We start from the raw sequence: 57,671 nt of genomic DNA, 5'->3' as shown, positions 1-57,671 counted from the left end.
TGGGCCGTCCACCTCCCGCAACGATCCGGCCACCCTCAGCGCGGCCCGCGGCGATGAAGCCCTCCACGCGCTCACGCTGCTGCTGGGTCACCAGGGGACCGACGCGCGTCGCTGGGTCGAGCGGGTCGCCCGCCCGGAACGATCGGGCAAGATCTGCGACGGCATCGACGACCTCGTCGTACCTGGTCCGCGGGGCGAGGATACGACTGTTGAGGTAGCAGGTCTGCCCGTTGTTGAGCAGGCTGACCCATGCGAGTCCACGGACCGTCTCGACCAGATCCGCATCGTCGAGCACGATCGCGGCACTCTTTCCGCCGAGTTCGAGGGTGACCGGACGGAGCAGCCGGCCGCAGACCTCGCCGATCGCCCGTCCGGCAGCCGTAGATCCGGTGAAGGCGACCTTGTTCACCAGGGGATGGGCGACGAGGTAGGCGCCGACGTCGCGGCCGCCGGTGATCACGTTGATCACGCCAGGCGGGAAGCCGCATGCCTCGGCGGCCGCCGCGAGCGCGAAAGCATCGAGGGCCGTCTCCGGGGCGGGCTTGATCACCACGGTGCACCCGGCGGCCAGCGCCGGCGCGAGCTTGAACATGGTGAGCGACTGCGGAAAGTTCCACGGCACCACAAGGGCGACGACTCCGACAGGATCGCGGCGGACCACGGTGGTGCGGCCCGGCAGGTTGGCCGAGCGCCGCTCCTCGGTGGGAGTGCCTTCTGCGAGATCCGCGTAGTAGCGCAGGGTCGCTGCCGGTCCTTTGCCCTCGGCCACGCGGGCCAGGCTGATCGGCATGCCGTTCTCGTTGGTGACCACGCGAGCGGTCTCGTCCCCGCGGGCTTCGAGCTCATCGGCCAGCGCTCGCATCCACTGTGCGCGCTGCTCCGCCGTCGAGTCGGCCCAGGGCGTCGTACGCAGGGCGTGCCGGGCAGCGTCGACAGCACGGTCGACGTCGACAGAGGTCCCCGTCGGAGCTGCGCCGAACGGTTCCTCGGTGGCTGGGCAGATGACCTGGGTGAGCGCCCGATCGCTCGACGGCTGCCAGGCGCCTCCGATGAAGAGGTCCGTGTGCTCCTGGGTGAGAGTGCTCATGTCGTTGCTCCTGGAATGAGGACGGCTTTGATGGTGTCGCCGCTGGCCATGTCGGCCTCGGCCTGGTTGATGTCGCTCATCGGGTACGTCCGGATGAGGCGGTCGAAGGGGAGCCGACCTTGTCGCCATAGATCGATGAGCTCTGGAATGAGTTCGTGCGGCACGGCGTCGCCCTCGAGGATTCCGGTGACGGTCTTGCCGGTGGCGAGCGCGTCGCCCGGCAGCTCGATGGTGCCGGCGAGGGCGGAGACGAGGCCGACTGTGCCCTGGGGCCGCAACGCCGCTACCGCGGCCGCGACCACGGAAGGTGCCCCCGTCGTGTCCAGGGCGGTGTCGGTTCCGTTCTTGGAGATCGCCTTGACCACGTTGGCGATCTCCGCCACCGAGAGACCAGTGGAGTCGACGACGTGCGTTGCGCCGAGCTCGAGGGCGAGGTCGAGGCGGGAGCGGTGACGGTCGACAGCGATGACGTACTCGGCTCCTGTCGACGCGGCCGCCATCACGGCCGAAAGGCCGACCGTCCCCGCGCCGTAGATCGCCGTGCTTGCGGCACCGGTCACGCGGAGGACGCGAAACACCGAGCCTGCACCGGTGAGGACACCGCAGGCCAAGGGGCCGAGAATCTCAAGCGGAACGTCATCAGGCACGGGCACGACAGTGCGCGCCTCGGCCAGGGCGTGGGTGGCGAACGAGGACTGCCCGAACCATCGGGCGCCGATCGACCTCCCCGTGATGTCGTGTGCGCGATCCTCGGCTATGTGGGAGCGGCCGACCATGTTCCGCCTCCAGAAGCTGCGGCAGTAGGCGGGGTGTCCGTCGATGCATGCCGGACACGCGCCGCAGTGGTCGAACGAGAGCACGACCTTGCTACCAACGGCCAGGCCGGTGACCCCGGTCCCGATCGAGGCCACGACGCCAGCGCCCTCGTGACCGAGGATCAGTGGGGGCTCCGCCATGAACCCATCCGTACGGGGGAGCAGGTCGGTGTGGCAGAACCCAGTGCCCGCAATTTCGACGAGTACCTCGCCAGGGCCGGGCTCGGCCAGCTCGACGTTCTCGATCTTGAAGGCGGCGCCGCGTTCGCGCAGTACTGCAGCCTGGATTCGCATTCATCACCTCTGGTTGACCGTGCGTACGGTCAACCATATCGTGACGCGGCTGTCAGCACCAGGACTACGTCGTCCGTCCTTCGGTCAGATCGCCGCTGTGTCCTCGTTCTCTGCGACGGCTTCGATGGCGTCGCGGACGACAGAGGCGGACCGACCCGTCGGGTCGCTGAGCTCCGCTACCCGGTCGCGGTCCGTGAGCAGGCTGCCGAGGACGAGATCCACCAGGCTGCTCCCGATGGCGCCGATGGGGCGGTCGCCATCCGGGTGGAACCAGGTCCACGCCCACTGTGCCGACCCGAACATCAGCAGTGCGTCGACAGTGGGGTCGACCTCGCGGAAGACCCCACTGTCGATGCCCGCCTGGATGACGTCGCGTACGCGGGTGAAGTACTGCTGCCGCAGGTCGGCCCCTTTGGCCATCGACTCCTGGTCGGCCAGCCGGACAACCTCGCGCTGGAACGCAACTGTCGCCGCGCGATCCTCGACGTGGTACAGCATGAAGGCGTGAAGAGCGGCCGCGAGCTGCTCTGCCGGGTCCTCGAGGTGGGCAAGCATGTAGTCGATCTCGGCCAAACGGCGCGTCATGTAGGACTCATGCAGGGCCGCGAGGATCCTGTCCTTCGTGCCGAAGTGGTGCACGATCGTGCCCTTGGAAACGCCGAGCTCGTTCGCGACCAGCCCGAAGTTGACGCCGTCGTAGCCGATCTCGGCGATGTGTCGCGTGAACGTGTCGAGGATTTCGTTGTACCGTCCAGCACCGGCAGCCATCAGGCTCCTTCTTTCCGCGTAGTGTGGTCGAGCTCGTTGGTGTCGAGTTTAACCAAGCTGACCGCACATGCGGTCATTCCAGTTTCGCCCTGAGATTGCGCTTGAGGATCTTCCCCGTGGGGTTGCGGGGAAGGGCGTCGACGAAGGTGACGCCGGTCGGAGCCTTGTAGTGGGCCAGTCGCTCGCGTGCGTACGCGATCAGCTCGGCATCATCCGTCTTCGAGCCGTCCTTGGGGGTGACGACCGCGTGCACGGTCTCGCCCCACTTCTGGTCGGGCAGGCCGATGACCGCAACTTCGGCAACGGCAGGGTGCTGGATGAGCACGCGTTCCACCTCAGCCGGATAAACGTTCTCCCCGCCGGTGATGACCATGTCTTTGACTCGGTCCTCGACGTAGAGGTATCCGTCCTCGTCCACTCGACCGGCGTCGCCCGTACGCAGCCAGCCGTCGACGATGGTTTCGGCCGTGGCTTCAGGCTTGTTCCAGTAGCCGAGCATCATCTGGGGCGACTTGACCCAGAACTCGCCGACCTCGCCTGGCTTGGAATCCTCGCCGCTGCTCGGATTGACGACCCGGACTGTGCTGCCGGGCAGTGGGCGTCCTGCAGATGCGCGCAGTTGGGGACGCGTCGGGTTCCGGTGGTCGTCGGGGCCGAGAACGCAGAAGACGCCGGACATCTCGGTCATGCCGTAGACGGAGTACAGCGGTGTGCTGAGTGTCTCGAGGGTCTTGTCCATCAGCGGTGCCGGCATCGGGGAGCCTCCGTAGCCGATCACTTGGAGGCTCTTCGTGGCGTCGACGATGTTGTCCTGGGCGAGCAGCATCTGGATGAGGGCAGGAACGAAGAACGCGTGCGTCACCTGCTCCTTCTCGATCACGCTCAGGAGGTCTGCAGGGACGGCGTCGCGCGCGATGATCGTCTTCCCGCCGGCGTACATGCCGCCGATCGCCCAGCTCGTGCCCCCGACGTGGAAGAGCGGCATCGCAACCAGATTCACGGTCGACTCGTCCATCCGGTACGCCGGCAGCAACGCCTCGCTGTGGGCGGCAAGTCCGCCCTGCGAAAGCATGGCGCCCTTCGGCCAGCCTGTCGTTCCCGACGTGTACAGCTGGAGGAAGCAGTCAGATGCGTCGGCGTGATGGCGGTCGGTGAGCGGCGCGCCGGTCGCGACAAGACCTTGGTACTCATCGTTCTCCCCGCCGAGGACCACGATGCGCCGGAGCTTCGGCAGCTCAGAACGGATTGCCTCCACGGCCTCGACGAAGTCCGCGCCCACGATCAGGACCTCGGCGGCGGAGTCAGCAAGAACGTAGGCCAGCTCCTCCTGTGACAGGCGGAAGTTGATCACCGCGTGCGCTGCGCCGAGCAAGGAGGCAGCGAAGGTCGTCTCCAGGCACGCGGGGTGGTTCTTGTCGAGAAAGGCGATCCGATCGTCCTTGGTGATTCCTTCGGCTCGGAGGGCACCTGCAAGGCGGAGGATGCGATCGCGGAGCTCGGTCCAAGTCCACGTCTGGGCCTCGAAGACGAGTGCGCCGTCGTCGGGTTTCTGACTGACTCTGCTCTCGATGATCTCGAAGATCCCGTTCGGGGTGACACTCATGATCCGTGCTCCTGACTGTACGTGCGGTCAACTCGTGGTGACAGCATAACGCCAGTGTGACCGAGGGCACAAGATTGACTGACCGTCCGTACGGTCATTAGCATGTAGTCATGCCAGTAAGAACCTGTGTCGGCCTGGAGGATCACTGCTGTGACCACTGAACTGCGCGACATTCTCACTCCGTCGATGTACGCCGACGGCATCCCGCACGAGTACCTTCGCGACTTGCGACGCGAGCACGCCGTCGTTCGCATCGACGAACCGGCGACGGGGGGATTCGCAGGCGGCCGGGGGTACTGGCTCGTGCTTCGACACGCCGAGGTGAGTCACGTGTCCCGTCATCCCGAGGACTTCTCCTCCTGGCGTGGCACCAGCTTCCTGCGTGACCAGCGGCCGACCGACGTCGCGGTCCTGCGCCGGATGATGCTGAACATGGATCCACCCGAGCACAGCTCACTGCGCAAGATCGTGAACCGGGCGTTCACGCCGATGGCGATCCGGCAGCAGCTCTTCGACGCGATCCAGAGGCATGCTCGCGAGGTCGTCGACGCCATCAGCGAGACCGGGGAGACGGACTTCCTCGCGAACGTCGCCGCAGAGATGCCGTTGCTCGTACTCGCTGACGTCCTCGGTGTGCCGCCGGAGGACCGTAAGCTGCTGTACAGCTGGACGAATCGCCTGGTCGGTATCGACGACCCCGAGTACGGCGGCGACCCGCAGGAGTACCTGTCGGCTTTCACAGAGATGTTCGCCTACTGCCGCGCCGCGACCGCGGAACGCCGCAAGAGACCGACAGCAGACCTGTGGAGCACGGTCGTCAACGCCGAGGTCGACGGTGAGCACCTCTCCGACGACGATCTCGACCGGTTCTTCCAGCTGCTGGTCATTGCCGGCAACGACACCACCCGCAATCTGCTCGCCAACACGATGCTGACGCTGTCGCAGCACCCGGACCAGTTCGACAGGCTGCGTGGCGATCTCTCGCTCCTGCCGGGTGCAGTCGAAGAGGTGCTGCGCTTCAGTCCGTCGGTGATCCAGTTCCGACGCACCGCAACGCGGGACCTCGAGCTGGCCGGCCACCTGATCGCCGAGGACGAGCGCGTGATCATCAACTACGCGTCCGCGAATCGTGACGAGAGTGTCTTCGAGAACCCGGACCAGTTCGACATCACCCGCGATCCCAACCCGCACATCTCCTTCGGCGACGGGACGCACTATTGTCTCGGCGCCAACCTCGCCCGCATGCAGGTGCAGACTCTGCTCACAGAGCTCTTTACCCGGATTCCCGACATCGAGGTCAGTGGCGAGGCCAGCCACATGCAGTCCGGTTTCATGAACGGCATCAAGCATCTGCCGGTCAGCTTCACTCCAGCCTCGAGGCGCGGGCCGCTGGCTGTTGCCGGCATCGACCTGCAGAGCGGATCCGCTGAAGCCGACACGCTGGCCGCGGCCGCCGAGACGCCGGTTCACGGTACGCCGATGCTGGTCCTTTTCGGCTCCAACTTCGGTACGGCGGAGGAAGTGGCCGACGACCTTGCCGATGCCGGACGCATCCGCGGCTTCAACGTGCGTGTGGCTCCCCTCGACGAGGCGGTTGAGAACCTGCCCACCGAGGGGGTCGTGCTCATCGCTACGGCCACCTACAACGGCACGCCGCCCGACAATGCCGCGAAGTTCGCGGAGTGGATCACAACTGGCTCGCCTGACCTCGCAGGAGTGAGGTTCGGTGTCTTCGGATGCGGCAACCATGAGTGGGCGCCGACCTTTCAGGACTTCCCGCGCCTTGTCGACAGCCGCCTCGATCAACTTGGTGCCACTCGGCTGCATCCCCGTGGTGAGGGTGACGTCGCCGCGGACTTCGACGGCGACCTCCGGGCCTGGGACACCACTCTGTGGCCCGGTCTCGCCGAGACGCTGGGCCTCGATCTGGGGCCCGTTGAAAGCTCGAGCACGCCCCGCCTACGCCTCGAGTTCCTGCCCGAGGACCGGCCCAGCCCGTTCGTCCAGTCCCTCGACGCTCAGCCGATGCGGATCATCGAGACCCGAGATCTGACGAGGACCGATGGTCCCGTCGAGGTACGTCCGGTCCGCCACATCGAACTCGAACTGCCCCACGGTGTCACGTATCAGGCGGGTGACCACCTCGGTGTGATCCCGCACAACAGCGATGCCCTTGTCGCGCGCGTGGTCCAGCGGTTCGCCCTCGATCCGGGCGCCTGGGTGCGGCTGTCGGCGGATGATGGTGCGAGCTCGTTCCTGCCGGTGGGGGAGCGGTTGGCGGTGCGGCATCTGATCAGCGACTACGTGGAGCTGCAGGGAGTCGCTGGACGCCGCGACATCGAACGCCTCGTGGAGCACACGGAGTATCCCTGGAGCCGCGTTCGCCTCGAGAGGCTGTTGGACTCGGACACGTACCGCGACGAGGTCCTTGCCCGACGGCTTTCCGTGTTGGATCTCCTGGAGATGCACCCGACCTGCCGCCTGCCGTTCGAGGTCTTCTTGGAGCTGCTGGGCCCGCTTTCGCCGCGCTACTACTCGATCTCGTCGTCACCCCGGGTGCAGCCTGACAGGTGCTCGATCACGGTCGGCGCACTGACCGGTGAGGCTCGATCCGGGAACGGCCTCTTCTTCGGAACGTGCTCGAACTACCTGTTCGACCAGCAGGCGGGCCGGGTGGTTCATGCCTTCGTGCGGGACACGTCCAGCTCCTTCCGGCCACCCACGGACCCCGGCGTCCCCGTCATCATGCTGGCTGCGGGCACGGGGTTGGCGCCGTTCCGTGGCTTCCTCCAGGATCGTGCCGAAGCCAGGCGCGCCGGGACCGAGTTCGCTCCTTGCCTGCTGCTGTTCGGGTGCCGCCATCCACAGTCGGACGAGCTCTACCGAGGCGAGCTCGACCGGCTTGCCGAGGCAGCCGGCGTCCAGGTCGTCTATGCGTACTCGCGTGTGCCGGACCTGCCCCGCGTCTACGTCCAGGATCGGTTGCGCGACATGGGTGCGTACGTGATGGACCTGCTCGGACGCGGCGGTGCCATCTACGTCTGCGGTGCTGCCGCAGTGGCTGACGGGGTGCGCACCACTCTCGTCGACCTGCGCTCGGAGGTGTCTGGGGAGTCTCCTGAGGAGGCCGAGACGTGGATGAGGGAGCTGGCCGCGGACAGGCGGTGGCTCGTCGACGTCTGGGCCAGCGGTTGAGCCGACCGGATCCTCAGTGACGTCCCGCCGAGTCTTGATTTCCAGACTGAATGTCCGTACGGTCAGTGCCCTGGATGTGGCCCACAACACACCTACGCACTTGTTCAGATCACCGCCCAGAGGAGTACGCGGATGACGGAGATGCACAGCACCAGCCACATCGAGACGCCGAAGGGAATCGGCAGACGCACGTTCATCGGCTACATCATCGGCGGAACGACGTTGGTCGCGGCCGCCAATGTGGGCCTGCTCGACGAGCCCGCTGGGGCTGCACCGACCGCGACGGTGGTCGCGGATGTGTACGACCTCAATGACGTGCTCAAAGAAGCTGCGGCGCCCACGTCGATGCTGATCAGCGTTGCCGTCCATGAGGACGGCACGGCGTCGTTCGAGCTGCCTCGCGCCGAAGTGGGCCAAGGTGTGACGACATCCATCGCGATGCTCATCGCCGAGGAGCTCGAGCTGCCGTTGGCGAAGGTGAACGTCACCTTGGCTCCGGCCCGGCCGGAGCTGATGTTCAACCAGGTCACTGGGGGCTCGAACACCATCTACTCGATGTACACGCCGGTGCGGGTTGCCGCGGCGGTCGCGAAGAAGGCACTGCTCGAGGCGGCCGCAACCCTGCTCGGCGACACCGTGGACCGACTCGTCGTCAAGGGCGGCGAGATCATGGACTCGGCCGGAAACGTCGTGACGTACGGAGAAGCGGCGAAGCTGGCTGTGGTGCCTGAAACGGCCGAGGTGGAGGTCGAGCTGAAGCCGACCTCGGAGCATCGGCTCGTCGGTACGCCCCAGAGCCGCAAGGACGCGCGCGCCGCGATCACCGGCAAGAAGCGGTTCGCGATGGATCTCGACATCGAAGGTGCGTTGCCCGCGATGGTCTGCCGGCCACCGCAGCTGAGGGGCACAGTCAAGACCGTACGCAACGCCGCTGAGGTCAAGCGGATGAGCGGTGTGACCCACGTGGTCGAGATCCCCACGGGAGTCGCCGTACGGGCCAAGACCTTTGGGCAGTGCATCGATGCTGTCCGTGCGCTGGACGTGGAGTGGAACCCGGGCCCGGTCGACGGCGAGTCCGACAAGTCGATCCTCGAACGCGTCAAGAAGGCTGAAGCGCCCTTGGCGGTGCCGAAGATCCCGATCCTGGCGAAGACGCTGGACCGCGAGTTCACGTTCTACTTCCGCAGCGGCTCGCCGCTCGAGCCGAACTGTGCCGTCGCCGACGTCCGGGCGGACGGTGCGGAGATCTGGGCGTCGGCCAAGGCGCCGATCGTCGCTGCCGAATCGATCGCGCTGAAGCTCGGCCTCCCGGTGTCCAGCGTCAAGTTCAACGTCGTCGAGGGCGGCGGGTCGTTTGGCCGGAAGCTCTTCTGGGACGGCGCCGAGGAGGCCGCGCTCATCTCGAAGGCATGCCAAGCGCCTGTCCGCCTGATGTGGCACCGCGCCGACGAACCGCGTCAAGGTCGCCTGCATCCGATGGCCACCTCGCGGATCCGTGCGACCTACCTCGGCAGTGAGGTGCTGACGTTCGAGCAGCGACACACCTCGGTGCAGACGGACTACGGTCACGGCTTCGGCGAGATCCTCACGGCCGCCGCCGAGAACCTGCCGGTCTCCGGCAACCTGACGTACTCACAGATGATCTTCCAGCTCGCCACATTCCAGCCCTACAACCTCGGCGTCACCACGCAGCTGCTGACCGAGACGGATGACCGGTTCCCGACGAGTGCGGTGCGCAACATCTACTCGCCCGACGTACGCACCGCCGTCGAGCTCGTCATCGACGAGCTGGCCGGCAAGCTGAAGAAGGACCCGTTCGAGTTCCGGCGTGCTCTGCTGCGCAAGGAACGCGTCAAGAAGGTGCTGGAGAAGGTGGCTGCCGAAGGCGGGTGGGGCAAGCCGATGCCAGCCGGGATGGCACAGGGGATCGCTATCCACGAGGAGTACAAGGGAGCGTCGGCATGCCTGGTGGAGATCGACTGCCGCCCGGAGACGGTCAACCGGAAGGTCCGTGACGCCCGGACCGGCCCTTTGGTCACGAAGGTCACTTTCGCCATCGATCCCGGGCTGGTGATCAACCCGCGAGGAGTCGAGGCCCAGATGCAGGGCGGCATCTCAGACGGCATCGCGCTGGCCCTCACGAACTCCAACCATCTCCTCGACGGTCACTTCCTCGAGGCGAGCTGGGACAACAGTGCCTACACGCGGCAGTGGAACACTCCGCGCGACATCCGCGTCTTCGTCGACCCGACCGGCGGCGAGCCCGGTGGCATCGGCGAGGCCGGTGTAGCCAGCGCCTTCGCGGCCACGGCGTGTGCGTACGCACGCGCGACCGGCGTGATCCCGACGGCGTTCCCGATCAATCACAACGACGAGCTGCACTTCGAGCCGAAGCCGTTCATCCCACCCGTTCCGCCGTCACCGACCGACGGCCTCGAGCACACGTTCTGAGAGGAGACCTCCGATGGCGACGCACACTTTCAAGGTCAATGGCGAAACGGTCACCGTTGAGGCAGGCGACACCGAACGAGTGCTGTGGGTTCTGCGGGACCTGCTCGGCGTTCGTGGCCCGAAGTACGGTTGCGGGATCAACGTGTGCAAAGCGTGCACGTCCCACATCAACGGCAAGGCGTTCAACCCGTGCGCCGTGCAGGTCAAGGACCTGACGGAGGACGACGAGGTCACCACGATCGAGGGGCTGCCCGCGACGGTAGGCAAGGATCTGCACCCGATGCAAGAGGCGTGGCTCGAGTACGACGTCGCCCAGTGCGGGTACTGCCAGCCGGGCCAGATCATGGCAGCCGTCGCCAAGGTCAACCAGGCCCGCTCCGAGGGCAAGGAGATCGATGACTCTGTCCTCGACGAGATCCGTAACGTCTGCCGCTGCGGCACCTACTTCCGGATTCGCGAAGCCATTGCGGCCGGCGCGGCGAAGATGTGACCCCGAGCGACGCACTGAGGTCTGAGCGCACCCCCTCGGTCGCCGCCGGACGATCCTGGGGACGTCAAGACTGGTCCGACCGACGGTGTGCGTGGCTGGCGACGGCGCGTAGGAACTCGACATTCTCGCTGTCTCGGTTGGTCTCCTCCTCGGTGGAGGTTCCGTAGTTTCGGTTCGCGGAGAGCTTTACGATCGTGGTGCCGGTGTCCGGGTCGACGTAGACGAGCTGATTGAGCACCCCGATGGCGCTGAAGTCGCCCCTTCCGCCTGCAGGAATCCACCAATGATATCCATACCCGAGGTCGAATCCGTGATCGCCCACGATGGGTCGACCAGGTTCGCGAATCGGGTCGTCGATCGTGGTGGAAGCTCTCACCCAGTCCTCGGACACGATGCGCACGCCGCCCCAGACGCCGCCGTTCCGGTAGAGCTCGCCGAGCTTGGCGAAGTCCCGGGCTGTGAGGTTGAGCCCGGCGTACGACATCTCCACACCGCGCATGTCCGTCATCCAGAACCCGTCCGACTCGAAGCCAAGGGGTTCCACCAGCTTGTCTCGCATGTAGTCCGCCACGGTTCGGCCGGTCGCGCGTGCGATCAGTGCGCCGAGAACTTGGGTTTCCCCGGAGTTGTACCGGCAGACGGTCTCGGGCTCGTTCTCCCTCACCATGCGCGCGACGAAACCGTCCAGGCCGCCCCCGAGTCCGAGCATCGCGCGGGTGATCTGGTGGACATCTGACTTGGCATCGTTGTAGTCCTCGTTCCATCGCGCCCCGGACGACATGTGCAGCACCGTACGAATCGGCACACCGTCGTAGGCCGACTTCGGCTGGACCTCGACGTAGTCACTGATCGGGTCGTCGATGGACCCGATGAGGCCCTCGTCGACGGCGATACCGACCAGGCAGGACACAAAGCTCTTTGCGACCGACATCGAAAGCCAGTTGACGTCGGGCCCGCCGGTAAGCCAGTAGTTCTCGTAGCGCACCGCTCCGTCGACGAGGACGAGCAGCGCTGCTGTGTCGGTGTCGACCAAGAAGTCCTCGGTGGAGCGGTCGATGCCTTCGAAGGGGTAGGTCTCCGGCAGTTCGATGGAAGGCGCGACCGGCCAGGTGAACGGTGCGGACGCTTTCCGCATTCTCCGGGTCGGAGCGAGGTTGGCGATCCCAGCCATGGTGTCGTGTTGCGGTGCCCCGGTGAACAGCCCCGCCTCGGCAAGGGAGGCCGGCTGGGTGGACCGCCTCATCTTGCGCCCGAGAACGCGCAGGAGGAACGGAAAAGTGTTTGCTCTGGTCTTGGTGGGCATGGCGACTCCTTGGGCTGGGATTGGGCACTGGGATGGGTGGTGGTCACACGCTGCCGTCGTTGGCGAGGTTTCGATAGATAGGCGTACCAGACGGTACGCCTAAATCGCCGAGCCTGTACAGCATCAAATTGAACAAGCGGATAAGTTGAACTTCCTGTGACGTGGCCGAAACATTCGGTTGGTGGGATGTGGCGGTCGACGACCTGGAGGCGCCGAATCGCGTCGATGAAATTGAACATCTGTCCATGAGTGTGAGTACGCCGAGGAGCGGTCGCCGCCCGTGGACGGGTGCACCTCGCGACACCGACAAGGAGTATGACCATGGGCACAGCCAAAACGGAGCCAAACCTCGGGCCACATGATCGAGCAGCTCCACGCCTTTCGGCCCGGCTCGGACCGGGCGCCATCGTGTTCATGGTGGTGGCAGCGGCAGCACCGTTGACAGTCGTCGCCGGCGTGGTGCCAGTCGGCATCGCATTCGGGAACGGGTCGGCGTACCCGGCGACGTACGTGCTCTGCACGGCGATCCTGCTGCTCTTCTCAGTGGGTTTCACCGCGATGGCCCGACACATTCCCGACGCTGGAGCCTTCTATACCTACGTGCGTGCCGGACTGGGTCGCCCAGCTGGCGTCGGCACGGCCTTCCTGGCTCTCGTGTCCTACACCTCCGTGCAGCTCGCTGTGTACGGGTTCATCGGTGCCTCGCTCAACACGCTTTCGACGGATCACGGGGGTCCCGATCTTCCGTGGTGGATTTGGGCGGCGGCCGCGCTGGGGATCACTGGATACCTGGGCTACCGCAACATCGAGCTCTCAGGCCGAGTGCTTGGAGTGTTGCTGATTGCCGAGGTGCTCGTCGTCCTCGTCCTGAGCGTGGTGATCGCGGTGCAGGGCGGCGGCGATACGGGCAGCCTCTCAACCGACAGCTTCTCGCCAACCAAGTTGCTCAGCGGAGCTCCGGGTATCGCCGTGATCTTCGCGGTGGCCGGCTACATCGGCTTCGAGTCCACCGCCATCTTTCGCGACGAGGCCCGCGACCCCGAGAAGACGATCCCGTTGGCGACCTATGCAGCCCTCCTACTGATCGGCGCGTTCTATGCGTTCGCCGCGTGGGCGCTCGTCAGCGCCTACGGCGACGCCAATGCGGCTGAGCGCGCTGCGCAGAATCCGGGAACCATGCTGTCCGACACAGCCACGACGTTCCTCGGTGTCTTCGGTGGTGACCTCGTCCAGATACTGCTCTGCACCAGCCTCTTCGCGGCGCTCTTGTCGTTCCACAATGTGCTGGCCCGCTACATCTTCTCGCTCGGGTCGGCCGGTGTGCTCCCGCGTTCGTGGGGCTCGTCGCACGCCAGACACTCCTCACCGCATGTCGCTTCGGTGATTCAAAGCATCAGCGTCTGCCTCCTCGTAGTCCTCTGCGCCATGGCGAGCCTCGACCCCGTAGCGGAGATCTTCACCTGGTTCGCCGGCGTCTCGGCGGTCGGGGTCATCGCGCTCATGCTGCTCACATCCATCGCTGTCATCGTCTACTTCCGGCGCCGTCCCGACCTCGTGGGTCCGTGGCACAGCCTGATTGCCCCTGGCCTCGGTGGACTGGGGTTGGCGGTGTTCCTGGTTCTCACCGTCGACAACCTGCCGCTTCTCGTCGGTGGCTCACATCCCATCGCCATCACCGTCGGACTGGCGCTCGTCCTGTCATTCCTCGGTGGTGCGGCACTCACTCTCGCCCGGACATCGGTCGCGGACGACATCACGAAAGAGGTCTGAACATGAACACGGCACCCACGAACACATCTAGCCTCACGCAGCTCGAGCCGGTCGATCATCCACTCGCCCTGCTGACTGCCGGTGAGATCGATGCCGCGCGTGAGATCGCGGTCGCGCAGGGCCACGTCCACGAGACGACGCGATTCGTGTACGTCGGCCTCGAGGAGGCGCACAAGGACGACGTCGTTGCGTTCGCCCCTGGCGATGCGATCCAGCGCCGGGTCACGATGATCATCATCGAGCGGGCCAACGGCAAGGCGACGGTCCTGACCGTCAACGTCACGACCGGAGAGGTCGATGCCTCGAGGCATCTCGATGCCGCCACTGACGGGCAGGCACCGATCCTCGACGAGGAGTTCGACGACATCGAGGCCATTTTGTTGACCAGCGAGGCCTGGCTCGAGGCACTCGGTCGACGAGGGATCGACCCGGCGAAGGTTCGGGCCGTGCCCTTGTCAGCTGGACACTTCGGGCACGAAGACGAGTCTGGACGGCGGGTGTGCCGAGTCTTGGCCTTCCTGCAGCTCGATGATGAGGACCTTCCGTGGGCCCATCCCATCGATGGGGTCTGCGCCTACGTCGACCTGACTGTCGGCGAAGTCTGGAAGGTCGTCGACGAGGCTGACATGCCCGTACCCGCCGAGCGCGGGCAGTGGGACGCCGAGCCGCACGCCTCTCCCATGCGCACGGATCTTCGTGCCCTCGAGATCACCCAGCCGGACGGGCCGAGCTTCTCGGTCGACGGCAACCTCATCACCTGGGCCGACTGGTCGTTCCGGTTCACGTTCGACGTCCGTGAGGGGCTCGTGCTGCACCAGCTCAACGTCAAGGACGGCACGGAGGTTCGCCCCGTCATTCACCGGGCATCCATCCCGGAGATGGTCGTGCCTTACGGCGACCCGTCACCGTCGCGCTACTGGATCAACTATTTCGACCAGGGCGAGTACATGTTCGCCCGTTACACCAACTCGCTCGAGCTGGGATGCGACTGCGTCGGCGACATCACGTACTTCGACGGCGTCATCGCCGATGAGAAGGGCCATCCTCGGACCATCAGGAATGCCATCTGTCTGCACGAGGAGGACTACGGCGTGCTGTGGAAGCACACCGACATGTTCAACGGCATGACCGAGACCCGGCGATCGCGACGACTCGTCATCTCGTACTTCCTCACGATCGGAAACTACGACTACGGCTTCTACTGGTACCTCTACCTCGACGGCACCGTACAGATGGAGGCCAAGGCGACCGGTGTCGTGTTCACCTCCTCGTACGCGGGGCCCGAGGGCTTCTCGACCCAGATCGCTCCCGGGCTTGGGGCGCCGTTCCACCAGCACATGTTCTGCGCTCGTCTTGACATGGCAGTGGACGGCTCCCGCAACTACGTCGAGGAGGTCGATGCGGTGTCAGTGCCGGTGGACGACGACGTCAATCCGTGGGGCAACGCGTTTCGCCAGCAGAAGACGCGGTTGACCAGCGAGCTGCAGGCTCGCCGGAAGGCCGACAACCTCAAGTCTCGGACGTGGCTGGTGGGCAACCCCGACCGGCAGAACCAGCTGGGTGAAGATGTGGCGTACGCGCTCTTCCCGGAGGGGCAGCCGACCCTTCTGGCTGCCCCCACGAGTGCCATCGCCAAGCGGGGCGCGTTCGCGACCGAGCACCTCTGGGTCACCCAGTACGACGCCTCCCAGCGGTGGCCGGCTGGAGAAGTGGTCAACCAGAGTCCGGGAGGTGAGGGCCTCGAGGCGTTCGTCTCCGGCGATCGGGGGATCGACGGCGAGGACATCGTCCTGTGGCACACGTTCGGACTCACCCACTTCCCGAGGCCGGAGGACTGGCCGGTCATGCCGGTCGACTACACCGGCTTCACGTTGAAGCCGGTGGGCTTCTTCGACCGCAATCCGTCGCTCGATGCCCCTCGAAGTCAGATCTCGCGCTGCCATGGTGGCCAGTGATGTCGCTCCATGCGGGACCAACTCGGCAATCCATCCGTCCAGTCGGCTGGATGGCAGCCGCGTTGGCCTTGGCATCAGCAGGGGTCCACGTCGTGACTTTCGCACGGGAGATCCCGAATGGGAGTGCGGTCGTCATGCTGCTGCTCGCACTCGCGTGTGCGGGGTGTGCGGTTGAGCTTTGGAAGCGACCCACGCGCCGTGCGTGGCTGGCCGCGGCAGGCATCAACACCCTCATGATCAGCGTCCATCTGTTCGTCATGGGGCGGCCGGCGGCGACGATGCCCATGCACGCCGCTCACGGCAGCGAAAGCGGCATGGAGATGGCTGGATCATCTGATTCGCATCAGATGGCATTCGCGATGGCGCTGGCTTTCGCGGAGGTCGCCATCGCCGTAACGGTGCTGGTTCGAGAACGGCGAACGACGAGGTGACGGTCGCTGATGAGGTGCCATCGTCGCGTGACATCATGGTGATGTCGTCGAGGCGCGAACTGGAGGACCCACGGTGGTTGACGTTGCACGGGAGGTCGCCGCCGGCGCGGTGCCGCATGAGTACGGCGAGCGGCGGGACGTGATCGTGCAGGCGGTCATCAGGCTCGTGGCGCGATCCGGACTTCGTGGGGTCACCTATCGCAGCGTGGCCCGAGAAGCCGGCGTCGCCCACGGGCTGATCGCCCACCACTTCGGCAGCATCGACGCGCTGCTCGAAGTGGGGCTGCTCGAGACGATCGACTCCAGCGTGGCTGGCCTCGATCTCCACCCCTCGAGCGGACGACTCGAGGACTTCGCCTCTGACCTCCTCGAGGGTGTCAGCCGCCGGCCCGACCACTTCGCGTTCCAGTACCAAGTGATGCTGGAGGCGCGGCTGTCGGGCGACGTGAAGGGTCGATTGGCAATCCTGCACGGTCGCTACCGACAGATCTTGCGAGACTCCCTCGAAGACATGGGAGTGCCCTCAGACGATGCGACGGTCGAGATGGTCTATGCGCTGCTCGAGGGCGTGGTGTTCCATCAGCTGACCCATGTCGACTTCGCCAGCAACAGCCTGGCCCTCGAGCGGCTCCGGTCCTTGTTGAGCATGATGAGTGAAGCCGCATCGCAAGCCAGGTCTTGAACCGCGGCGGTCCTCGAGCCGTCGAGTCGACCCAAGATCATGTGGCGCGCGAGGCCCTCGCCGTCTGTGACGGCGTCCGGGAAATCTGACTCATCGCGACCTCGAACGCAGCGTCTGCTCGTCCTCTATCGCCACTCACCAGCAGATCGAGCTGAAGGCCTCGCACCAGCGCTAGGGCGAGCGTTGCGGTCGCCGCCGCTTCTTCGGCGGACCGGCCGTCCGCCAGCAGACGTTGCTCGAGCGGTTCGAGCCAGCCCTGAACAATGGCGTGTGAGACGTCACCCGTCCCGCCGGGCTGGCGGGTCGCTCGCGCCGCGACCTCGAACAAGAGCAGGAACTGTCGTTGCTCTCGTGGTTGTTTGAGGCGCTCCCACGCCGTGCCCAGGAACTCCGTTGCAGTCGCCGTGTCGAGCAGCCCGCTGTCGTGCTGGAGGCCGGCGAGGAAATCGGCACGGATATGGTCGATGACCTCGTTCACCAAGTGGTCCTTCGAGCGGAAGTGCCGGATCAACGTCGCGTGAGTCACTCCGAGCGCTTGAGCCATTCGCCTGAGTGAGAGGTCGAGAATGCCGTGATCAAGGACGTACTTCGTCACTTCGGCGAGCAGCTCAGGTCGGCGGTGCTGGTGCCGAAGAGTTCGGCCGTCAACCACGGCCGACGCGGATGGATCCGTCATCAGATCATCCTAGTCGGCAAAGCCGTCCGACCAGCGGAGATGTGGGGCCCCGACTCGGACCGCACATCGCAGATTCCATCTACTGTCCGCTGTCAGCGCAGGCGATGGAGAGTTCCCAGCCCGGCCGACGAGGGTCAGTACTCGATCTGCGCCAAGCCGCGCAGTTCTTCGGGCGTGGTCGTGCTGAACCCGAAGAACTCCAAGAGCGCCGGGATCTGTTCGTACAGCATGTCGACGCCGATCTGCGTCTCGCACCCGCGCTGTCGCGCGGCCCGTACAAACGGGGTGACCTCGGATTTCATCACGACCTCGCCGACGAACGTGGTCGGGGATACCAGGGCCATGTCGATGGGCAGTGGGTCGCCTTCGTTCATGCCGAGAGGTGTCGCGTTCACGACCAGGTCGTAGCCGACGGGGTCGGCTGACCCGGTCCTTATCTCGATCCCGGGGTAATGGTTGGACAGCCGGTCGGTGAGCGCGTCGGTGACTTCTGGATCGGTGTCGACCAGAGCCATCCGGTCCACGCCGGCCTCCGCCAGTGAGGCGGCGATCGCTGATCCGACGCCACCCGCACCGACGACCAACGCGCTCGCGCCCTGTAGCTCGCGTCCTGAGCGTCGTACGCCTCTGACGAATCCCGCCCCGTCGAACATGTCGGCAACGAGCCTGCCATCCTCGCGCAGCGCCACAGCATTCGCTGCCCCGGCAACCCGAGCGGTCGGGCTGACCTCGTCGGCCAGGTCGATGATGGTCTTCTTGTGTGGCATCGTCACGAGTGCGCCACGCAGGTTACCGATCTTGCACAACTCCGGCAGGAAGCTCGGGAAGTCGGCCGCGCTGATGGCCATCGGTACGACGATCGCGTCGACGCCGGCCTTCTCGAAGAAGGGGTTGAAGATCATCGGAGACTTGAACGTCTCGGTCGGATAGCCGAGATGGGCGATCAGCCTCGTCCTACCGGAGATCATGCGGGGACTCCGTGTCTGCTCATCATGACTCGTCCTTGTCGTTGTCGATCTCGGTCACGCGTACGCCGCTCCAAGCACAGGATCGCTCGCCGTGCTCGGACCAGTACGCGTCCCAGTTGTCCAGTTTCCAGCTGTCCCGCTCCAGGCCTCGCTCACGCAGCCGCCGTCGAAGCGTGGTGGGGGAGGTCCGGACCCAGACCACCTCGACGGGCACAGGGGGCCAGGCGAAGCGGTGCGCCGCGCGGGTGATGAAGTCGGGATCGTCGAGGTATGGGCTGAACGGCGCATCGATGACCACCGGCCGTCCGAGGTGGAGATTGTCGCCGGAGACGTCGAGGAGCGAGTCGTACTCCAGGGGCAGGATGTGCTCTCGGTAGAACGCGTTCGACTCCCGTTCGCTGGGGTCGTAGCCGGCGGCGACCAGAGCGGTCTCGACGAAGCGGGCGCTCATCGCATCCTTGTCCAGATAGGCGGCAGCATGCTCGCGAGCGAGGCGCTTCGCGATCGTCGACTTGCCGGAACCGGCGGTGCCGATGACGATGTGCAGGCTCGGCTCGGTCACTGGCGCGCTGCTCGCACTGCGTCGAGGAAGTCACGGGCAGCGGCCGTGACTCGGGTGTAGTCGCCATCGGGCTGCCACGCTTTGGTGACCGCGCTGCCGACGCCGACGCCGGCCACGCCCGCTGCGAACCACTCGGCGACGTTCTCGACGGTAACTCCGCCCGCGGGCATGATCGGCAGATGCGCCAAAGGTGCGAGCACGGCCCTGGCGTAGGAAATGCCAGCGCCCTCGGTCGGGAACAGCTTCAAAATGTCTGCCCCTGCCTCGGCGGACTCCAGAAGTTCTGTCGGGGTGAACGCCCCGCTGACGGTCGGCACCTGATAGCGATTCGCGACGCGGATCATCTCGCGGTTGAGCTGCGGACTGACCAGGAACTTCGCCCCGGCCTGGATGCACTCATAGGCTGCGTGCTCGTCCAGGACCGTTCCGGCGCCCACCGCGATCCCCTCAGAGTCGTACTGCCTGGCCAGTCGGCGGATGAGATCGACCGCGCCGGGAACGGAGAGTGTGATCTCCAGGGCGCGAAATCCGCCTTCGATCGCGGCATGTGCGACGCGCTCGGCGATGTCGACATCGGGTAGTCGGACGATGAGGACTGCACCGGATTCGTCGATCGTCCTCAGTGTCTGGAGCTTGGCTGGCATGTCATCCCTTGGATCGAAGCTGTGATTGACAACACTCTCGCATCCCTCGTAAGGTCGATGCAACCGGTTGCAGCAATCGGTTGCAGCAATCGGTCTCAGTCAAGGAAGGGAGCGGCCATGTGCCTCCTCGAAGCGCCGGTGACCGACACTCGCCGTCTCCCGGGCCGAGTGGTGTCGTCATGACCCGTGCGCGGACCATCGTCTTCGGAGCGTCGCACTGGCACGTTCCGCTGTGTGCCGCGGCGATCGCCGCTGTGCACACTGTCGTCGGGGTCTCCGACGAGGACCCAGACCAGGCGCGAGGGGTCGCCGAGTTGTGGGGTTGCCCCGTCGACACCGACTGGCGGCAGTTGCTCGACACGCCGGACATCGATCTCGCCTACGTCTTCAGTCCTCACGACGACATGCCCGAGATCTGCCGGGCGCTGATCGAGCGGCGAATCCCGTTCGTTGTCGAGAAGCCGCTTGGCACCTCACTCGGACACCTGCAGGAGGTTAGGCGCGCCGCTGAGGATGCCGGGGTCCCCGCCACCGTGCCATTGGTGCAGCGCGGGGGACCTGTGGACAGCTGGCTGGCGAAGGCCGGGCGACCGGTGTATCAACGGCTCTCGTTCATCGCCGGCCCTCCGGGTCGCTATGAACGCAACGGAAGCGCTTGGATGCTCGACACGGCCCGTGCTGGCGGGGGCTGCCTGATCAACCTCGGCCCGCACTTCGTGGATCTCTTCCTTCAGTGCACCCTTGCCACCGGTGCTGAGGTCTCTGCCAAGCTCTCGCACGTACTCCACGGTCGAGCGGTCGAAGACCACGCGACCCTCGTCATGACTGCGCCGGACGGTCGCGAGGCGATCATCGAGGTCGGGTACGCGTTCCCGGACTCAGCGCTGAAGCGCTACTGCAGCTACTCCTCCGTGGGAGAAGCGGGATTCGCCGCGATCGACTCGGACGGGACGGCGACGTTCACCGCGCTCGATGGGCTCACCGAGAAGGCTGCCCTCGAGGTCGACAGTGACCCGCTCTACGAACCGTTCGTGCGGCAGGTCGCGCGTACGCTCGACGACGGCTTCCGCGGACTGCCCACGCTGGGCGAGGTGGAGGAGGCCATGCAGATCATCTGGCGAGCCTACGAGGCCGCTCCACAAGGAGGACACCATGGCTGATCCGAGCATCGACGTCGTCGCGAAGGCGGCGGGCGTACACCGCTCCACCGTCTCGCGGGCCTTCTCCCGGCCAGAAGCGGTCAAGGCGGAGACTCGCGAGCACGTCCTGCGGGTCGCGGAGCAGCTCGGGTACACGATGAGCCCGCTTGCCCAGGCCCTGCGCCGGAAGACGAGCACCTTCGTCCCGCTCATCGTCCCTGACATCACCAACCCGTTCTTCGCCGAGCTTGCCAAGACGATGAGTGAAGCGGCGGGCGAGCGGGGCTACCAGTTGATGCTCTGCGTCACCAACGGCGACACCGTCCAGACCGCTGGCTACCTGACCGCGATGCAGTCCCTGTACGCCCCGTTCGGGATTATCGCCCCCTCGACGCGGGTGGACATCGACACGCTTACTCAGTTCGACTTCGGACAGCGTGTGGTCGTCATCGACCGGGTGGAGCAGTCGAGCGTGCCCACCGTTACCGTCGACAGCCGCCGCGGAATCGAGATTGCCTTCGAGCACCTTCGCTCGCTCGGGCACCACCGGATCGGCTACGTCTCGGGCATCTCCGGTACCCACACCGCCCAGGACCGGATGGACGCCTATCGCGATCTCGCCCACGGCGACCCGATCGTCTTGGACAGCGGTGCAGACACTGAGGCGGGGGAACGAGCGGCGGCACAGTTCGCCGCGATGGCTGACAGGCCCACGGCGATCATCGCCGCCAACGACATGGTCGCGTTCGGGGTGGTCGCAGCGCTTGCCTCCCGGGGCTTCAGCGTCCCCTCGGACGTCTCGGTCATCGGCTTCGACGGGCTCGCCCTGGGCGCGCGCTTCAATCCTGCTCTAACCACGATCCGCCAGCCGATCGCTGACATGGGCAGCGTCGCGATCGAGCTCGCCGAGAAGAAGGCAGCGGACGGATCCGTCGGGCACGTGGTTCTGGAGCCGGAGCTGCTGGTGCGGGCCTCCACCGCGGGGCCGCGCCCATGAGCACACCTACCGAGGGATCGCTCGCCCGCATCCCTGGCCTCCGCTATGCCGACCACGTCGCGTTCACCGTTCCTGATCTCGATGAGGCCGTCCAGTTCTTCGTTCAGGTACTCGGGGCTGAGGAGCTCTACCGCTCCGTCAGGGGACCGGACTCGACCTTCATGCGGGAGAACTTCGCCGTGCCACAGGACGCCCGCCTCGAGCTGGCGATGCTCCGCATGCCGCCCAACCTCAACGTTGAGCTCTTCGAATGGGACACCGTCGACCGCCGCACCGAGCACCCGCGGCACAGCGACTCCGGCGGCCACCACCTGTGCTTTGTCGTGGACGACGTCGACCAGGCCGTCGCGGTGCTTCGGGATATTCCCGGTGTGCGCGTGCTCGGCGACCGCAAGGAGGTCGCCGGGGACAGCCCCCGCGTCGCCGGCAATCGATGGACCTACTTCCTCACTCCATGGGGACTGCTGATGGAGATCGTCGACCGCTCGAGAGTCGCCGACCCGCCATCCCTGGTCGGCCCGGCCGACTGGCACACCGCAACAGATGACGACATCAGGAAGGACCAGTGACCGTGCGAATCGCAGGCCACACCCTCGGGACCCCAGAGCAGACCGTGCCGGAGGCTCTCGCGCTCTTCGCGGCGGCCGGGCTCGACGCCGCCGAGGTGATCTACCAGGACGGCTACCGCTCGGGACTCGCTCTGCGCGACCGGCGCGCGGCCGCTGAGGCCCTCCGAGTCTCCGAGGACCTGGGCGTCCCTATCATCGGACTCACGCCTTACACCACCGGTATCAATGCCTTGGACGAGGCTGAGTGGCGAGCGGCGGTGGACGAGCTCCGCGGTGCGATCGAGATCGCCGAGCTCGTGGGCGCCGACCGGCTTCGCCTCTACGCGGGTTCCTGGCATCCCGGAGACCGGGGCCACTTGGCCCACTGGGACCGGCTCGTGGCGGCCCTGCGCAGGCTGGCGCCGGAAGCATCCGATGCTGGGGTGCGCCTCTGCGTCGAGAACCACTTCGGGACCATGACCCAATCGGCGGCCGAGACGGCGCGGTTGGTGCGCGAAGTGGACGATGACGCCGTGCGGGTCCTCTACGACCAGGCCAACCTGACGTTCACGCACGACGAAACCTACCCGGAGGCGCTCCGCATCCAGGGCGACCTGATCGGGCACGTGCATGTGAAGGACCTCGTCTTCACCGACCCTGACGCGCCGTTCCAGGCATCGGAGACCGCCCGCGTCGCGGCCTCTGAGCGGGCGGTCCGCTCACGCACCGTCGGCGATGGGATCCTGCCCTGGGCGGACATCCTCTCGGCCCTCGCCGCCCTCGGCTACGACGACGTCGTCTCCCTCGAGTACGAGTACCGCTGGCATCCCCAAGACCTCCCCGAGCCGTCGGTCGGGTTCGCCCGGTCCGCGGCGGCGCTGCGCGCCTCTCTCGCCAACGCCTCCCTCGCGGAGGGGGCGCTGTGAGCGCGCATACCAGGACTCGCGTTGGCATTGTCGGCGCAGGGAACATCGCCTCCATCGCCCAGCTGCCCACACTGGTCAAGCGGGAGGACGTGGAACTCGCGGCACTCGTCTCGCGCCGGCCGGATCCGGGACCGTTGATGCGGCGCTGGGGCTTCGGTGCCGCCTACGGCACGGTCGAGGAGATGCTGACGGCCGAGGGCCTGGACGCTGTCTTTGTCCTGACCCCTCGTTCGGAGCATGCGCACGCCGTCGAGGCCTGTCTGCTGCGCGACGTGGACGTGTTCTGCGAGAAGCCGCTCGCACCGTCCGTCGAAGAGGCAGAGCATCTGGCTGACCTCGCCAACCAACGAGGCCGCATCCTCATGGTCGACTTCAACCGCCGCTACGCCCCCGTGTATGTCGCTGGGCGCGACGCTTTCGGTGCGACCGGAGCCACGTTCTGCGTCGCCCAGAAGAACCGGCCTGGGTCGGAGTACAGGGCCACGTTCGAGAACGCCATCCACATGGTCGATCTCCTGCGCTGGTACTGCGGCGGCGAACCTGTTGAGGTGACTGCGCACTCTGCCGGTGACGACCCATGGGAAGAAGACGGCACCGCAGCTATGGTCCGCTTCGACTCCGGCGCTACCGGCGTGCTGATGGCAGCGCGCACGGCCGGCGCGTGGAGCGAGAAGCTCGACGCGTATGGCTTCGGACGCACCGCCGAGGTGCGGGCGCCAGAGTCGGTATCGATCGCCGTTGGCGGAACCACCACCAGACGCGAGCTCAGCGCGGAGGCGTTCGGATGGGCCACTGCGACCGAGACCCTCGGATTCGCGGAAGCCGTACATCACTTCCTTGACCGAATCTCCGATCGACAGGCGCCGCTGACGTCCGGGCGTGACGCCGTAGCGACGCAGCGACTGCTCGACCAAATTCTCGAAGCCGCGGGGCTACCGACTCGGGAGCAAGAAGGCCGCCGATGGGCGAGCCACGCAACGAGCACGGGCCAACGATGAGTGTTTAGTGCGGCTTCGACCGTTACTCATCGAGCCATCAAACCCAAACCCAAAGGAGGTCACTACCACCGGATCTGACTCGTCACGTCAGACCTGGTGGAGATCCTGAACAAAGTCATCTCGGTGCGCCTGCAGCCAGCTAGCACGCTGAAATCTCCGTTGCCCAACAATCGTTAGCGAGGATAACACAATGGCCAGCCCCAGAGATGACGTGGGTACCTCACGTCTTTCGGGAAATCCCGAAACGCCCGACTCCCCACGCCGCCGCCTCAACCTGCTTGCCGGCACAGTCGGCCACTTCGTGGAGTGGTACGACTGGTATATCTACGGCCTTCTCGCAGCTGTGTTCTCGTCTCAAATCTTCCCGAGCCACTCTGCCTTCGCATCCTTGATGGCAGCGCTTCTCACCTACTCGATCGGTTTCGTCGTACGTCCGATGAGTGGAATCATCATCTCGCCGCTCGCTGACCGTTTCGGACGACGGACCGTCCTGACGCTGTGTGTTTCCGGCATGGCCGTCGGTGCTCTGATCATCGCTCTCACGCCGCCTTTCTCGATGATCGGCTACGCCGCACCGGTCCTTTTCGTCGTGGCGCGCATCCTCCAGGGCATCTCGGCCGGCAGCGAAGGACAGAGCGCGATCGCGTTCATGGTCGAGCATGCCCCGCCGACCAAGAGGGGCCTCTATGGTTCGTTCACGAACATGGCCAGCGGTCTGGCCACCCTCGCGGCGACCGGTTTCGCCGCGATCGTGACGGCCACCCTGTCGCCGGACGACCTCGCGACGTGGGGTTGGCGCATCCCCTTCCTCGTGGGCGGCATCCTCGGCATCGTGGGCCTCATTCTGCGGTTCCGCGCGGACGAAACCCCCGAGTTCGAAGCAAGTACCGCCGCGGATCAGAAGTCCGCGGCAGCGCGTCTGCGGGAGCTGATTCGTGACCACCCGAAGGCGCTGCTGCAGGCGGCGGCACTGTCGGCTCCGGCCGTGGCCTACTACACGTGGGCGACTTTTCTCCCCACCTACGCCAACCTCACCACCGGTCGGGACCTGGCATCCACCTTGACCGGGAGCGTCATCGGGCTAGCCCTCCTCGTCATCATCGTGCCGACCTGTGGTGCCCTCTCGGATCGCATCGGCCGCCGCAAGATCTTCCCGATCGTCGGTGCCATCGGCATGGTCGTGCTCTTCTACCCCCTGCTCATGCTGCTGAACCAGCCTGGATTCGGTGTCTATGTCCTGGTAGCGGCGTCCGGATGGGTTGTTCTCGGCATCTGGCAGGCGGTGTATCCGACCATTCAGGCCGAGCTGTTCCCGGCCGCTGTTCGGGTTTCGGGCATCGGCCTCGCACACCAGATCGTCATCGCCGTCTTCGGCGGTACAGCACCGCTGATCGCCGCCGCCTTCGTCGGGGCCGGGCATCCCATGTACGTCGCGATCTACATGACGGTGGTCGTCGCCCTCTGCCTCATCGTCTACACCACGCTTCCGGAGACCGGCGGCCGTGGCGGCCGTGTCACTGTGGCGCTTGCTGACGATGAGGTGCTCGAAGGCGAGCACCTGCTCCTGAGCAGTTCCTTGGGCGGCGACGACGCGAAGCGTTCCCCGTAGGAGCCGTCGTCCGCCGACAAGCTGTGGGCGGCTCAACAGGACCGAGGGCTGTGTCTGCCCGAGACCCTTCGAGCCGCCCCGGCTTGTCCGGGGAAACCTCTACGAAAGATCGACTCTTCGCATCGCGTTGCGTAGCGCGCAAGTCGTCGTCAAACAGTCAAGTCCCGTAAGGGTGGTTCACCTATGATTATCAGTACCTTCTCCTACCTGTGGTCGTCTACGGCAATCGATGCGATTGAGGAATTGGTTGACAACGGGTACGAGACTTTCGAAGTTCCGATCAGCTCTCCGCATTGCTGGCCGGATGAGATCTCCAATTCGGAGATCTCGGCCATGGGGGCGAAACTGGATGCATGTGGCGCTGAGGTCAGGTCGCTGAACGCCGGCGGATATGACCTCAACCTGGCGAGTCCTGCGGCCAACATGCGTCTCAAGAGTATCGAGCACATCAAGTCGGTGATTGACGTGGCCGCTGCGTGGGGTGCAACTGAGGTCGTGATATCCCCGGGTACGAGGCGCCCGATGATCTCCCCATCACTCGACAACGTGTATGAGTGGATGTACGAAAGCCTCGACCAACTGATCCCGCTAGCCACACAGGCAGGCGCCAGACTGCTCCTGGAGAATACTCCATATTGCTTCGCTCCCACCCTCGGAGACCTAGCGACCATCGTCAGCACGATCAACGATGATGCGCTCAAGGTTGTCTACGATATCGCCAATGCGGCCTATATCGGCGAGGATCCCGTACCCGGCTTGCTCGCGCATCGTGAAGCAATCGCGCTGGTGCATGCTTCTGATACAGGTATGGAGACGTGGGGTCATGATCCAATCGGAACTGGGGTGGTGGACTTCAACGGATTGGGTGCTGCCGTCCAAGAAACATGCGGAGCAGGTAACGTAGTTCTCGAGATAATCAGAGAGGATGACCCCTTGTACGAATTCGAAAAAGCGATGCATGACCTGAGGGATAGAGGGTGGAAACTTGACAGTTGACCCCAGTGCTGGACGGGGTTAGCCATTTCTGGCGATGCAGTATTTTGGCCCGGAGTGACTGTTTGTGGTCCGTGTTTGTCAATCATTTCGGGCGCCAGTCAAAGATTCGATTAGCAGTAGATTCCTATCAGGAGCATTCAATGAAGGCATTAGTCAGTGGAGGAAGCAGCGGCATCGGAGCCTCTGCAGCCCTGAGGCTCGCGGAGGCCGCTCTCGCTCGGGGTGAGCAGCCGATGATCGCGGTATGTGGGCACAAGTCGAGCCCTGTCCAAGAAGAAGTCGTTGCTTCGATTCAGTCATTGGGAGGCACCGCCATCGCGTTGGTGGGGGATCTCGGTGACCCCGACGTCCCGAGACGCCTGATGGGCACTGCAGTAGCCGAGTTCGGCGGCCTGGATGCGTTGGTAGCGAATGCTGGAATCGCTAGCCCTGGTGCAATATGTGATCTCTCCATCGACGACTGGGACGATATGTTCTCTGTCAACCTCCGCGGAGCGTGGCTTCTCGCCAAAGCAAGCTACCCACACTTGCGGGACAGCCGCGGTTCCGCTTGCTTCACCTCGTCGATGTCTGGCCAGCTGCCGCACGCCGGATCGGGTGCCTATAGCCCCAGCAAAGCTGCATTGACGATGCTTGCCCAGACGCTCGCATTGGAATGGGCGTCCGATGGAATTCGAGTGAATGTGGTATCCCCGGGAATGACTCATACGCCGATGACCGAGAAGATGTATGCCGACCCCCAGATCAAAAAGGAGAGGGAAGACATCATCCCGCTGTCAAGGATCGGAGACCCTGTGGACATCGCGAACGTGATCGAGTTTCTAGTAAGTCCCCTGGCGGGCTATGTCACCGGGCAAGACATCTGCGTCGACGGTGGCTTTTCTAAATCCATTCTGAGCCATATCCCTGGGCGACCCAGCTCTAATTCTTGAAATCCGGTTTATCGCGCACTAAGCAGGGGTTTACGGTCGCCGTCTTCTTCGAGGACCTCCCCCGCCACGCTTCAACGGCGGTTGCGCGAGCGCGGAATGGAGCATCTGGCCCGAAGCCGTGCGCGCAGGCGTCTGCCCAGCGAGGACCGCCCGCAACGCGTTTTCCAATGCGCCCACGCGGTTGGACCAATGCGCTCGGAAGAGAATGACGCCGCGCGCGTCCAGCAGGTACGCCGAACTGGGTCGCGCCCCGAAGGAGCGATGCACCGTGCCGTCGATATCGTCGACAGCAACGGGAAATTCGAAGCCGTGATGGCTTCTGAACCGGCAGGCGTTCCGCAGTTTGTCCTCAGCCAGGCGCGGCTGCCGTAGGTCTGGCCTGGATGAGCCTCGCGCACATAGACCGCGACGAAGTCGACAGCGTGCCCGTACTTTCGGTACAGCTCGACCATCTCTGGCCCCGCACTCTCAGTGACTGGGCAGGTCAGAGACCCGAAGAAGAGGACCAGAGGCCGACCGCGCTCTGCCGTTTCATGAGTCATAGCAGGTCTGCCCTTCTTCCGTGGTCAGAGACACGACCAAGGTATGGACGAGCGACGGGCGAGCCGTAGGACGATCGAGCCCGCTGGGGGTACGGAAGCGCCGCTCGGCATCCAGCTCGAGTAGCAGCGCTGGCTCCGAGATCGCGAGGTCACCGATCTGGCGATTCCGTCGCATGCTGTTGTGCTACCCAGGCCGCGATCTGAGTGCGGGAATTGAATCCAAGCTTCGCGAAGATGTGTTCTACGTGTACGTCGACGGTGCGTCGGGAGATGACCAACTTGGAGGCCACGTCCTTGCTCGACATTCCTTGGGCCACGAGGTCCGCGACCTCGCGCTCTCGAGGTGTCAGCACGTTGTCAGGCCGTCGGGGCGCGACGGGAGAGACGCGGTGCTCCCGCAGGGCGAAGGTCAGCATGTCGTCCACCGTGAGTTGGCCTCCGTGCGCAAACGCGGTGTCGAAGCCAGAGTTGCCCATCGCTTGGCGAGCAACGTCTGCGTACTGTTCACGCCGCGCGAGGAGGTGTTTCGCTCCGAACAGTGGGACGCCAACGGTCTGCCAGACCTGGTCCGACGCGCCAAGGAGCACCGCGGCCCGTTCGCAGTCGCCGCTCGCGGCGGCTGTCCAGGCGAGCGCGTCCAGGATGAAGGCCAAGCCCAGGCTGTCCGGGGTGAACCGCCTGGTCCGGAGCGCCTCGCACAGAGTGGCTTCGGCCTGCTCGAGCTCGCCCTGGAGGAGCCTCAAGAACCCCTTCGCCCACATGGCGTAGGACAACAGCCAACGCTCGTTGGCCCGTCTGCACTGCTCACATGCCTCATCGACGACGTCGGCGGCTTTGTCGAGCTCGCCCGACAGCGCGTAGGCCATCGTCAGCGCAGGCCGCACACTGTTGGGGTAGTCGGCGGGTACGTCGACGCACCCATATCGCTCGAGCGCCTCGACCAACAGTGGAATCGCAGCACTCGGGTCGGCGCCCAGTTCGCGCAGGCCGCGCAGATGGGTCGCGTAAGCCAGGCCCTTGCGGTCGTCCAATTGGCCCGCAAGATCGTCGGCGGCGTCGATCAACGCAGTCGCTGCAGCCTCATCGCCCTGGAAGACAGCGATGTCAGCGGCGGTGCCCAGCGCCCAAACCCGCTCGTGACTCGGTTCTTGATCCATTGCCAACGCCCGATCCAGCCACAGCCGTCCTTCGGTCATGAAGCCGAGCGCAGCCCAGAGAAACCAGGGCAGGCCGGCCATCCGCAGTCCGATGCGCACCTCGTCTGGCCGCGCGAGGCAGAATTCGAGCGCCGTGCGCACGTTCGGATGCTCCACACGGAGCAGGGCCGCCCAGTACTCCTGTCCCGGACCGAACCACTCCGCGGCAGCTTTCTCGATCAGCCGCAAGTACCACTCTCTGTGTCTGCGCTGTACCTCCGCTTCGGAGCCGGACTCTCGTAGTCGAGCCTGGCCGTACTCCCGGATGGTCTCCAGCATGCGGAACCTGACACGTCCGCCTTGCTCGCCTCGGATCAAGATCGACTTGTCGACCAGCCCGGCCAACGTGTCGAGAATGACCTCTTTGGCGAGCAACTCGTCCGCGCAGACGGCCTCGAGCGCGTCAAGACCGAACCCACCAGCGAACACTGATGCGCGCGCCCACAGCCTCTGCTCCGCCGGAGTGCACAGCTCGCGGCTCCAGTCGATCAGTGCCTGAAGAGTCTGATGCCGCTCCGGCAGGTTACGACTGCCCTCACGAAGCAGCTCGAACCGACTGTCCAGCCGATGCGCGAGCTCCTCCACGGTCAGCACCCGGAGCCGCACCGCTGCCAGCTCGATCGCCAGCGGGATCCCCTCCAGCCGCTGGCAGACCTGGATCACCGCCTGTTCATTGTCGGGGGTGATCTCGAAGCCGGGAACGACCGCAGCCGCCCGGGCGGCGAACAGGTTGACGGCCGCGAACTGCGTCGCCGAGCCAGGAGCGAGAGGGACATCTGTGTCGGGCACCGGTAGCGTCGGGACCGGATACACGTGCTCGCCGGCGATCATCAGGGCCTGTCTGCTGGTGGCGAGGATTCGCAGCTTGGGTGCGGCCCGTAGCAGCCGGTCGACCTGGGTCGCGACTGCCTCGAGCATGTGCTCGCAGTTGTCGAGGACCAACAAGGTGTGCCGGGGGCGCAAGTAGTCGGTGAGGACAGATTGGGCACTGCCTGACTGCTCGCGGATCCCGAGTGCGGAGAGCAGCGTGTGGGGCAACAGGTCCGGGTCTTTGAGGGTCGCCAGTTCAACCAGGCAGACCCCATCCGGGAACGCGCGTCGGAGTTCATGAGCAACCCGCAACGCGAGGCGGGTCTTGCCGACCCCGCCAACCCCGGTGAGGGTCACCAGCCGGTCAGCGGAGAGGAGCTGTCGGACAGCGTGGGCCTCGGATCGACGACCCACGAAACTCGTCAGATCCGCGGGCAGGTTATCCGGCTTCTTTGCCGACCGTGAGGCCATGATCCGGCCAGCGTAGCCCACCCTGCCTTGGACGCGGAAGGGCCGCGCTGGAGTCCCGAATAGGTAATGGGATACGTCATTCACACGATGTCCCCACGGTGGCCAGAGGGGAGTCTGTGAGGCACGTCACACCGCTTTAGGAGGCCCCCATGACCGCGACCGCAGCCACCGAAATCGATGCCCTCGACTTCGAGGTATCCGGGCCTGGTGCCCGCTGGGAGACTGCGGTCCGCGATGACGCGAGGTCCATGACGGTGCAGCACCGCGGGAGACGGGGCAACGCCAGTCTCTTGCGTTCGCAAGACGTCGGCGACCTCCGGCTTTCGGACTGGGACTGTCCGCCCCTGCAAAGCGTGCTGGCGCTGGGTAAGGACCGTGACGCTGAGCGCGATGTGGTCGTGGTCCTGGCGACCGGCGGCGGGTCGGTGCAGGAGCGGGTCAGGAAGGTAACCCTGGCCCTGCCCCGTGCGGCGCTGGTGGCAGCTGGTTGCGCCACGAATCTTCCTGCCTGCCACGTGGTTGAGCGGGGGCGGCCGTTGGCCGACCTTCTGCTCATGGTCCTTGACGGAGTCTGGAGCCGGCTACCGGTGATGAGTGCGTCGGAGATCGAGGCGACACGCGGGACGCTGGTGACACTGGCTGCCGGCGTCATCCGGGCAGCCAGCGGTACCGTCGCGGATCGATCGGGTCTGCCTGCCTTGCGCGTGCAGCTCGACGAATGGATCACGGGCAACCTTCGTGGCGGTCCGATCCACGTCGAGGATCTTGCGGCGGCCCACAACGTCTCGACACGAACTGTGCACCGGGCCTTCTCGATGACCGGGGACACCATGACCGCTGTCGTACGTGCCCGGCGTCTTGCCGCAGTCCGCGAGGAGCTCGTGCACACCAACTCGACCATCGAGAACATCGCTCACCGCTGGTGTTTCTACGACGCGAGCCATTTGAGTCGGGAGTTCCGGCGTTGCTTCGGGGTCTCGCCGAGCGCGTATCGGGAAAGCCACGGCTGCTGATAGCGCTCGAACTTGCAACGGGCCACGTGGCGGAGAGGTCCTCGAGGGCGTCGTCTGCGTCCTATGCCGCTGCGTGTCGGCGTTCCTAGCCTCTCAATGACCATGACGTGAAGAAGAGAACAGATGTGGAGTTCGGAATGGACGCGATCGTGGACGTGAGTTCGATCGGACCAGGGGACGTCTCCTGGTCGCCCTCGGCAGAACGGATTGCCGGCGCCCGGATCAGTGACTTCATCGACTGGCTGCAGGCCACGAGCCGATTCGAAGCCACCTCCTACCAGTCCTTGTGGGACTGGTCGGTGACCAGCCCGGAGGAGTTCTGGGCGTCCCTGAAGGACTACTTCGGGGTACAGATGACCGGTGTCGGCCCGGTGCTGGCAACACGGGAGATGCCCTTTGCCGAATGGTTTCCCGGCCGGCGGCTGAACTATGTCGAGACGGTGCTGAGCCACGCCAAGTCGTCCCGCCCGGCGATCATCGACGATTCCGAACCTGGAGGGCCCGGGGCCCGGACGGTTTCCTGGACCGAGCTCGCCAGCCAGGTGTCCGCGCTTTCGAACTGGCTGCGCGACCGGGGGGTTGGAGAGGGCGACTGTGTGGTCGGATACCTCCCCAACATCGCCGAGGCAGTCATCGCCTTCCTCGCCACAGCGAGTGTCGGAGCGACCTGGTCGTGCTGCGGTCAGGACTATCAACCCGAAGCGGTTGTCGACCGCCTCGGACAGCTCGCACCGGTGGTCCTCGTCACGGCCGACGGCTACCGCTTCGGTGGACGCGAGATCGATCGGCTCGCGTCCCTGCCAGCCCTGCAGGCCGGGATGCCGACCCTGCGCGAGGTGGTCGTCGTCGATCGACTGCACTCTGGTACGAGCGCTCCCGCAGGCACCACGCCGTGGGTCGAGGCAGTCGCAGGAGGCGAGCCCGCCATGACGCCCGCGCAGGTGCGGTTCGACCACCCCCTCTGGGTGCTGTTCTCCTCGGGTACGACCGGAAAGCCGAAGGGGTTCGTTCACGGCCACGGCGGAGTCGTGCTCGAGCACCTCAAAGCCTTGGCTCTCCATCTCGATCTAGGGCCGTCCGACACGCACCTGTGGTACACCTCGCCGAGCTGGATGGTCTGGAACTCCCTCGTGAGCGGCCTCCTCGTCGGCGCGACGATCGTCTGCTACGACGGAAGCCCGTCGTACCCGACCGACGACGCGCTCTGGGCTCTCGCGGCCCGACACGAGGTCACCGCGCTGGGCACGAGTCCGGCCTACCTCCAGGCCTGCTCCCGAGCGGGCCGGTCACCGGGGACCGACCACGATCTGCGTCGGCTGAAGACCGTCGCGGTCACCGGCTCCGTGGTCGCTCCCGAGCTGCACTTCTGGGTTGCCGACCACGTCGGCCGCGATGTGCCGCTCGCCTCGGTGACAGGGGGCACAGATGTCGCCAGTGGCTTTGCGGGTTTCGTCCCGACCCTGCCGGTGCGGGCAGGGGAGATCACAGCTGCGTACCTGGGTGTGGCCCTTGACTCGTGGGACGCTGACGGCCGAAGCGTGCGCGACGCGGTGGGGGAGCTGGTGGTCACCCAATCGATGCCATCCATGCCGACCCGGTTCTGGAACGACGGCGACGGTGCCCGCTACCGCGAGACCTACTTCGAGACCTTCCCTGGGGTCTGGCGGCATGGCGACTGGATCACCATCACTGAACGAAATTCGGTGATCGTCCACGGACGCTCTGACTCCACGCTGAACCGTCACGGGGTCAGGTTCGGTACCGCCGACATCTATCGCGTCGTCGAAGAGCTCCCAGAGGTGGAGGAAGCTCTCGTCATCGGCGCGGAGCAGCAGAACGGCGAGTACTGGATGCCGCTGTTCGTCGCGCTGTCCGATCACGCCGATCTTGATGACGCGCTTCGCGGGCGCATCGTCGGGCGGATCCGCGAGGCGGTCTCGCCCCGAGTCGTGCCGGACGACGTGATCGTCGTCCGGGCGATCCCGCACACCCGAACGGGCAAGAAGCTCGAAGTCCCGGTCAAGCGCATCCTGCAAGGGAACGACATCTCCACGGTCGCCGAAGCACGGTCGATCGACGACCCGTCCCTGCTGGAGAGCTTTGCCCGCTACGCGGCCACTCGTGCTGCGAGGTCGCCGTCGAAGGACGTGTGACGAATCGTGGCGGCCCCGTCCCGGTGTCCGGCACGCACAACCTAGGTCCCGGAGATCACGCACTCCTAGCGTCTATCGACGGGTGGGAACGAGTGTCCCACCCGCATTTCCTCAGCCAACTCACCCCAACCTGGAGGTACATCGTGGACACCGACATCCGCCCGCCCGCCGCAGCAGGCCCGCCGCGAATCCGAGCAACCGTGTACGTCGGCCGCTGGCCCAACATCCCCGCGGGGGACTGGCCTGACGTTCCCACCGGGACGTTCTCGCCCACCACCGCGACCCTCATCAGCGGTCCTACCGAAGCCGTGCTCATCGACGCCCAGTACCTCAAGGACGACGTCCGAGACCTGGGCGACCTGATCGAGCGCACGGGGAAGCAGCTCACCACTATCTATGTGACGCACGATCACGCCGACCACTACCTGGGCATCGGTCCACTGATGGAGCGGTTCCCGGACGTGAAGTGCGTTGCACTGCCCCACGTGGTCGAGTCCATGAAGGAATCCATGGAACTGCAGCGACAGCAGTGGGCAATGCTGTTCGGGGATGCATGCGTAGAAGCAGGGGCACTCCCCGAGCCGATCGAGGACAACACGCTCTACGTCGACGGGTCGCCTCTCAACATCATCGAGGTGAAGCAGGCCGACATCCATCCCACGACGATCGTGCACATCCCAGAGATCGATGTCGTCGTGGCCGGCGACTCCGTCTACAACGAGATCCACCCGATGCTCGGTCTGTCGACGCCTGACGAGTGGCAAGACTGGCTGGAGACTGTGGACGTGGTCGAGAAGCTGGCACCCAAGGTGATCGTCGCGGGCCACCGCAGGCCCGACGGCGACGACCACGCCGTCGATTCCATGATCGCCGAAACACGCGCCTACATCCAGGACTTCGCAGCGGCCTACGAGGTTGCGAAGGATGTTGAGGACCTGGTCCGCATCATGTCGGGGAAGTACCCGGGGCATGGAAACCTCTGGACCTTGCAGTTCTCGGCCATGAGCGCGATCCAACTTCGAGACTCAGGCTCGACCGCGGCGGACATCCAGCCGTAGTTCCCGGGCCGCCGCACCGGGTGCGCGTTTACTTCCGACCCAGTCCGAAGCGGATATCGACAAGATATCGCGGCTGGGACAACGGCAAACCGCACATGGCGGACGTGTACTCGGACCAGGCGTAAGGGTCCATTCGCTTATGTGTCCTACGCCACTAAATTCTTCATCGATAACACATTGCGAAAGGATCTTTCATGGCACGGATGGATGTTGAATTCTCGGGGCAAGATGTCACGTTGCGCGGCTGGTTCTATGCCGCGGAAGGAGTCGTTTCCCGGGCCCCAGTGGTAGTGATGGTCCACGGGTTGTCCGCTGTCAAGGAAATGTATCTCGACGAGTACGCCGAGATCTTTTCACAAGCGGGACTGAACGTTCTGGCGTACGACCACCGAAACTTCGGCGCGAGCGACGGCACTCCGCGCCAGGACATCGATTCGATCGCCCAGGCCCGCGACCTTCGCCACGCCATCACGTACGCGACCGGGCGCGATGACGTCGACCCCGACCGTGTCGGCATCTGGGGAACGAGCCATGGCGGCGGCCTCGTACTGAGTGTGGCCGCGGTCGATCATCGAGTGCGAGCCGTGGTCGCCCAGGTCCCCTTCATCAGCGGCTCCGGGCAGCTGACGCGCCTCGTTCGTCCCGACTTCCGGCCCATGATGCATTCCGTCCTCGAGGGCGAGCGACGCAACCTCTACAACGGTGGGGAACCCACACTCATGCCGGCCGTCGACGCGGATCCGCTGGGCTCAGCGCTGATGGCCAGTGGCGAAGCCTGGGAGTTCTTCACCAAGACCGCGCAGGACAGGGCTCCGTCCTGGCGCAACGAGGTGACCGTCAGGTCGCTGGAGCGGATCGGCGAGTTCGAGCCCGGCGATGGAATCCACCGCATCTCGCCGTCTCCGTTGCTGATGATCGTTGCTGAACAGGACATCAGTGCGTACGCAGAACTCGCGTTCGAGGCCTACGAACGGGCACGCGAGCCCAAGGAGCTGGTCGTGCTGCCATGTGGCCACTTCGACGTGTACACCGGTGCCGCGTTCGACGCGTCCTCAAAGGCTGCTTGCGAGCACTTTGTGCGCGCCCTGGCATAGGGCCCATCCGGACAGCCCACAGAAGTATTCGTTATCGCGGCACGATTCCTGCCGCACTCATCATCAGGAGGAACCCGCAAATGCCGTACTGGGAGATCTTCACCCCCAAGAACGCCTTCACCGACGAGGACAAGGAGCAACTGTCTGCGGCGATCACGTCGATCTACGTCGACTACGTCAACCTGCCTCCATTCTACGTGGTCGTCCTGTTCAAGGACATGCCGCAGAACACGATGTACGTCGGGGGAAAGGCGAACAACAACTTCATCAGGATTCGACTCGACCACATCGCCCGGCAGATGGAGACCGCAGAGGTTCGCGCACTGATGATGACGGTGGCCGAAGAGAAGCTGGCGCCCTTCATCAAGGAACGCGGCTACGACTGGGAGATCCACATCGACGAGACCCCCATGGACCTCTGGCGCACGCAGGGGCTCGTGCCGCCGCCGCCGGAGTCGGACATGGAGAAGCTCTGGGCCAAGGAGAACCGGCCCATCCCGTACGAGGTCTCTGCCTCGTGACCGAGCACCGGGACACGGCGGCGCCGTGTCCCGGTGCGCCAGCCAGAACCGATGAGAGGGCTCGACTTGACCGAGACCGCAGCTCTGCCAGGGACCGACGTCGTGCTCACACAGCGGCGGGGAGGTGTCCTCATCCTCACTCTGAATCGTCCCGACCGCCTCAATGCCTGGAATGAGGCGTTGGAACAGCGCTACTACGAGCTGCTTGATGAGGCCGAGGCGGATCCGGAGGTGCGCGCGATCGTGGTGACCGGAGCCGGTCGCGGCTTTTGTTCGGGCGCGGATATGGACGACCTCTCGGGGGTCATGAAGACCAGCGACTTCAGCGCGGTGGTGCGGCGTGACCCCCCTCGCTACCGGCCGCTGCTGTTCACCAAGCCGCTTGTCGCTGCAATCAACGGCGCAGCAGCCGGCCTTGGCCTCGTGGAGGCGTTGTACTGCGACGTTCGCTTCGCCACGCCGCGCGCAAAGCTCACGGCAGCCTTCTCGCGCCGTGGCCTCATCGGGGAATACGGCGTCGCTTGGCTGTTGCCGCGCCTGGTGGGCCGGAGCCGCGCGCTGGACATCTTGCTCTCCTCCCGGGTCATCCTCGGCGAGGAGGCTCTTCAGCTCGGGCTGGTCGACCGGGTCGTGGCTCCCGAGTTGCTGCTTGACGCAGCGGTCGCGTACGCCGAGGAGCTGGCCAGCTTCTGCTCGCCGTCGGCGATGCGGACGATCAAGGAGCAACTGCTTCGGAGCCAGGACATCACGTTCGCACAGGCGGTCGACGAGGTCGACCAGCTGATGCTCGACGCGTTCAACGCCCCGGACTTCCGCGAGGGTCTCAACAGCTATCTCGAGGGTCGGCCGCCAGTTTTTCCCGGCCTCGGCCTTTCCTGACTCCGGCCCTGGTGGCATCCGGTTCGAGCTGGCGGCAGCGTCGCCTGCAGTCCACCAATACGTATCAAGAAGCCTTGTCGAGGGTCACCGATCGGCGCACCCGACCATTCGAAGGGCAAGTTCGGCGTAGCGAGCCGCGATGATGCGTGGGTCGGAGTAGGCATGGGAGGGGAACCACCTGCTGACATCGACGCCGAGGGACGTGATTGCCAGCGCGGCGGCCTCGATGTCGAAGGGATGAAAATCGCCTGCCGTTGCCCCGGCTTCGATGATCCGCGTGAACACCTTCGTGGTGGACCGGCGGATGTCCGCAATGATTGCGAAGTGCTCAGGTGAGAGCGAGCGTAGTTCGTACTGCACGACCCGGGCACTGGCGCGGTTGACGGCGTGCCAGATCACGTAGGCCGTCACGGTCGAAGTCAGCCGGTCGGGCGCCGCGACATCGGGGCGATCAGCGGCGGTGACGGCCGCCAGCACCGAATGGTGGCCCTCGAGGCTGATGGCGTAGAGAAGGGATTCCTTCGTCTTGTAGTGCGGGTAGACGGCTCCGGGGCTCATGTCGAGGCTGGCGGCGATCTCCCGGGTAGTGGTGGCGCCGTACCCCTTGGCGGCGAACACCTCGATGGCCGCGGCGCGTACCCGCGCGGCTGCTTTCGAGGTACCCAGCTCACTGACCGCTGCGGTTAGTGGTGCGTCCTTCACACGAGTGCCTTTCGGTTGGCGGGGGTTGACGGATCTCCTCCGATACCCACAGTATATGCAGACGCATAGAAAATATGCGCCTGCATATCTTCCGGCTACGCGCTGTAGCTTCCCATCGCCGTCACCAGACGACCTGAACCCAGGAGTTCCCCATGCCCGAGGCTGTCATCGTTTCCATCGCCCGTTCGCCGATCGGGCGTGCCATGAAGGGGTCTCTGGTGAGCATGCGCCCGGACGATCTCGCCGCGCAGATGGTGCAGGCGGCCCTCGACAAGGTGCCCGCCCTCGATCCCACCGACATCAACGACCTGATCCTGGGCTGCGGACTTCCCGGTGGCGAGCAGGGTTTCAACATGGGACGCAATGTGGCCGTCCAGCTGGGCTACGACTTCATTCCCGGTACAACCATCACTCGGTACTGTTCGTCGTCGCTGCAGACCACCCGGATGGCGCTGCACGCGATCAAGGCCGGCGAGGGCGATGTGTTCATCTCCGCCGGTGTCGAAACGGTGTCCCGGTTCACCGCGGGCAGCTCCGACTCGCTGCCCGACACCCAGAACCCACTCTACGCCGACGCCCAGACTCGAACTGAGAAGCTCGCGCAGGGCGGGCAGCAGTGGGTCGATCCGCGCGAGGAGGGCCTGGTCCCGGACACCTACATCGCGATGGGCCAGACCGCGGAGAACGTTGCCCAGATCACCGGCATCACCCGCGAGGAGCAGGACCGGTGGGCGGTGCGCTCGCAGAATCGGGCCGAGGCCGCCATCAACAGTGGTTTCTTCGAGCGGGAGATCACCCCGGTCACCCTGCCCGACGGCACCGTCGTATCGAAGGACGACGGCCCCCGCGCCGGCACCACCTATGAGGCGGTCAGCCAGCTGAAACCGGTGTTCCGGCCGGACGGCACCGTGACCGCCGGCAACGCGTGCCCGCTCAACGACGGCGCCGCCGCTCTGGTGATCATGTCCGACACCAAGGCCAAGGAGCTGGGGTTGACCCCGCTGGCTCGGATCGTGTCGACCGGGGTGTCCGGGCTCTCGCCCGAGATCATGGGGCTGGGCCCGATCGGGGCTACCAAGCGGGCTCTGGCCATCGCCGGCATGGGCGTCGGTGACATCGACCTGTTCGAGATCAACGAGGCCTTCGCGGTCCAGGTGCTCGGCTCGGCGCGGGAGCTCGGGATCGACGAGGACACGCTGAACGTCTCCGGCGGAGCCATCGCCCTCGGCCACCCGTTCGGCATGACCGGTGCCCGGATCACCGCAACCCTGCTGAACAACCTGACCACCCATGACAAGCAGTTCGGCGTCGAAACCATGTGCGTCGGCGGCGGTATGGGCATGGCCATGGTCCTCGAACGCCTCAGCTGACAAGAAGGGCAGGAAACACGATGGGCAACATCACGTGCGACTTCACCGGTAAATCGGTCATCGTCACCGGCGCCGCTCGTGGCATCGGCCACGCCCTTGCCCGCCACTTCGCCGAGGCCAAGGCGACAGTGTTCATGGTGGACTTCGACAAGGACGAACTCGACAAGGCCGCCCGTGAGGTCGGCGCCATCGGAATCCCCGCCGACGTCAGCGACACCGGTGACGTCGAGAACGTTGTCTCCACCGTGATCGCCGAGACCGGGCGGGTGGACGTCCTGATCAACAACGCCGGGATCCTGCGCGACAAGGTGCTGTGGAAGCTGACCGACGAGGACTGGGACCAGGTCCTGAATGTCCACGCAGGCGGCACGTTTCGGTTCACCCGGGCCTGCGTGCCGCATTTCCGGACCCAGGAATTCGGGCGGGTCGTGACATCACCTCCTACACCGGGCTGCGCGGCAACCGCGGGCAGGCCAACTACGCCACCGCGAAGGCCGGGATCATCGGATTCACCAAGACCGCCGCGAAGGAGCTCGCCGCTTTCGGGGTCACCGTGAACGCGATCTCCCCGAACGCCGCGACCCGGATGACCGCCTCCATCCCGAAGGAGAAGATCGCCGAAGTCACCGGTCCGATCTCGCGGTTCGCTGATCCCGCCGAGATGGCCGACGCCATCTGCTTCCTCGCGTCGGAAGAAGCCGGCTACATCACCGGAGTCGTCCTCCCGGTCGACGGCGGCATCTCCATCTGAGCGCGCCCACCTTTGAACGGAATTGATCTTCATGACTGATGTGCTTTCTCGCCGCGATCTCGATTTCCTGCTGTACGAGTGGCTCGAAGTGGTCGCGTTGACCTCGCGTAAGCGCTTCGCCGAGCATTCGAAGGAGACCTTCGACGCGGTGCTCGACCTCAGTGCGGACCTTGCGCACAAGTACTTCGCCCCCCATAACAAGACGGCTGACGCGAACGAGCCAACCATGCGCCCGGACGGCACCGTCGAGATGATCCCGGAGGTCAAGACGGCGCTCGACGCTTACGCGGCGGCCGGTTTGATCGCCGGATCATTCGACGAGAGCGTCGGCGGGATGCAACTGCCAACCACGGTGGCACGGGCGGCGATGGCCTGGTTCCAGGCGGCCAACGCCAGCACATCGTCCTACCCGTTCCTGACGGTCGCCAACGCGAACTTGGTCGCCGCGTACGGCACCGAGCAGCAGATTGACGACTACGTCCGTCCGATGATCGAGGGCCGCTGGTTCGGCACCATGTGCCTGTCCGAGCCGCAGGCCGGATCGTCGTTGGCGGACATCACCACCCGCGCGGTGCGTCAGGACGATGGCAGCTACCGGGTAACCGGAACCAAGATGTGGATATCCGGCGGTGACCATGAGCTCACCGAGAACATCGTGCATCTGGTCTTGGCCAAGACCGCCGGCGGCGGCCAAGGCGTCAAGGGCATCTCGCTGTTCATCGTCCCGAAGGTCCTGCCCGCCGCCGACGGCGGACTCGGCGACCGTAACGATGTGACCCTGGCAGGGCTCAACCACAAGATGGGCAACCGCGGCACCACCAACACCCTGCTCGCTTTCGGCGACGGCACCCACACCCCCGGTGGGAAGTCGGGTGCTGTCGGTTTCCTGGTCGGCGAAGAACACCGCGGCCTGTCCTACATGTTCCGCATGATGAACGAAGCCCGGATCGGTGTCGGGTTCCTCGCGATCGCGCTCGGCTACGTGGGCTACCGCAAGTCGCTCGAATACGCGACGATGCGGACCCAGGGCCGCCCTCTCGGCGCCAAGGACCCCGCCGCCCCGCCGGTTCCGATCATCGAGCATCCCGATGTCCGCCGAATGCTGCTGGCACAGAAGTCCTATGTCGAAGGCGCCCTTGCCCTGGGTTTGTACTGTTCTCGTCTGGTGGACGAGCAGGACACTGCCGACGATGCCGCCAGCGGCGACCAGGCGACATTGCTCCTCGAAGTGCTGACCCCGATCGCGAAGAGCTGGCCGTCGCAGTGGTGTCTCGAGGCGAACAGCCTCGCGATCCAGGTGCACGGCGGTTACGGCTACACCCGCGACTACGACGTCGAACAGCACTACCGCGACAACCGATTGAATCCGATCCACGAAGGCACGCACGGGATCCAGGGGCTGGATCTGTTGGGCCGCAAGGTCACCATGCAAGACGGCGCCGGACTGCGGTTACTCGGATCGAAGATCGCCGCCACCGTCGCGCGGGCTCGGTCGCTCGGTGGCGCCGCCACCGGTTACGCCGACGCCCTCGACACCGTCTGGAACCGGGTCGTCGACATCACCGCCGCCCTGTGGGCGGCTGGTGACGCGGCGGCCGCGCTCACGAACTCGTCGATCTATTTGGAAGCGTTCGGGCACACGGTCATCGCGTGGACGTGGCTCGAACAGCTCATCGCCACCGAGGGTAAGAGTGGTGACTTCTACGACGGAAAGCGCATGGCAGCCCGCTACTTCTACACCCACGAGCTACCCAAGGTCGGCCCGCAACTCGATCTGTTGGCCAGCGGAGACCGGACCACCCTCGACATGAACCCCAGCTGGTTCTGACCCAGGAGGCATCACATGAGTGTGCTCGACAAATTTCGCCTCGACGGCCGCATCGCCATTGTCACCGGCGCCTCGTCCGGCCTCGGTGTCGCCTTCGCTCAGGCCCTCGCCGAGGCCGGCGCGGACGTCGTCCTCGCGGCACGTCGCGCCGACAAACTCGCTGACACAGCCGCACTCGTTCGTGCCGCCGGCCGGCGGGCACTACCCGTGACCACCGACATCGCGGATCCGGATCAGTGCTCCGCCCTGGTCGATGCGGCGATGACCGAGTTCGGCCGCGTCGATGTTCTCGTCAACAACGCCGGCGTCGCGACCGCCCACCCCGCCACCCGCGAAACCCCGGACCAGTTTCGTTCGGTGCTCGACATCAACCTCTCTGGGTCCTACTGGACCGCCCAGGCGTGCGGGAAGGTCATGCAACCCGGAAGTTCCATCGTCAACATTTCCAGTATCCTCGGGCTCACCACCGCCGGTCTGCCTCAAGCTGCCTACAGTGCCAGCAAGGCCGGCATCGTAGGTTTGACCCGTGATCTCGCCCAACAGTGGGGCGTCCGCAAGGGAATCCGTGTCAACGCGCTCGCCCCGGGCTTCTTCGCCTCCGAGATGACCGACCAGTATCACGACGGCTACCTCGACAGCCTCGCGCCACGGATGGTGCTCGGGCGCACCGGCGATCCTGCCGAACTCGCCGCCACCCTTGTCTGGCTAGCTTCCGACGCCGCCGGGTACGTAACCGGACAGACTCTTGCGGTAGACGGCGGCGTCACCATCACCTGATCGACGGCGCACATCACCCCGCCGATCTCTTCACGGCTATCTCGAGGGTCGGCAGCCAGTTTCCCGGCCTCGGCCTTCCTGACAACGGCCGTGACGGGCGCCTCAGTCCGGGGGCGCCCACGGCAGAACAACTACGCGATCGTTTAGTCACCTGGAGGTCCCCAAGCCCGAAGCAGCCATCGTCTCCACCGCGCGCTCCCCGATCGGACGTGCGGGGAGCGGGCTCGCTCACAGGGATGCGACCTGACGAAATGGCCACCCAGATGGTCCGGGCCGCCCTCGCCAGGGTTCCCGAGCTGGACCCCGCCGAGATCACCGACCTGATCCTCGGCAGTAGAAGCCCATGGCGCATGGATGAAGGAGCACGGTGGCGCGGTCGTCAACGTCTCCTCGATGACCAGCCTCCGGCCGGCGCCGAAGCGTCGGCTGGTATGGCGCCACCAAGGCGATGCTCAACTCCATCACCGAGCTGCTCGCCGTCGAACTCCGCCCCGACATTCGCGTGAACCGTCGTCACCGACGGCGGCGTCACCCTCACCAGGCGTCACCCTCACCAGCGGTGTCGAGTGATCGCCCCGGTGACCAGTGCGGTCCTCAGATTGCGCCACCACCAGAGTCGAGCGCGTGCAGCCCGAGGTCGAGGTAGATGCCGATGGCTTCGCCGGCGCTGTCGAATCCCGGCCCGGTGGCGGCCCCGACGCGGGCTCGGTGAGCGATGCCCGCGGCGATGACGGCGATCTTGAAGTAGGCCAGGGCCAGGTGGAACTCCCAGGCCCGGAGCGAGACGCCGCCTGCTGTCGCATACGCCTGCGCAAGCGAGGAGATGTCTGGGATTCGCGGGCTGGTCCATGCGCTGGGCTGACCGACGATCAGGTCGAAGACCGGGTGCCGGTAGGTGCACATCATCGCGACGTCGGCGATCGGGTCTCCGAGGGTGGACAGCTCCCAGTCCACGACGGCGGCGACCCGGGGATCGTCATCCGCATCGAGACCGAGGATCACGTTGTCGATGCGGTAATCGCCATGCACGATGCTCGTCGTGCCCTGAGCTGGCATGCTCGCCGCGAGGCGTCGGCTGAGCTCCGCCGCCGCCACGGCATGGCTGCCGTCTCCGATCAGCTCCCACTGGCCGGTCCACCTCCGCAACTGACGAGCCGCGTAGCCGTCCGGTCGACCGAAGCCGGCCAGCCCCACCTTTTCAGCATCGACGCGGTGCAACGCGGCCAGCGCTTCGATCAGCCGTCGCGAAACTGTGCCCACCACTTGGTCCTCGAGCCCATCGAGGTCCGTCGCCGTCCTGATCGTTGCGCCGGAAACGTGCTCGACCACCGTGAACGGCGCCCCGATGACCCGTTCGTCCTCACACAAGAGCAGCGGACGTGCCACCGGTACGGCGGAGTCGGCCAGTGCCTTGGTCACCCGGTACTCACGAGCTACGTCGTGCGCCGAGGGAGTTCGCCCCTTGCGTGGAGGCATCCGCAGCACCCATGAGGTCTCTCCGGCGTCGAGTCGGTAGGTCAGGTTGGAGCGGCCGCCGGCGATGAGCGTCGCGTCAAGTCCGGCTGCGACGTCGATGTGCCTCGCCGACATGAGCTCGGCGACGCGGCGCAGCTCGTCGTCAGTCAGAGACTGCGAGCTGCTCGACGGTGCGGCGTTGCTGGTCACAGGCGGGCCTTGGTGACTTCGGCGATGGCACGACGGGCGATGGACCAGCGGTGCACCTCGGATGGACCGTCGTAGATCCGGAACGGCCGGAGCTCACGAGCGATCTTGGCGACGGGAAGGTCGGCGGAGACCCCGAGGCCGCCGCAGAGCTGAACCGCGCGGTCGACGACCCGGTTCAGGGCCTCGGCCGCGAACGTCTTGGCGATCGAGGTCGCCTTCGCCGCACGGCCTCCAGCATCCAGCTCGTCGCACGCACGCAGGAGCAGGGCTCGGGTTGCGGCGAGATCGATCTCGTTGTCAGCGATCATCTGCTGGGCCATCCCGAGTTCGGCCACACGTGCCCCGAAGGCCCGTCGCTCGCTGGCATAGACAATTGCTGTCTCGTGGGCACGCCGCGCCGCTCCGGTCCACCTCATCACGTGCGTCATGCGAGCCGGTCCCAGCCGCACCTGGGCGTATCGGAACCCCTGATCGACCTCTCCGAGAACATCGTCGTCGGGAATGAAGAGATCCGTGAAGACGACCTCACAGTGTCCGCCCACCATCGACTTGTCCATGGTGGCGATGTGTCGGACGACGTCGATCTCTGGCCGGTCGCCCGGCGTCAGGAACATCGTCGCCCCTCCCAGTTCCCCGGGGTCGCCGCTGGTGCGGGCCATGATGATGAACATCCCGGCACCGTCGGCGCCGGTGATGAAGTGCTTACGGCCGTTGACCAGCCAGCCGCCGTCCACACGCTGCGCAGCGGTTGTCAGCGCCGCGGGATCCGATCCGGCGCCCGGGCCGGGCTCGGTCATCGCGAACGCCGACCTCAGCTCACCGGCAACGAGTGGCCGGAGGTACCGGTCTCGCTGTCGCGTCGTAGCCACGTGATCCAGGAGATGGACGTTGCCCTCGTCCGGTGCGGCTATGTTCAGTGCTGTTGGGCCGAACAACGAGTATCCGGCCTCCTCGAACACGGCAGCGCGGGCGACCATCCCGAGCCCCAGGCCGCCGCAGTCAGCGGGCGCATGGACCGCCAGCAGGCCGGCTTTCGCAGCGAGCGCTTGCAGCCGCACGCGCAAACTGTCCCCGCCGGCTGCTTCGATGTCGCCGTCGTGCCGGTCGTCGATCTCGAGCACCTCTGCCCGAATGAACTCCCGCGTTCGCGCTGCGAGCGCGTCCAGATCCACCGCCTGCATCCTAGGCCGTCCGATCGCTCGGCTGGTCAGTATCGCGAGGCACGGTGGTTGCACCCCGGGTTCGTTCCGCCGTCTCGATCAGGATCTTCGCGACCTCGGCCGGACGATCGATCATGAGCTCGTGACATCCGTCGACGTCGTAGGATCGCCAATTCTCGGACGATCGAGCCACGTCGCGATTGACGACGAAGTGCGGGAGGCTATCCCAGCCTGTGGCGAAGACGTACGTGCGGTCGACCGCCTTGTAGGCCCCCGTGAGGACGACCTTGTCGGTTGCCGTGTTCGCGGACTGAGGGGTCATCTGACTGTCAACCCACTCGCCGTCCGCGCCGTGAAGTCCGAAGATCGCAGCGGGAGGAGGAGGCACGGGGGTCAATCCAGGTGGGGAAGCCGGCCAGCCGAGGTCGACCAGCGATTGACTGTCCTGGGGAACGAAGGCGTCGAGATAGACCAACGATCGAATGCGCTCCGGCACTCTGTCCGCGACGGCGGTAGCGACGATTCCACCGAAAGAGTGAGCCACCAAGACGAAGTCATCGAGCTGCTCCCAGCGGATCACGTTCAGCACATCGTTGCAGTAGACCTCGAGGTCGATCTCGGGTGAATCGAGATGTGACCGTTCCGCGAGCCCCGTGAAGGTCGGCGCGTGAACCACGTCCCGGGCCGGAAGGTGCTCGATCAGGCGACGCCAGCACCAGGCGCCGTGAAACCCGCCGTGGAGGAGCAGGTATGTCGTCATGCGTCGCTTCCCTTCGCGAGATGGAGCTTCTCGAGGAGCCTTCGGGACGGTTTCCGTACGAGTGACGGGCGTGTGCCGCGGGCAGCCGTGGGAGAGAACATCGTCCGCCGGGGTCCGACCAGGTGGTCAGGACGGCTCCATCATGATTGTGACTGAACCGTATGGCATTGACCTAAGTCACACAAGAGATGCGTTAGCCGCGCTTCAACAGGACCAAGGCTCTTGGCGCGACATAGATCATTGTGATATGCCTATGTTTGTGACGTAGCGCACATGTCCAAAGATCTGCCAGGATTCCAAAGCTTCGTCAGTGCCCGATCCGTCGAGCCGGCAACCGCCGGTTCGACCGCGACGTCCTCAAACGGCCGAAGGAACATCATGCGCGTCTCCTGTGTCCTCGCACCAACGCTCCAGTCGCCGGAGCACATCGTGGTTGCCGAGCAGCTCGGCTACGAACGAGCGTGGCTCTTCGATACGCCGCAGCAGAGTCCGGACGTCTGGATGACCCTCGGACGCGCTGCCGAGCTGACAGACACGATCGGCATCGGACCCGGCGTCCTCGTCCCCAGCCTGCGGCACCCGATGTCCGCCGCGGCAGCGACAGCCACGCTCGCATCGCGTGCGCCGGGTCGCGTCGCCGTGGCTTTTGGCACTGGCTTCACCGGTCGCCGGTCCATGGGTCAGAGGGGCCTCTCGTGGTCAGCGGTTGCCGCCTACGTGCGGGCGTACCGTGGCCTGATCCGTGGCGAGACCGTGCTCTGGGAGGGCGCGCCGATGAAGATGTTCAACTCGGCGGACCACCTCGACCGCGCTGCGGCTGATGTTCCGATCTTGATCTCGGCCTTCGGGCCCAAGGGGGAGCAGGTCACCAAAGACCTCGGCGTCGACGGGATCATGGCGTTCGGCCAGGTTCCGGCCGGTATGAAGGACTTCGGCTGGAGCTCATTGTTCATCGGAGGCACGGTGCTGGAGGGTGACGAGGGGATCGACTCCGATCGGGTCAAAGAGGCCGCGGGTCCTGCGTGGTCGGTGGTCTATCACATCGGCATGGACTTCATGGGCGGCCTCGACGCAGTCCGTGCCATGCCCGGGGGTGAAGCCTGGGCAGCGCAGATCGAGAAGACCCATGAGTCCGAGCGCCACTTCGCTGTGCATGACGGTCACCTGATGTACCTCAATGAAGCCGACGAGGCGGCATGGGCTGCCGGCGGTCACGCGATGCTCAAGGACGTCACTCTCACGGGAAGCCCGGAAGAGCTCCGCGAAAGGGTTGCCGCCTACGCCGAGCAAGGGGTCACCGAGCTGGGCTTCCAACCGTTCGGCGCCCACATCGAGCGCGAGCTGGAGAAGTTCATGAAGGCGGTCGGCTGAGCGCCGGCATCAAGCGCGGTGAGCGGCCGTCGCGGCAGCCCAGGCGGACCCGGGGTTGGCGCGGTTCGGGTGCTTGTCGAGGAGTGCGGCGTAGAGCTCCTCGGTCGTTGTCGTCGCCTCGCGCAGCGCGTCGAAGTCCTCGAGGTAGGTCAACGTCTCGGCAATGTCAGACGGGTCGTCGGGATAGTCGCTGTGCTTGTGTCCTGCCACCGCAACTCGGGCGTCGAGCTGTGACAGTTGCTCGAGGGCGGATCGCCAGTTGTCCCGCGACTGGGGAGTGGTCTCGGCGAGGTAGGGATGCGTGTGGTTGTAGACGACGTCACCGCCGACGATCAAGCTCAGGTCAGGCACCCAAATGACCGTCGTGCCCTCGGTGTCCGTGAAGCCCGTTGGGAGGATCTGGAGCTCATGACCGTCGAGATCCAGCGCCGCCGACTCGATGACGTCGGGCACGTGGAGCGGTGACGGGATCTCACCGGGGAACAGCCTGTTCCAGAACGAGTCCACCATCTCAGGCGAGGCATGCTTCTCGGCCTGGACGACGGTGTCGGCGGTTGCGACGGCAGTAGCTCCCTTGAACCGGTTGAGCAGTTGTCCGATGCCGAAGAAGTGGTCCCCATGTCCGTGGGTGGAATAGATCTGGGTCAGGTTTCGATCGAAGGAGGCGACCCACTCGACGAGTTCCTCGTTCTGCGCCGCGGTCGTGAAGGTGTCGATCAAGATCGCGTCGCGGGGCCCGTAGACGAGAGTCGACGTGTTCGTCACCCACTGGAGGTCGGCCGGCCCGTAGGGGAGGTCACGGGTCAGAGAGGGACGGCGGTTGACGAGGACCGCATAGTTCAGGCCCTCGGAATCGCTGGGCGGCTGGTGGCTCATGGTTGTTCTCCTCTTTCCTCGGGGGCGGCCTGTATGACTGTCATGAGGTCTACGAGCTCGGCTCGCCATCTCATCGTGACATATGCATAGACCTTACATGTATGTCGACTGGTCGGCGACCGGACCGCCTCTCTGGCAGAGAGCGTCCAGAACCTGGCACGCAGATGCAGGAAAGCTCACCCGAAGGCGGGTGATGCTGATTCGACAGGCTCCACGAGAACCTGCATGTCTCGGGAACTGACCGAATACGAAAGGCAATCGACATGTCACAGACGACTCCGGCCAAGGGGCCCGTAGCGCAGGCGTTCCTCCATCTCGAGATCGTTCACGCCGACCCCGAAGCGGTATTCGCATTCCTACACAACTGCCTCGGTGCGGAGCGAGTGGAGCGGGAGATCTCCGAGAGTCTGGAGGAGGGGCTCGGATTCGGACCCATCCTGCATGCCCGGGTCGGGAACATCGTGTTCCAGATCGTGAAGCCGCCGCCCACGATCCTCGGCCAGCCCGCGTCGTGGTTCACCGAGCTCGAGGAGCGCGGGCCTGGGGTGCACAACGTGTCCTTCTATGTCGACGACACCGAGGCGGTCAAGGAGAGGATGCTGGCCCGAGGCGCCACCGAGGTCGTCGACGTGGATCTGCCGTTCCATGAGGTCGGCCTGGGTGCGGGACCCACCCGCTTGTTGGTGATGGACGCTCGGGAGCAGACGGGCCTGCGCTTCGAGATGGTGCTGCCCATCGAGGGATGGGTCCCCTATCCGGCACGGATCGAACTCGCCGAGTAGTCGTCCAGTGAAGCGAGGCTCAACCGGCCGCGCGACCGTCTCGGAACTTGAAACCAGCGATGATGACGTATACGTAAGCATTACGCTTGTGTCTTCACTTCTAGGGAAGGACTTCACATGAGTCGTGCAGACGTCCTGGTCGACGCGGACTGGGCAGAGCAGAACCTCGACACCGACGGCATCGTGTTCGTCGAGGTCGACGAGGACCTGGCGGCGTACGAGCGTGGGCATCTGAGGGGTGCCGTGAAGCTCGATTGGACGTCAGAGCTGCAGGACCCGATCGTTCGTGACTTCGTGGACAAGGAGGCATTCGGGGCGCTGATGTCACGCAAGGGCATCCGCAACGACGACACCATCGTCCTCTATGGCGGCAACAACAACTGGTTCGCTGCCTACGCGTACTGGTACCTGAAGGTCTACGGACACGCGTCGGTGAAGCTCCTCGACGGCGGCCGCAAGAAGTGGGAGCTCGACGGTCGAACCCTGACGACAGATCTCGTCGAGCGCGCTGCGACCGAGTACGTGGCGCACGATCAGAATCTGTCGATCCGAGCCTTCCGCGACGAGGTCATTGCTGGAATCGGCACCAAGAACCTGCTCGACATCCGCTCGCCGGACGAGTTCGCGGGTCGGCTGCTCGCACCTGCCCACCTTCCACAGGAGCAGTCACAGCGCGCGGGTCACATTCCCGGTGCGTCGAACGTGCCGTGGACCCGGACCACGAACGAAGACGGCACCTTCAAGAGCGACGAGGAGATCGACGCCATCTACCGCGAGGCAGGTCTCGACTGGTCGAAGGACAGCATCGCCTATTGCCGCATCGGTGAGAGATCCTCCCATAGCTGGTTCGCGATCCATGAGCTTCTCGGCCACAAGAACATCAAGAACTACGACGGATCGTGGACCGAGTACGGTTCACTGGTCGGCGTACCGATCGAGGTCGGCCCCTGAAACAGGCTGACTTGTCGATCGAGATGTCCTTCGATCCTCTGTTCGCTTGCTCTGGCGCGCGGTCGGGATGGAATATGGTTGGCCTCACCTTGTTCGGCGGACCTATGGATGTTGCGCACTCGGCGAATGTCAGCCGCTGAGACCGTCTGAACACGGCAGAGCTCAGCGGGCCGTTGCATCGACCATGCACGTGGACATGGCGGTGAGTATCGACCGGACGTTGGCAGCAGCGTCCTTTCGGGCGTGGGGCGCCGCCGCGGGGTCCACGATCTTGCCCTTGTCGCGGCTGCCCTCGGCATGGCCTCTGGTTGATCGGTGGCGCGAGCGAGCCGCGATCGCCGCGCTGCAGGACTGGATCGAGCAGTGCCTGCCGTTTCAGGGGCGTGCATTCCGCGCGGAGTAAGCGCGGAGTAAGGCTGCATGCCGCGCGACTACCGAGCCCCGGGCTGGATGTGACCCTGACGTCTCGTAGCCTGGGCCGCCACGTCGGACGGGAATCGGCAAGCCAGGCAGCCCGCGTGGCGCCGGCGTGACTGATCGTTCCAACGGTCGGGGGAGTCGTGGCAGCCCGGCTCCGCCGCGGCCGCGTCGTGGTGGTCCCTCGCGGCGCGGCCTCTGGTCGTCGTCGCGGACGTGATCCTGGTGATGACCCGTCGCTCGGATCCGCCACGTAGTCATGGGTGATCCGGTGCCGCGTGCGACCGGCCGGATCGCACTGCCCGTTCTGGCGCCGTGGCCAGAACTTGCGTGGGACAGCATTGCGGCGGCGGGACAGTGATGGACAAACCGCAGGGCGCAGTGGTCACGGGACGCCGCTGCCAGCGTCGCACCGCTGAGTGGCGCGCTCAGGAGGCGATCTGATCGCCGTGGTCGTGGTTGTTGAGACCGATCGCGTAGACCGTCGAGGGCTGCCTCGAGCGCCGCCACCGGCAGGTCGGGAGGGAAGGCCCGTCGATGTCGCGCTCCGGCGAGGTCCGGGCCAGACAGTCGCAATCCGGCGGGCCAGGGCCTCGTCGCGGGTGGTGGCCTAACTCTTGGCGTGACATAGATCATTGTGATATGCATATGTCATGTGACGTGAGCCACATACCATCGAGCTGTTCGCTGCCGTGATCGTCGACGTTGTCGTCCCGCTGGGCCTCGAAGGCGCGTTGGACCACATTTGCATCGACGAAACTGGCAGGACTCTCGGGAAGCACATGTCATCAGCGTGACCGCGAAGAAGTTGCGACAAGCCTCTTCGTTGCACCGAACATTGACAAGGACGAAATTCCGCATGAGCGTGATCGAGGATCTTCCGCAGCGATCGGTGTCCGGCCCTGGCGGAGATGGCTATTGGGATCTCACCAGCATTCCTGGATCCGAGCGGGAGGCCGGCTTCGAAGAACTCGTATCGGCGACACACGTGGACATGGCGGTGCGCATCGACTCGGCGTCCTCGGCGGCGTCCTTTCAGGCGTGGGGGCGCCGCCGCTGGATCCGCGATCTTGCCCTTGTCGAGGCTGGTTGTGATCCATGTGACGGGATGCGGGGGAAGCGCCGGGCCGCTCGGGCCGACGGCCTGTACCTCGGGGTGACCGTCCTCCGCCGGGGGCACGAGACCCTGGTTCTGGGCGACACCATGACCGATCTACGCCCAGGCGATGCCGTGGTGTGGCGCAGCGACCAGCCGATTCGGTTTCGGGTCCACACGTCGCAGGTCAAGCAGACCCTCATCGTGCCGATGTCCGCGTTGGCGGAGATGAGCGGCGGGAAACGCCTGGGCGGGCCGCTGTTCCTTGACCGCTCAGCGCCGTCCACACAGTTGTTTGCCGGGTACCTCGGGCTGGTGTCGCGAACGATGGACCGGCTGAGCGCTCCCGAAGTGGATGCCGCACGCAGCGCCGCGCTCGAGCTGTTGGTCGCGGCCGCTCGCCGGCACAGCCTCTCGTCGACCGGTGGCGCGGCCGAGCCGCCGGTCGCTGCGCTGCAGGACTGGATCGAGCAGCGCCTACCGGCAGGGGACGTCACTGCCATGTCGATCGCTGCCGCGCACGGGATGTCCGTGCGCGGCGTCTACCGGGTCTTCGAGGAGGCCGGCGAGACGGTGGGAGCGTTCGTACGTGCTCGGAGACTGGCCCGGGCGCGCCGCGACATCGCCGCCGGAGCCGGATCGATCGCGGATGTCGCGGCACGCTGGGGCTTCTCCGATCCCAGCCACTTCGCCCGCGCCTTCCGCGCGGAGTACGGCTGCACGCCGCGCGACTACCGAGCCTCGGCCTCGACGCGACCCTGACGTCTGATCCGCGCCGTTCTGGCACGGATTGGCCAGAACCCGGCAGGCAGATGCAGGAATCTGACCAGTGTCGCGGGCCACGCTGTTCTTGCAAGTCGGAATGGTTTCGACGAGGTCAAGGAGTATTTCGTGGCACGTGAGGACATCGAGTTCACTGCGCAGGGCGCGACGTTGCGTGGGTGGTTCTATCCCGCTGAGGGTGCTGGTGGTGAGGAGCCGTGCGTGGTTCTGTCGCATGGGTTCTCGGCGGTCAAGGAGATGTGGCTCGACCGTTACGCCGAGGTGTTCCAGGCGGGCGGGTTGAGCTGTCTGGTCTATGATCACCCGGGATTCGGGGCGAGCGACCCGGTGGCGGGTAGCCCGCGGCAGGAGATCGATCCGTGGCAGCAGATCCGGTGCACGCAGGACGCGATCACCTACGCCCAGTCCCGTTCCGAGGTCGATGCCGACCGCATCGGCTTGTGGGGCACGAGCTACAGCGCCTCGCACGCCTTCGTCGTCGCCGCGACCGATCATCGGGTCAAGGCCGTCGTGACCCAGGTCCCGGCGGTTTCGGGTACGGCGTCGTTCACCAGTCAGATTCGGATCGATCACTGGGCAGGCACGGATGCTGCGTTCGCCAGTGAGCGGCTGGCCCGGATGGGCGGTGCGGCGCCGACCTTGATGCCTGTCGTCACCGAGGATCCCGCAGGGCCGGCGGCGCTGGGACACCGTGACTCCTTCGAGTGGTTCACCACTCATGCCGATCGGGCCCCGGCTTGGCGCAACGAGATCACCGTGCAGTCGGTCGAATACGTGCGTGGCTACGACGTGGAGTCGTGGATCCCGGCGATCTCGCCCACTCCGCTGCTGATGATCGTGGCGCCGCATGACCGGGTCACCGACGGCCAGATCGCTTTGGTGGCCTACGAGACGGCTCTGCAGCCCAAGAAGCTGGTTCTGATTCCGGGGGGCCATTTCGACTCCTACACCGGCCCCAACTTCGACGCCACCTCGGAACCCGCACGCGACTGGTTCGTCGAGCACCTGCTCACCAAGCACTGAAAGGCCAGACCCATGACTCAGACAGACCCGACCGGCGGTCCCTCAGCGCAGGTCCTCGTTCATCTCGAGATCGTCCACTCAGATCCGGAGGCCGTCTTCGAGTTCCTCCACGACTGCCTCGGAGCCGAGCGTGTCGAGAAGAACATCGGGGACTTTCTCCAGGAGACATTCGGAGTCAAAGGCGTGCATGCCAAGGTCGGAAACATCGTCTTCCAGATCCTGGCGCCGGCCCCAACACTCCCGACGTGGTACGCCGAGCTCCAGGACCGTGGTCCAGGAGTCCACAACGTGACGTTCTACGTCGACGACCTCGAGGAGGTCAAGCAGCGGATGCTCGGCCAGGGTGCCACCGAGATCCTCGACATGGACGTCCCGTTCCAGGAGATCGGCCTAGGCGAAGAGCCCACACGCCTGTTGGTCATGGACGCCCGCGAGCAGACCGGCCTGCGCTTCGAGATGTGCCAGCCGATCGACGGGTGGATTCCCTACCCAGCGAGAGCTGAGCGCCCGGAGTAATCGCTCTGCTCGGCATGCAGGAGGTCGACTGGGTCGGGCTGGAGGTCGTCGGCTGAGCGCCGACGACCTCCATTCAGCTCAGGCCGGTGGCATCGTCCGCGCGAGCCACCCGTTGGCCTCCTGGAAGGCTGACGGGGCGGGACGGAAGGCGTTCAGGTCGTGTCCCGCGCCCGGGACGAGGATCGAGCTGAGCGACGGAGCGTCAGGGAAGTACGGGCTCTCCTGTTCGACGAGGCGCGCCTCGGTGGAGCAGTCCGTCCCCAGGTCCAGCTGGGACTGACCACAGAAGATTCCATCGAGTGTGCCGTTCACGATCAGGGTCGGAACGTCGATCCTCAGGGGAGTGGCGAGGATCAGAGGGTAGTTGTCGAGCTCCTCCGCGGTGAAGGTTCCCTTGGTCGCTTCGTCACGCTCGATGATGCGGCCGTCGACGTCCGTCGCCGGCGCATAGAAGAGGCTCTGGTGGTTTCCGGGTTCAGGGGTGAGGTAGCCGGCGTCGAGCAGGGTGCCCGCGAACTGCGGGTCGAGCGCGGCGGGGTACGACTTTGCGGTGACGTTGAGCGCCGTGCTGGCGTTCAGCTTGTGGCTGAAGCCGGTGAGGATGACGGCGTCGACGTCCCGGAAACGGGACGCCTCGATCATGCTCGTGAAGCTGCCGTAAGAGTGACCGACCAGCGCAACGTTCGAAAACGCTATGCGCTCGCCGCCCGGCGCCGCGACTTCTCCCGCGCGAAGGGCCTGGACGAGATTGTGCAGGGCGGTCGCGTTGGACGTGATGTCAACGAAGTTGCTCGGGGGATGGCTGCTGGCGCCGTTGCCGAGCCGGTCGATCGCGACAGTCGCGTAGCCGGCGCGGGTGGCGTGGTACTCCCAGGAGTAGGTGTTGGCCTCGGGGTCAGCGGGATCTGCGATGTTCCAGTAGCGGTGGTCGTAGGTGATGCCGTGGACGAGGACCTGAACACCACGCGGGGTCTGGCCCTTGGGGAGACACAGCTTCACGAAGATGTACTGGCCACTCCTCTCGGCGTCCAGGGCGGGCCCCAGCTCGCTCCCCGGCGCGATCACGATCCCGGGCTGCAGGTCGACGGGCACCGTGCTGGTCCTGCACACGCGCTGGTTGTCGGGTGCGACGGACGCAGCGACGACGGCGGGGTCGCTCGCCGGCCCGGCGCTGGCTGGCAGGGACGCCGTCCCGAGCAGGGTCCCGAGAACCAGAAGTGCGAAGCCAATGCCGCGGGTGGTTGTTTCCAGGGTGGACCCCATCAGTCCGGCCCCTACTTCAGACCGCTGGCGTCAGGACCGGCGTAGCTGTCGACCTCGAGCTTGATGCCGCCGGGGGAGTCTGCGCGTGAACGGTGTGTGGTCATCGCCCTGACTGCACCCACGGCCGCAGCTCCCGCCAGGAGCGGAATGGCTAGGGTGAAGAAGATCTGGTCCACGCCCCATCCTGCGCCGAGCATCACGCCACCCAGCAGACCGCTGACGATGGAACCGGCCTTGCCGAAGCTGTGCATCCATGACACACCGGTTGCGCGGGCTTCAGTGGGGAAAACCGATGTGCTCAGTGCGTTCATGCCGCTGTTGGCACCCACGAGGACAACGCCGATGATGAAGCCCAGAACAAGCAGCAGGGGCAAGGTCAGGTTGGCTGACGCAAGGATCAAGGCCGCTCCGGCGGCCAGTGTGAAGGCCGCGCCCAGGGATACGTACTTGCCCAGCTTCTCCATGGCAACCCCGATGGCCAAGGCTCCGATCACACCACCGACGCCGAACATCGAAACCACATTGCCTGTGCCCGCGGCGTCGATACCGAGCTGCTTGACGATGAGCGGCAGGTAGTTCAGGAACATGTAGACGACTGCGGCGCAGATGAAGTAGCAAAGCCAGATCAGGAGCGATACCACCACAAGCTTCTTGGACAGTACGGCTCTGACGCCTCCAACCGGCTTGGCACCGGCACCAGAGGCTGCGCCTGTCAGATCCACAGCCTTCATGTCGAACCCGGGAATGATGGCGCCCAGTACCTTCGTCACGTTGTCCGTCCGGCCTCCCCGTCGAATCATGAACACCGTGGATTCCGGCAGGCCCCAAACCAGGGCCGGCAGAAGAACCAGTGCGAGGACTGTCCCGGTCCCGAGCAGCCACTGCCAGCCCAGGGTGGGAATAATGGTTGACGCCAGGAAGCCGGTGATCACCGTCCCTAGTGGGAAACCGGTGAACGTGATGGCCACAATGGCGGCCTTCCGCTTCTCAGGTGCGAACTCGGCCACGAGCGTGATGACCAGGGGCATGACCGCTCCCAGGAAGAGGCACGCCACCACCCGGAAGATTCCTAGCGTCAGGTCGTTCTGTGCCAGTGCGCCACCTAGGGTGGCGAGTCCGAACCCGGCCGTACCGACGATGATGGGGAGCCTTCGGCCAACCTGGTCAGACAGCGGGCCGGCAACGATCGAACCGACGGTAAGCCCGACAACCCCCAGTGTGACCATGGTTGTCACTGTTCCCAGCGAAGTACCCCACTCGGTGACGATCTGGGGGTAGATGAATCCCCACAGGCCGATCTCAACTCCTTCGAGGGTCATGGTCAGGAACCCCAGAAGGATGATCACGCGTCGCCTGTTGCCCAGCGGCGCTTGATTGAGTAGTTCCTGGACGGTCAAGCGGGAGGACGCCGAGGTCAGGGGGCCGGGCGTGTTTGACGCCTCGTTGGCAAATTCCATGTCGTTCGCCTTTCTGATGCACGCGGTCGTTGGCGTGCGTGGGCTGATGCGAAGCCCCTGGACTTTCTGGGGTGGGTTGCAGCGCCCGAGCGCATGGGTTACCGCTGGCGCGCGTGGCGCCAGTGCCTTCGAGACGTGGGATCGGCTACTCGGCTGCGCGAACCGTCGGAAGAATCAGGCGAGACGGGTGAGTGTGGTCGTGAAGGATGGTTTGCCGCGCTGGCCGAGTCTGCGAGGCGGCCGCTGGGCGGTCACCGGTGTTGGTGTTGCGGTCCCACCGGGGAAAGTCGCTGGAGGTCACGAGCAGTCGCAGAGCATGCCCCGCCTTGACGACATGACTAATGTTTCCCAGCTCGATCGTGAACGGATAGACCTCGCCGGGAACCAGCAGGGCCGGCTCGTCGTAGCTGTCGCGGAACCGGCCACGTACGAGTCCTTCGGCGAGGTTCTGGACGAACCCGTCCGGCCGCACGTCGCACAGGATCGCGATGAAGTCGGTGTCGACCGCGTCGGTCGACGCGTGCAGCTCGAGCTGCAACGGGCCGGT

The 57,671-nt window shown here is 65.4% G+C and carries 48 protein-coding genes and 2 pseudogenes (2 of these 50 only partly in view); 31 read left to right on the top strand and 19 right to left on the bottom strand.

The genetic code is table 11. The features are described 5' to 3' along the window. From OG801_RS05415 to OG801_RS05400, 4 genes are all read right to left on the bottom strand, one after another. A protein-coding gene (locus OG801_RS05415) for an aldehyde dehydrogenase (protein ID WP_406034273.1) crosses the window boundary here: on the bottom strand, positions 1–1,087 show its 5' portion. 389 nt of this gene lie to the left of the window's left edge; 1,087 of the gene's 1,476 nt are visible here — the first part of the coding sequence; it begins with the start codon at positions 1,085–1,087; the stop codon falls past the left edge of the window. After that, positions 1,084–2,196: an NAD(P)-dependent alcohol dehydrogenase gene (locus tag OG801_RS05410; RefSeq protein ID WP_406034271.1), complete on the bottom strand. Its 1,113-nt coding sequence runs from the start codon at positions 2,194–2,196 to the stop codon at positions 1,084–1,086. The genes OG801_RS05415 and OG801_RS05410 overlap by 4 nt, the downstream gene beginning before the upstream one ends. Positions 2,197–2,280: 84 nt before the next feature. Beyond that, positions 2,281–2,964, bottom strand: coding sequence for a TetR/AcrR family transcriptional regulator (locus tag OG801_RS05405; protein WP_406034269.1), 684 nt, complete (start codon positions 2,962–2,964; stop codon positions 2,281–2,283). Between the two features lie 73 nt (positions 2,965–3,037). Beyond that, on the bottom strand, positions 3,038–4,567 hold the full coding sequence (locus OG801_RS05400) for a long-chain-fatty-acid--CoA ligase (protein ID WP_406034268.1): 1,530 nt from the start codon (positions 4,565–4,567) through the stop codon (positions 3,038–3,040). Positions 4,568–4,717: 150 nt separating this feature from the next. On the opposite strand from OG801_RS05400, the gene OG801_RS05395 reads away from it, so the two are divergent. From OG801_RS05395 to OG801_RS05385, 3 genes are all read left to right on the top strand, one after another. After that, positions 4,718–7,762 carry a cytochrome P450 gene (locus OG801_RS05395; protein ID WP_406034267.1) on the top strand — a complete coding sequence of 1,015 codons (3,045 nt, stop codon included), beginning with the start codon at positions 4,718–4,720 and terminating at the stop codon, positions 7,760–7,762. 132 nt (positions 7,763–7,894) lie between these two features. Beyond that, the gene (locus OG801_RS05390) at positions 7,895–10,213 is read left to right on the top strand and encodes a molybdopterin cofactor-binding domain-containing protein (protein WP_406034265.1); all 2,319 of its coding nucleotides are present in this window, start codon (positions 7,895–7,897) and stop codon (positions 10,211–10,213) included. Between the two features lie 13 nt (positions 10,214–10,226). Continuing rightward, entirely contained in the window at positions 10,227–10,703 is a 477-nt protein-coding gene (locus tag OG801_RS05385) for a (2Fe-2S)-binding protein (RefSeq protein ID WP_406034262.1), read from the top strand. Between the two features lie 64 nt (positions 10,704–10,767). On the opposite strand, the gene OG801_RS05380 is transcribed toward OG801_RS05385, so the two are convergent. Beyond that, positions 10,768–12,006: a serine hydrolase domain-containing protein gene (locus OG801_RS05380; protein WP_406034260.1), complete on the bottom strand. Its 1,239-nt coding sequence runs from the start codon at positions 12,004–12,006 to the stop codon at positions 10,768–10,770. Between the two features lie 315 nt (positions 12,007–12,321). Between OG801_RS05380 and OG801_RS05375 the strand changes: the two genes are divergently transcribed. The 4 genes from OG801_RS05375 (at position 12,322) to OG801_RS05360 (ending at position 16,844) form a co-directional block, all read left to right on the top strand. After that, positions 12,322–13,776, top strand: a complete 1,455-nt coding sequence (locus tag OG801_RS05375; RefSeq protein WP_406034258.1) for an APC family permease — start codon at positions 12,322–12,324, stop codon at positions 13,774–13,776. Between the two features lie 2 nt (positions 13,777–13,778). Then, a complete protein-coding gene (locus OG801_RS05370; protein WP_406034257.1) occupies positions 13,779–15,731 on the top strand; it encodes a primary-amine oxidase in 1,953 nt (650 codons plus the stop codon). Between the two features lie 134 nt (positions 15,732–15,865). Continuing rightward, entirely contained in the window at positions 15,866–16,162 is a 297-nt protein-coding gene (locus tag OG801_RS05365; protein WP_406034255.1) for a hypothetical protein, read from the top strand. Between the two features lie 109 nt (positions 16,163–16,271). Next, a complete protein-coding gene (locus tag OG801_RS05360; RefSeq protein ID WP_406034254.1) occupies positions 16,272–16,844 on the top strand; it encodes a TetR/AcrR family transcriptional regulator in 573 nt (190 codons plus the stop codon). 37 nt (positions 16,845–16,881) lie between these two features. On the opposite strand, the gene OG801_RS05355 is transcribed toward OG801_RS05360, so the two are convergent. From OG801_RS05355 to eda, 4 genes are all read right to left on the bottom strand, one after another. Continuing rightward, positions 16,882–17,520 carry a TetR/AcrR family transcriptional regulator gene (locus OG801_RS05355; protein WP_406034252.1) on the bottom strand — a complete coding sequence of 213 codons (639 nt, stop codon included), beginning with the start codon at positions 17,518–17,520 and terminating at the stop codon, positions 16,882–16,884. A 134-nt stretch (positions 17,521–17,654) separates the two neighbouring features. After that, on the bottom strand, positions 17,655–18,488 hold the full coding sequence (locus OG801_RS05350) for a shikimate dehydrogenase family protein (RefSeq protein ID WP_406034250.1): 834 nt from the start codon (positions 18,486–18,488) through the stop codon (positions 17,655–17,657). Positions 18,489–18,510: 22 nt separating this feature from the next. Further along, a complete protein-coding gene (locus tag OG801_RS05345; RefSeq protein ID WP_406034248.1) occupies positions 18,511–19,050 on the bottom strand; it encodes an AAA family ATPase in 540 nt (179 codons plus the stop codon). Continuing rightward, the gene (eda, locus tag OG801_RS05340; protein WP_406034246.1) at positions 19,047–19,694 is read right to left on the bottom strand and encodes a bifunctional 4-hydroxy-2-oxoglutarate aldolase/2-dehydro-3-deoxy-phosphogluconate aldolase; all 648 of its coding nucleotides are present in this window, start codon (positions 19,692–19,694) and stop codon (positions 19,047–19,049) included. The genes OG801_RS05345 and eda overlap by 4 nt, the downstream gene beginning before the upstream one ends. 179 nt (positions 19,695–19,873) lie before the next feature. Here eda and OG801_RS05335 point away from each other — a divergent pair, with 179 nt between their 5' ends. From OG801_RS05335 to OG801_RS05300, 8 genes are all read left to right on the top strand, one after another. Further along, complete coding sequence (locus OG801_RS05335) at positions 19,874–20,854, top strand: Gfo/Idh/MocA family protein (RefSeq protein ID WP_406034244.1); 981 nt, start codon at positions 19,874–19,876, stop codon at positions 20,852–20,854. Continuing rightward, positions 20,847–21,830 carry a LacI family DNA-binding transcriptional regulator gene (locus tag OG801_RS05330; RefSeq protein WP_406034242.1) on the top strand — a complete coding sequence of 328 codons (984 nt, stop codon included), beginning with the start codon at positions 20,847–20,849 and terminating at the stop codon, positions 21,828–21,830. Before OG801_RS05335 ends, OG801_RS05330 begins: the two co-directional genes overlap by 8 nt. Continuing rightward, positions 21,827–22,399 (top strand): VOC family protein, encoded by a 573-nt coding sequence (locus OG801_RS05325; protein ID WP_406034240.1) that lies wholly within the window; start codon positions 21,827–21,829, stop codon positions 22,397–22,399. Before OG801_RS05330 ends, OG801_RS05325 begins: the two co-directional genes overlap by 4 nt. A 2-nt stretch (positions 22,400–22,401) precedes the next feature. After that, a complete protein-coding gene (locus OG801_RS05320; RefSeq protein ID WP_406034238.1) occupies positions 22,402–23,304 on the top strand; it encodes a sugar phosphate isomerase/epimerase family protein in 903 nt (300 codons plus the stop codon). After that, complete coding sequence (locus OG801_RS05315; protein WP_406034236.1) at positions 23,301–24,302, top strand: Gfo/Idh/MocA family protein; 1,002 nt, start codon at positions 23,301–23,303, stop codon at positions 24,300–24,302. Before OG801_RS05320 ends, OG801_RS05315 begins: the two co-directional genes overlap by 4 nt. A 190-nt stretch (positions 24,303–24,492) precedes the next feature. Then, positions 24,493–25,911 (top strand): MFS transporter, encoded by a 1,419-nt coding sequence (locus OG801_RS05310; protein ID WP_406034234.1) that lies wholly within the window; start codon positions 24,493–24,495, stop codon positions 25,909–25,911. Between the two features lie 183 nt (positions 25,912–26,094). After that, positions 26,095–26,907 (top strand): sugar phosphate isomerase/epimerase family protein, encoded by an 813-nt coding sequence (locus tag OG801_RS05305; RefSeq protein ID WP_406034232.1) that lies wholly within the window; start codon positions 26,095–26,097, stop codon positions 26,905–26,907. A 5-nt stretch (positions 26,908–26,912) separates the two neighbouring features. Next, on the top strand, positions 26,913–27,839 hold the full coding sequence (locus tag OG801_RS05300) for an SDR family NAD(P)-dependent oxidoreductase (protein ID WP_406036254.1): 927 nt from the start codon (positions 26,913–26,915) through the stop codon (positions 27,837–27,839). A gap of 431 nt (positions 27,840–28,270) precedes the next feature. Here the strand turns inward: OG801_RS05300 and OG801_RS05295 are convergent. Beyond that, positions 28,271–28,381, bottom strand: a pseudogene (locus OG801_RS05295) (hypothetical protein); the annotation flags it as partial. A 149-nt stretch (positions 28,382–28,530) separates the two neighbouring features. Continuing rightward, positions 28,531–30,858 (bottom strand): ATP-binding protein, encoded by a 2,328-nt coding sequence (locus tag OG801_RS05290; protein WP_406034230.1) that lies wholly within the window; start codon positions 30,856–30,858, stop codon positions 28,531–28,533. Positions 30,859–31,007: 149 nt separating this feature from the next. On the opposite strand from OG801_RS05290, the gene OG801_RS05285 reads away from it, so the two are divergent. The 6 genes from OG801_RS05285 (at position 31,008) to OG801_RS05260 (ending at position 37,576) form a co-directional block, all read left to right on the top strand. Next, positions 31,008–31,871 (top strand): helix-turn-helix transcriptional regulator, encoded by an 864-nt coding sequence (locus tag OG801_RS05285; RefSeq protein WP_406034228.1) that lies wholly within the window; start codon positions 31,008–31,010, stop codon positions 31,869–31,871. Between the two features lie 137 nt (positions 31,872–32,008). Beyond that, positions 32,009–34,024 (top strand): acetoacetate--CoA ligase, encoded by a 2,016-nt coding sequence (locus OG801_RS05280; RefSeq protein ID WP_406034226.1) that lies wholly within the window; start codon positions 32,009–32,011, stop codon positions 34,022–34,024. 143 nt (positions 34,025–34,167) lie between these two features. Then, positions 34,168–35,082 carry an MBL fold metallo-hydrolase gene (locus tag OG801_RS05275; protein WP_406034224.1) on the top strand — a complete coding sequence of 305 codons (915 nt, stop codon included), beginning with the start codon at positions 34,168–34,170 and terminating at the stop codon, positions 35,080–35,082. Between the two features lie 194 nt (positions 35,083–35,276). Then, positions 35,277–36,176 (top strand): alpha/beta hydrolase, encoded by a 900-nt coding sequence (locus OG801_RS05270; protein WP_406034222.1) that lies wholly within the window; start codon positions 35,277–35,279, stop codon positions 36,174–36,176. 80 nt (positions 36,177–36,256) lie between these two features. After that, positions 36,257–36,697, top strand: coding sequence for a tautomerase family protein (locus tag OG801_RS05265; protein WP_406034220.1), 441 nt, complete (start codon positions 36,257–36,259; stop codon positions 36,695–36,697). Positions 36,698–36,763: 66 nt separating this feature from the next. Next, positions 36,764–37,576: an enoyl-CoA hydratase-related protein gene (locus tag OG801_RS05260; RefSeq protein WP_406034218.1), complete on the top strand. Its 813-nt coding sequence runs from the start codon at positions 36,764–36,766 to the stop codon at positions 37,574–37,576. Positions 37,577–37,660: 84 nt separating this feature from the next. Here OG801_RS05260 and OG801_RS05255 read toward each other — a convergent pair whose 3' ends face one another. Next, entirely contained in the window at positions 37,661–38,278 is a 618-nt protein-coding gene (locus OG801_RS05255; protein ID WP_406034216.1) for a TetR/AcrR family transcriptional regulator, read from the bottom strand. A gap of 152 nt (positions 38,279–38,430) precedes the next feature. Here OG801_RS05255 and OG801_RS05250 point away from each other — a divergent pair, with 152 nt between their 5' ends. The 4 genes and pseudogenes from OG801_RS05250 (at position 38,431) to OG801_RS05235 (ending at position 43,004) form a co-directional block, all read left to right on the top strand. Next, positions 38,431–39,648, top strand: a complete 1,218-nt coding sequence (locus OG801_RS05250; protein WP_406034214.1) for an acetyl-CoA C-acetyltransferase — start codon at positions 38,431–38,433, stop codon at positions 39,646–39,648. A gap of 20 nt (positions 39,649–39,668) precedes the next feature. Further along, positions 39,669–40,399 (top strand): annotated as a pseudogene (locus OG801_RS05245) (SDR family NAD(P)-dependent oxidoreductase). Positions 40,400–40,430: 31 nt separating this feature from the next. Next, entirely contained in the window at positions 40,431–42,227 is a 1,797-nt protein-coding gene (locus OG801_RS05240; RefSeq protein ID WP_406034213.1) for an acyl-CoA dehydrogenase, read from the top strand. A gap of 15 nt (positions 42,228–42,242) precedes the next feature. Then, complete coding sequence (locus tag OG801_RS05235; RefSeq protein WP_406034211.1) at positions 42,243–43,004, top strand: SDR family NAD(P)-dependent oxidoreductase; 762 nt, start codon at positions 42,243–42,245, stop codon at positions 43,002–43,004. A 594-nt stretch (positions 43,005–43,598) separates the two neighbouring features. On the opposite strand, the gene OG801_RS05230 is transcribed toward OG801_RS05235, so the two are convergent. From OG801_RS05230 to OG801_RS05220, 3 genes are read right to left on the bottom strand one after another with little or no spacing between them, the layout of a single operon-like run. After that, positions 43,599–44,669 carry a phosphotransferase family protein gene (locus OG801_RS05230; protein WP_406034209.1) on the bottom strand — a complete coding sequence of 357 codons (1,071 nt, stop codon included), beginning with the start codon at positions 44,667–44,669 and terminating at the stop codon, positions 43,599–43,601. Then, complete coding sequence (locus tag OG801_RS05225; RefSeq protein ID WP_406034207.1) at positions 44,666–45,841, bottom strand: acyl-CoA dehydrogenase family protein; 1,176 nt, start codon at positions 45,839–45,841, stop codon at positions 44,666–44,668. Before OG801_RS05225 ends, OG801_RS05230 begins: the two co-directional genes overlap by 4 nt. A 10-nt stretch (positions 45,842–45,851) precedes the next feature. Then, positions 45,852–46,589 carry an alpha/beta fold hydrolase gene (locus tag OG801_RS05220; protein WP_406034205.1) on the bottom strand — a complete coding sequence of 246 codons (738 nt, stop codon included), beginning with the start codon at positions 46,587–46,589 and terminating at the stop codon, positions 45,852–45,854. 378 nt (positions 46,590–46,967) lie between these two features. Here OG801_RS05220 and OG801_RS05215 point away from each other — a divergent pair, with 378 nt between their 5' ends. Beyond that, entirely contained in the window at positions 46,968–47,960 is a 993-nt protein-coding gene (locus OG801_RS05215) for an LLM class flavin-dependent oxidoreductase (RefSeq protein WP_406034204.1), read from the top strand. A 9-nt stretch (positions 47,961–47,969) separates the two neighbouring features. Here the strand turns inward: OG801_RS05215 and OG801_RS05210 are convergent, their stop codons facing one another. Continuing rightward, on the bottom strand, positions 47,970–48,836 hold the full coding sequence (locus tag OG801_RS05210) for an MBL fold metallo-hydrolase (RefSeq protein WP_406034202.1): 867 nt from the start codon (positions 48,834–48,836) through the stop codon (positions 47,970–47,972). Between the two features lie 263 nt (positions 48,837–49,099). Between OG801_RS05210 and OG801_RS05205 the strand changes: the two genes are divergently transcribed. From OG801_RS05205 to OG801_RS05185, 5 genes are all read left to right on the top strand, one after another. Next, complete coding sequence (locus tag OG801_RS05205; protein ID WP_406034200.1) at positions 49,100–49,618, top strand: hypothetical protein; 519 nt, start codon at positions 49,100–49,102, stop codon at positions 49,616–49,618. Positions 49,619–49,735: 117 nt separating this feature from the next. Next, positions 49,736–50,569 (top strand): sulfurtransferase, encoded by an 834-nt coding sequence (locus OG801_RS05200; RefSeq protein WP_406034198.1) that lies wholly within the window; start codon positions 49,736–49,738, stop codon positions 50,567–50,569. Positions 50,570–51,845: 1,276 nt separating this feature from the next. After that, positions 51,846–52,844, top strand: coding sequence for a helix-turn-helix domain-containing protein (locus OG801_RS05195; RefSeq protein WP_406034196.1), 999 nt, complete (start codon positions 51,846–51,848; stop codon positions 52,842–52,844). Positions 52,845–52,973: 129 nt separating this feature from the next. Beyond that, on the top strand, positions 52,974–53,888 hold the full coding sequence (locus tag OG801_RS05190) for an alpha/beta hydrolase (protein WP_406034194.1): 915 nt from the start codon (positions 52,974–52,976) through the stop codon (positions 53,886–53,888). A gap of 12 nt (positions 53,889–53,900) precedes the next feature. Further along, positions 53,901–54,404 (top strand): VOC family protein, encoded by a 504-nt coding sequence (locus OG801_RS05185; protein ID WP_406034192.1) that lies wholly within the window; start codon positions 53,901–53,903, stop codon positions 54,402–54,404. Between the two features lie 78 nt (positions 54,405–54,482). On the opposite strand, the gene OG801_RS05180 is transcribed toward OG801_RS05185, so the two are convergent. From OG801_RS05180 to OG801_RS05170, 3 genes are all read right to left on the bottom strand, one after another. Beyond that, entirely contained in the window at positions 54,483–55,667 is a 1,185-nt protein-coding gene (locus OG801_RS05180) for an alpha/beta hydrolase (protein WP_406034191.1), read from the bottom strand. An 11-nt stretch (positions 55,668–55,678) separates the two neighbouring features. Then, positions 55,679–57,124, bottom strand: a complete 1,446-nt coding sequence (locus OG801_RS05175) for an MFS transporter (RefSeq protein WP_406034189.1) — start codon at positions 57,122–57,124, stop codon at positions 55,679–55,681. Between the two features lie 145 nt (positions 57,125–57,269). Next, on the bottom strand, positions 57,270–57,671 hold the 3' end of the coding sequence (locus OG801_RS05170) for a CocE/NonD family hydrolase (protein ID WP_406034187.1). 1,302 nt of this gene lie beyond the right edge of the window; only the last 402 of its 1,704 coding nucleotides appear in the window; its start codon lies beyond the right edge, outside the window; its stop codon occupies positions 57,270–57,272.

Origin of the sequence: Nocardioides sp. NBC_00163, assembly GCF_045206295.1 — a bacterium.
GTDB lineage: Bacteria > Actinomycetota > Actinomycetes > Propionibacteriales > Nocardioidaceae > Nocardioides.
The sequence above is the reverse complement of the archived record's forward strand: the minus strand, read 5'-3'. Positions and strand labels throughout refer to the sequence as shown.

What these genes read in the sequence shown, in the direction of transcription:
- OG801_RS05325 (WP_406034240.1), top strand. Translation starts at nt 21,827, where the DNA reads ATGAGCACACCTACCGAGGGATCGCTCGCCCGCATCCCTGGCCTCCGC.
- OG801_RS05290 (WP_406034230.1), bottom strand. Translation starts at nt 30,858, where the DNA reads ATGGCCTCACGGTCGGCAAAGAAGCCGGATAACCTGCCCGCGGATCTG.
- OG801_RS05405 (WP_406034269.1), bottom strand. Translation starts at nt 2,964, where the DNA reads ATGGCTGCCGGTGCTGGACGGTACAACGAAATCCTCGACACGTTCACG.
- OG801_RS05350 (WP_406034250.1), bottom strand. Translation starts at nt 18,488, where the DNA reads ATGATCTCCGGTAGGACGAGGCTGATCGCCCATCTCGGCTATCCGACC.
- OG801_RS05175 (WP_406034189.1), bottom strand. Translation starts at nt 57,124, where the DNA reads ATGGAATTTGCCAACGAGGCGTCAAACACGCCCGGCCCCCTGACCTCG.
- OG801_RS05380 (WP_406034260.1), bottom strand. Translation starts at nt 12,006, where the DNA reads ATGCCCACCAAGACCAGAGCAAACACTTTTCCGTTCCTCCTGCGCGTT.
- OG801_RS05195 (WP_406034196.1), top strand. Translation starts at nt 51,846, where the DNA reads ATGAGCGTGATCGAGGATCTTCCGCAGCGATCGGTGTCCGGCCCTGGC.
- OG801_RS05285 (WP_406034228.1), top strand. Translation starts at nt 31,008, where the DNA reads ATGACCGCGACCGCAGCCACCGAAATCGATGCCCTCGACTTCGAGGTA.
- OG801_RS05205 (WP_406034200.1), top strand. Translation starts at nt 49,100, where the DNA reads ATGTCACAGACGACTCCGGCCAAGGGGCCCGTAGCGCAGGCGTTCCTC.
- OG801_RS05390 (WP_406034265.1), top strand. Translation starts at nt 7,895, where the DNA reads ATGACGGAGATGCACAGCACCAGCCACATCGAGACGCCGAAGGGAATC.
- OG801_RS05410 (WP_406034271.1), bottom strand. Translation starts at nt 2,196, where the DNA reads ATGCGAATCCAGGCTGCAGTACTGCGCGAACGCGGCGCCGCCTTCAAG.
- OG801_RS05250 (WP_406034214.1), top strand. Translation starts at nt 38,431, where the DNA reads ATGCCCGAGGCTGTCATCGTTTCCATCGCCCGTTCGCCGATCGGGCGT.
- OG801_RS05310 (WP_406034234.1), top strand. Translation starts at nt 24,493, where the DNA reads ATGGCCAGCCCCAGAGATGACGTGGGTACCTCACGTCTTTCGGGAAAT.
- OG801_RS05220 (WP_406034205.1), bottom strand. Translation starts at nt 46,589, where the DNA reads ATGACGACATACCTGCTCCTCCACGGCGGGTTTCACGGCGCCTGGTGC.
- OG801_RS05370 (WP_406034257.1), top strand. Translation starts at nt 13,779, where the DNA reads ATGAACACGGCACCCACGAACACATCTAGCCTCACGCAGCTCGAGCCG.
- OG801_RS05215 (WP_406034204.1), top strand. Translation starts at nt 46,968, where the DNA reads ATGCGCGTCTCCTGTGTCCTCGCACCAACGCTCCAGTCGCCGGAGCAC.
- OG801_RS05200 (WP_406034198.1), top strand. Translation starts at nt 49,736, where the DNA reads ATGAGTCGTGCAGACGTCCTGGTCGACGCGGACTGGGCAGAGCAGAAC.
- OG801_RS05235 (WP_406034211.1), top strand. Translation starts at nt 42,243, where the DNA reads ATGAGTGTGCTCGACAAATTTCGCCTCGACGGCCGCATCGCCATTGTC.
- OG801_RS05180 (WP_406034191.1), bottom strand. Translation starts at nt 55,667, where the DNA reads ATGGGGTCCACCCTGGAAACAACCACCCGCGGCATTGGCTTCGCACTT.
- OG801_RS05210 (WP_406034202.1), bottom strand. Translation starts at nt 48,836, where the DNA reads ATGAGCCACCAGCCGCCCAGCGATTCCGAGGGCCTGAACTATGCGGTC.
- OG801_RS05375 (WP_406034258.1), top strand. Translation starts at nt 12,322, where the DNA reads ATGACCATGGGCACAGCCAAAACGGAGCCAAACCTCGGGCCACATGAT.
- eda (WP_406034246.1), bottom strand. Translation starts at nt 19,694, where the DNA reads ATGCCAGCCAAGCTCCAGACACTGAGGACGATCGACGAATCCGGTGCA.
- OG801_RS05330 (WP_406034242.1), top strand. Translation starts at nt 20,847, where the DNA reads ATGGCTGATCCGAGCATCGACGTCGTCGCGAAGGCGGCGGGCGTACAC.
- OG801_RS05265 (WP_406034220.1), top strand. Translation starts at nt 36,257, where the DNA reads ATGCCGTACTGGGAGATCTTCACCCCCAAGAACGCCTTCACCGACGAG.
- OG801_RS05240 (WP_406034213.1), top strand. Translation starts at nt 40,431, where the DNA reads ATGACTGATGTGCTTTCTCGCCGCGATCTCGATTTCCTGCTGTACGAG.
- OG801_RS05280 (WP_406034226.1), top strand. Translation starts at nt 32,009, where the DNA reads ATGGACGCGATCGTGGACGTGAGTTCGATCGGACCAGGGGACGTCTCC.
- OG801_RS05400 (WP_406034268.1), bottom strand. Translation starts at nt 4,567, where the DNA reads ATGAGTGTCACCCCGAACGGGATCTTCGAGATCATCGAGAGCAGAGTC.
- OG801_RS05335 (WP_406034244.1), top strand. Translation starts at nt 19,874, where the DNA reads ATGACCCGTGCGCGGACCATCGTCTTCGGAGCGTCGCACTGGCACGTT.
- OG801_RS05185 (WP_406034192.1), top strand. Translation starts at nt 53,901, where the DNA reads ATGACTCAGACAGACCCGACCGGCGGTCCCTCAGCGCAGGTCCTCGTT.
- OG801_RS05305 (WP_406034232.1), top strand. Translation starts at nt 26,095, where the DNA reads ATGATTATCAGTACCTTCTCCTACCTGTGGTCGTCTACGGCAATCGAT.
- OG801_RS05365 (WP_406034255.1), top strand. Translation starts at nt 15,866, where the DNA reads ATGCTGCTGCTCGCACTCGCGTGTGCGGGGTGTGCGGTTGAGCTTTGG.
- OG801_RS05355 (WP_406034252.1), bottom strand. Translation starts at nt 17,520, where the DNA reads ATGACGGATCCATCCGCGTCGGCCGTGGTTGACGGCCGAACTCTTCGG.
- OG801_RS05270 (WP_406034222.1), top strand. Translation starts at nt 35,277, where the DNA reads ATGGCACGGATGGATGTTGAATTCTCGGGGCAAGATGTCACGTTGCGC.
- OG801_RS05385 (WP_406034262.1), top strand. Translation starts at nt 10,227, where the DNA reads ATGGCGACGCACACTTTCAAGGTCAATGGCGAAACGGTCACCGTTGAG.